The 57,671-nt window shown below is 45.7% G+C and carries 37 protein-coding genes (1 of these 37 only partly in view); 12 read left to right on the top strand and 25 right to left on the bottom strand.

Going from position 1 to position 57,671, the window contains the following annotated elements; genetic code table 11:
- The 11 genes from ACW9SV_RS18450 to ACW9SV_RS18400 all read right to left on the bottom strand — a co-directional run.
- Positions 1-272 carry the 5' end (the start) of an SDR family NAD(P)-dependent oxidoreductase gene (locus ACW9SV_RS18450; protein WP_479558241.1) on the bottom strand. 535 nt of this gene lie to the left of the window's left edge, so the window shows 272 of its 807 coding nt (coding positions 1-272); it begins with the start codon at positions 270-272; its stop codon lies off the left edge, out of view.
- 13 nt (positions 273-285) lie between these two features.
- On the bottom strand, positions 286-2,013 hold the full coding sequence (locus tag ACW9SV_RS18445; RefSeq protein WP_479558240.1) for a family 43 glycosylhydrolase: 1,728 nt from the start codon (positions 2,011-2,013) through the stop codon (positions 286-288).
- 51 nt (positions 2,014-2,064) lie between these two features.
- Positions 2,065-4,500 (bottom strand): glycoside hydrolase family 3 N-terminal domain-containing protein, encoded by a 2,436-nt coding sequence (locus ACW9SV_RS18440; protein WP_479558239.1) that lies wholly within the window; start codon positions 4,498-4,500, stop codon positions 2,065-2,067.
- A gap of 212 nt (positions 4,501-4,712) precedes the next feature.
- Positions 4,713-5,747, bottom strand: a complete 1,035-nt coding sequence (locus ACW9SV_RS18435) for an alpha/beta hydrolase (RefSeq protein WP_479558238.1) — start codon at positions 5,745-5,747, stop codon at positions 4,713-4,715.
- Positions 5,748-6,003: 256 nt separating this feature from the next.
- A complete protein-coding gene (locus ACW9SV_RS18430) occupies positions 6,004-7,131 on the bottom strand; it encodes a formylglycine-generating enzyme family protein (protein ID WP_479558237.1) in 1,128 nt (375 codons plus the stop codon).
- A 100-nt stretch (positions 7,132-7,231) separates the two neighbouring features.
- Positions 7,232-8,629, bottom strand: coding sequence for a sulfatase family protein (locus ACW9SV_RS18425; RefSeq protein ID WP_479558236.1), 1,398 nt, complete (start codon positions 8,627-8,629; stop codon positions 7,232-7,234).
- A 219-nt stretch (positions 8,630-8,848) separates the two neighbouring features.
- A complete protein-coding gene (locus ACW9SV_RS18420; RefSeq protein ID WP_479558235.1) occupies positions 8,849-10,897 on the bottom strand; it encodes a PKD domain-containing protein in 2,049 nt (682 codons plus the stop codon).
- 106 nt (positions 10,898-11,003) lie between these two features.
- Positions 11,004-13,541 carry a glycoside hydrolase family 2 TIM barrel-domain containing protein gene (locus tag ACW9SV_RS18415; protein WP_479558234.1) on the bottom strand — a complete coding sequence of 846 codons (2,538 nt, stop codon included), beginning with the start codon at positions 13,539-13,541 and terminating at the stop codon, positions 11,004-11,006.
- A gap of 36 nt (positions 13,542-13,577) precedes the next feature.
- Positions 13,578-16,487, bottom strand: coding sequence for a glycosyl hydrolase (locus ACW9SV_RS18410; protein ID WP_479558233.1), 2,910 nt, complete (start codon positions 16,485-16,487; stop codon positions 13,578-13,580).
- 46 nt (positions 16,488-16,533) lie between these two features.
- Positions 16,534-18,654: a beta-glucosidase BglX gene (bglX, locus tag ACW9SV_RS18405; RefSeq protein ID WP_479558232.1), complete on the bottom strand. Its 2,121-nt coding sequence runs from the start codon at positions 18,652-18,654 to the stop codon at positions 16,534-16,536.
- Between the two features lie 300 nt (positions 18,655-18,954).
- Entirely contained in the window at positions 18,955-19,329 is a 375-nt protein-coding gene (locus tag ACW9SV_RS18400; protein ID WP_479558231.1) for a hypothetical protein, read from the bottom strand.
- A gap of 393 nt (positions 19,330-19,722) precedes the next feature.
- Here ACW9SV_RS18400 and ACW9SV_RS18395 point away from each other — a divergent pair, with 393 nt between their 5' ends.
- Entirely contained in the window at positions 19,723-20,604 is an 882-nt protein-coding gene (locus tag ACW9SV_RS18395) for a helix-turn-helix domain-containing protein (RefSeq protein WP_479558230.1), read from the top strand.
- Between the two features lie 240 nt (positions 20,605-20,844).
- Here the strand turns inward: ACW9SV_RS18395 and ACW9SV_RS18390 are convergent, their stop codons facing one another.
- The 4 genes from ACW9SV_RS18390 to ACW9SV_RS18375 all read right to left on the bottom strand — a co-directional run bounded on the left by ACW9SV_RS18390 (position 20,845) and on the right by ACW9SV_RS18375 (position 25,996).
- The gene (locus ACW9SV_RS18390; RefSeq protein WP_479558229.1) at positions 20,845-21,159 is read right to left on the bottom strand and encodes a hypothetical protein; all 315 of its coding nucleotides are present in this window, start codon (positions 21,157-21,159) and stop codon (positions 20,845-20,847) included.
- A gap of 88 nt (positions 21,160-21,247) precedes the next feature.
- Positions 21,248-23,446, bottom strand: a complete 2,199-nt coding sequence (locus ACW9SV_RS18385; RefSeq protein ID WP_479558228.1) for a TonB-dependent receptor — start codon at positions 23,444-23,446, stop codon at positions 21,248-21,250.
- Between the two features lie 1,274 nt (positions 23,447-24,720).
- The gene (locus ACW9SV_RS18380) at positions 24,721-25,371 is read right to left on the bottom strand and encodes a GntR family transcriptional regulator (RefSeq protein ID WP_479558227.1); all 651 of its coding nucleotides are present in this window, start codon (positions 25,369-25,371) and stop codon (positions 24,721-24,723) included.
- Positions 25,372-25,600: 229 nt separating this feature from the next.
- A complete protein-coding gene (locus ACW9SV_RS18375; protein WP_479558226.1) occupies positions 25,601-25,996 on the bottom strand; it encodes a hypothetical protein in 396 nt (131 codons plus the stop codon).
- Positions 25,997-26,384: 388 nt separating this feature from the next.
- Between ACW9SV_RS18375 and ACW9SV_RS18370 the strand changes: the two genes are divergently transcribed.
- Positions 26,385-26,525 (top strand): hypothetical protein, encoded by a 141-nt coding sequence (locus ACW9SV_RS18370; protein WP_479558225.1) that lies wholly within the window; start codon positions 26,385-26,387, stop codon positions 26,523-26,525.
- Positions 26,526-26,737: 212 nt separating this feature from the next.
- On the opposite strand, the gene ACW9SV_RS18365 is transcribed toward ACW9SV_RS18370, so the two are convergent.
- Both ACW9SV_RS18365 and ACW9SV_RS18360 read right to left on the bottom strand, forming a co-directional pair.
- Positions 26,738-27,139: a thiol-disulfide oxidoreductase DCC family protein gene (locus ACW9SV_RS18365; protein WP_479558224.1), complete on the bottom strand. Its 402-nt coding sequence runs from the start codon at positions 27,137-27,139 to the stop codon at positions 26,738-26,740.
- Positions 27,140-27,764: 625 nt separating this feature from the next.
- A complete protein-coding gene (locus ACW9SV_RS18360; RefSeq protein ID WP_479558223.1) occupies positions 27,765-28,433 on the bottom strand; it encodes a recombinase family protein in 669 nt (222 codons plus the stop codon).
- 341 nt (positions 28,434-28,774) lie between these two features.
- Between ACW9SV_RS18360 and ACW9SV_RS18355 the strand changes: the two genes are divergently transcribed.
- From ACW9SV_RS18355 to ACW9SV_RS18345, 3 genes are all read left to right on the top strand, one after another.
- Positions 28,775-29,176 carry a hypothetical protein gene (locus ACW9SV_RS18355; RefSeq protein WP_479558222.1) on the top strand — a complete coding sequence of 134 codons (402 nt, stop codon included), beginning with the start codon at positions 28,775-28,777 and terminating at the stop codon, positions 29,174-29,176.
- A 4-nt stretch (positions 29,177-29,180) separates the two neighbouring features.
- Complete coding sequence (locus ACW9SV_RS18350) at positions 29,181-30,809, top strand: tetratricopeptide repeat protein (protein ID WP_479558221.1); 1,629 nt, start codon at positions 29,181-29,183, stop codon at positions 30,807-30,809.
- Between the two features lie 154 nt (positions 30,810-30,963).
- Complete coding sequence (locus ACW9SV_RS18345) at positions 30,964-31,359, top strand: hypothetical protein (RefSeq protein WP_479558220.1); 396 nt, start codon at positions 30,964-30,966, stop codon at positions 31,357-31,359.
- An 89-nt stretch (positions 31,360-31,448) separates the two neighbouring features.
- Here ACW9SV_RS18345 and ACW9SV_RS18340 read toward each other — a convergent pair whose 3' ends face one another.
- Positions 31,449-32,423, bottom strand: coding sequence for a hypothetical protein (locus ACW9SV_RS18340; RefSeq protein ID WP_479558219.1), 975 nt, complete (start codon positions 32,421-32,423; stop codon positions 31,449-31,451).
- Positions 32,424-32,485: 62 nt separating this feature from the next.
- Between ACW9SV_RS18340 and ACW9SV_RS18335 the strand changes: the two genes are divergently transcribed.
- The 4 genes from ACW9SV_RS18335 (at position 32,486) to ACW9SV_RS18320 (ending at position 36,749) form a co-directional block, all read left to right on the top strand.
- The gene (locus ACW9SV_RS18335) at positions 32,486-32,722 is read left to right on the top strand and encodes a helix-turn-helix domain-containing protein (protein ID WP_479558218.1); all 237 of its coding nucleotides are present in this window, start codon (positions 32,486-32,488) and stop codon (positions 32,720-32,722) included.
- Between the two features lie 1,185 nt (positions 32,723-33,907).
- A complete protein-coding gene (locus ACW9SV_RS18330; RefSeq protein ID WP_479558217.1) occupies positions 33,908-34,306 on the top strand; it encodes a helix-turn-helix domain-containing protein in 399 nt (132 codons plus the stop codon).
- Between the two features lie 237 nt (positions 34,307-34,543).
- Positions 34,544-36,127, top strand: coding sequence for a hypothetical protein (locus ACW9SV_RS18325; protein WP_479558216.1), 1,584 nt, complete (start codon positions 34,544-34,546; stop codon positions 36,125-36,127).
- A gap of 271 nt (positions 36,128-36,398) precedes the next feature.
- On the top strand, positions 36,399-36,749 hold the full coding sequence (locus ACW9SV_RS18320; RefSeq protein ID WP_479558215.1) for a hypothetical protein: 351 nt from the start codon (positions 36,399-36,401) through the stop codon (positions 36,747-36,749).
- A 352-nt stretch (positions 36,750-37,101) separates the two neighbouring features.
- Here the strand turns inward: ACW9SV_RS18320 and ACW9SV_RS18315 are convergent, their stop codons facing one another.
- On the bottom strand, positions 37,102-38,430 hold the full coding sequence (locus ACW9SV_RS18315; protein ID WP_479558214.1) for a tyrosine-type recombinase/integrase: 1,329 nt from the start codon (positions 38,428-38,430) through the stop codon (positions 37,102-37,104).
- Positions 38,431-38,836: 406 nt separating this feature from the next.
- Here ACW9SV_RS18315 and ACW9SV_RS18310 point away from each other — a divergent pair, with 406 nt between their 5' ends.
- Positions 38,837-39,358 (top strand): 2'-5' RNA ligase family protein, encoded by a 522-nt coding sequence (locus ACW9SV_RS18310; RefSeq protein WP_479558213.1) that lies wholly within the window; start codon positions 38,837-38,839, stop codon positions 39,356-39,358.
- Between the two features lie 1,066 nt (positions 39,359-40,424).
- Positions 40,425-47,057, top strand: a complete 6,633-nt coding sequence (locus ACW9SV_RS18305; protein ID WP_479558212.1) for an MBG domain-containing protein — start codon at positions 40,425-40,427, stop codon at positions 47,055-47,057.
- A gap of 156 nt (positions 47,058-47,213) precedes the next feature.
- Here ACW9SV_RS18305 and ACW9SV_RS18300 read toward each other — a convergent pair whose 3' ends face one another.
- The 5 genes from ACW9SV_RS18300 to ACW9SV_RS18280 form a co-directional block, all read right to left on the bottom strand.
- Positions 47,214-47,465 carry a hypothetical protein gene (locus tag ACW9SV_RS18300; protein WP_479558211.1) on the bottom strand — a complete coding sequence of 84 codons (252 nt, stop codon included), beginning with the start codon at positions 47,463-47,465 and terminating at the stop codon, positions 47,214-47,216.
- Positions 47,466-47,550: 85 nt separating this feature from the next.
- Positions 47,551-48,414, bottom strand: coding sequence for a pirin family protein (locus tag ACW9SV_RS18295; RefSeq protein ID WP_479558210.1), 864 nt, complete (start codon positions 48,412-48,414; stop codon positions 47,551-47,553).
- Positions 48,415-48,527: 113 nt separating this feature from the next.
- On the bottom strand, positions 48,528-49,940 hold the full coding sequence (gene aspA, locus ACW9SV_RS18290) for an aspartate ammonia-lyase (RefSeq protein ID WP_479558209.1): 1,413 nt from the start codon (positions 49,938-49,940) through the stop codon (positions 48,528-48,530).
- A gap of 171 nt (positions 49,941-50,111) precedes the next feature.
- On the bottom strand, positions 50,112-50,372 hold the full coding sequence (locus tag ACW9SV_RS18285) for a hypothetical protein (RefSeq protein ID WP_479558208.1): 261 nt from the start codon (positions 50,370-50,372) through the stop codon (positions 50,112-50,114).
- A gap of 79 nt (positions 50,373-50,451) precedes the next feature.
- Positions 50,452-51,339, bottom strand: a complete 888-nt coding sequence (locus ACW9SV_RS18280; protein ID WP_479558207.1) for a DMT family transporter — start codon at positions 51,337-51,339, stop codon at positions 50,452-50,454.
- 352 nt (positions 51,340-51,691) lie between these two features.
- Between ACW9SV_RS18280 and ACW9SV_RS18275 the strand changes: the two genes are divergently transcribed.
- The gene (locus ACW9SV_RS18275) at positions 51,692-53,584 is read left to right on the top strand and encodes an amidophosphoribosyltransferase (RefSeq protein WP_479558206.1); all 1,893 of its coding nucleotides are present in this window, start codon (positions 51,692-51,694) and stop codon (positions 53,582-53,584) included.
- Positions 53,585-53,689: 105 nt separating this feature from the next.
- On the opposite strand, the gene ACW9SV_RS18270 is transcribed toward ACW9SV_RS18275, so the two are convergent.
- Positions 53,690-57,241 carry a T9SS type A sorting domain-containing protein gene (locus tag ACW9SV_RS18270; protein WP_479558205.1) on the bottom strand — a complete coding sequence of 1,184 codons (3,552 nt, stop codon included), beginning with the start codon at positions 57,239-57,241 and terminating at the stop codon, positions 53,690-53,692.
- Positions 57,242-57,671 lie beyond the last annotated feature (430 nt).

The following is a 57,671-nucleotide window of genomic DNA, read 5'->3' as shown; positions in this document are numbered from 1 at the left end:
CCTGCATTGTTGATGATGCCATCTACATAACCAAAGCGGGCCACCGTATTCTTGAAGAGCAATTCTACAGACGTTTTATTACTGATGTCTACCACCTGAGTAGCTAATGCATTTTGACTGTCAGATGCAAGCGCAACCGTTTCCTGTAGACCAGCTTCGTTGATGTCTGCCGCCATCACTTTTGCTCCTTTGGCCAATAGGTGGAGTACTAACTCACGGCCCATGCCGCTGCCACCACCGGTTACAACAATCACTTTATTTAGAACCTTCATCTTTATGACCTCATTATTTGGTTACATCTGACGCTACTGTTGTTTTGCCTTTGGCAACCCCATTCTCATTGAAGGCATCAATGGAGAAATAGTATTTCTGGAGCCGGCCTAAACTGTGAATGGTTACCGTATCTGTGTTAAGAACCTGGTAATTATGATAGAGCTTATCAGGATGGGTACCAAAACGAATGTTGTAGCCAGTCGCATTAGGGGCTTTTTCCCAGGATAGCGTCACGTTTCTACCATCCTCGGGGTCACGCGTAGCTTTAAATGCAGCAGGAGAAGAAGGCAATTTACCAGTACCCTTGCCGAAGATTCGAAGTCCAGATACCGCAAACTTTCCGTCAGGTACATGGTAATTGGTGAGCCTTACATAACGTGCTTTCACTGGTTTTGAAAGCTCAATGAAATCATGAGGCACATCGGTTTTGTTTTGGGTTTTATCGGCCAATGTTTTCCAATTCTTCTTGTCAGTAGAGTATTCCAGCAGATACTGGTGGTAAATGGAATCTGAACGACCTAAAAGAGCAGTGGCTTCTTCGGCAAAATTGACCTGAACGGCGCTTAATTGAGAGGTATTCTGCAAATCAACCATTACCCACTCACCTTTGTTTCCGGTTTCAGCGCTCCAGTAATTGCGGATTTCTTCATTGGTAACATTGTCTTTAGGGTGGCCAGACAAAGTTGAAGAAACCTCTACCGGCTTGCCGTAGGAAAGCAACATGGAAGAAGGTTGATAGTCTTCAGGGCCTTTCAGCTTCTTTTGGGGCACTCTGTGCGGAAAATCACCAAATGCAGTATACGCATAGAAGGTACCGTCCTTATCAAAGAAAGCTGGAAAAAGCCCTATACGCCGCTCAAACTGATGCTTCACTGAGATGGTCATCGTTGATATCTGCCAATAGTTTCCATACTTATCCTGGAAGGTACTGCTGTGGCCGGCACCAGCAATGAAGCCTTCCGGCTTATAGGAAAAAGGATTGTGATCAGCAGGTTTAAAGGGACCTAAGGGTGAATCTGAGATCTGCATCCCATCAGCGTAGCTTTTGTATTGCGTACCGGGCACTGAGTACTGCAAATAATACTTGCCCTTGTGTTTTGTCATCCAGGGACCCTCCAGCCAAGGTCTCCCTTTTGCAGTATTATAGTCTCCATTTCTTTCCCATCCATTATCACTATTGTTTGTATTGAACAACTCAACTGGTGATCCAATGGGACTAAGTGTCTTTCTATCCAATTCAACCCCTGAAATTGGTTTGAAGTTAGAAAGCCCATAATACAGGTAAAGCTTGCCATTGTCATCTAAGAACAAATCTGGGTCACCTGTGAAAAACGGAAAGTTATCTTTGGCCACCTTCCATTGACCGGTTGATGGATCCGCTGATTTATAAATCCGCTTGTCCAAGGCCATGAAATAGACCGTGTCTCCTATTGCCGCAGCTGTGGGCGCATAGTCTTCTAAGGGAAGGTCACGTGAAGTGATGAAAGTCCAGTTTATCAAGTCTTTAGACGACCAGTACCCACCAGATTTTGAGGCAAATAAGAAATACGTATCCTTAAATAAAATAAGGACTGGATCAGCCGCTTCACGACGTGATGGTTTGTCTAACTGGAACCTGTAGTTTAAATTCAGGGGGTTACAGATGGTAGTTTGTTCTTTAGAGGCTTGCGCATAAGCACCCAAAGCGTTGCAGCCGACAAACAGGGATAAAGCAATCCTGTAAAGTGTTTTCTTATTCATGTTCCGAACTTGGAGTACCAGTGACTTTTTTCGTTTTAAAAGGCACCATGCTTACAATACAGTAAGTTTTACCTTTTCATATTTATCAGAGGAAGGGCCTACCATGATGGTGAAGTCACCAGGTTCCACCACTTCTTTCATGTTGAGGTCGTAAAACTTCAGGTGTTCAGGGGTGATGGTAAGGCTTACCTTCTTTGTTTCTCCAGGCTTCAGCGCCACCCTTTGGAAGCCTTTCAGTTCCATGACAGGCCGGGTCACTGAACTGACTTCATCACGGATGTATAACTGCACAATTTCTTCGCCCTCTCTTTGACCGGTATTTTTTACATCAACAGTAACGGTCACGCTTTCTTTTGAAGAGATGGTTGGCTTAGAAATCTGAAGATTGCTGTACTGGTAGCTGGTATAGCTTAACCCAAAGCCAAACGGGTACATAGGCGTAATGCTGTCAAATTGGTAGGGCCTGGTTCTGGCGGAAGGCTTTCTGAAGTAGTAGACTGGCAAATGTCCGGCAGAACGGGCAATAGAGATGGGTAGTTTACCAGAAGGATTGTTATCACCAAACAGGGTTTCTGCTACCGCATAACCAGTTTCCTGCCCAAGATACCAGCACTGCACTATGGCCGGAACCGAGTTATTAAGATGAGCAAAGGAAATAGGCGGGCCACTGAACACGAAGGCGGCAGTAGGCTTGTTCAGCGCTTTCAGGGAATCAATCAACTCATTCTGGTCCCCTAGTAACTCCAGGTTGGCAAGGTCACCGGCTGCTTCTGGCGTGGTGGCTTCCCGTGAAATGCGCTGGTTGCCGCCGAGTACCAGTACAATTGCATCCACATTTTTGGCCAGTTTCAACGCCTCACTGATGAGTTTCTTATTTTGCTCGTGAGGTGTCAATTTTGTGGGTCCATAAGGCGACCCCTCATCCGTCAGGCGGCTTCCTTCGGCATAAACCACCTCTACATCTTTGTACTTCTCTTTAATGGCAGCCAAAGGTGAGATAGCATATTTTGGTATTTGTGAATATCCTCCCAAAATACATTTGTCAGCATTGGGCCCGATGATTGCAATCCGCTTATATTTTTTTCGGTCCAAAGGCAGCAGATTACCTTCATTTTTCAACAGAACCATTGATTGGCGGGCGGCTTTAAGCGCAAGTGCCCGGTGTGCGTCTGAACCAATGACTGCGGTTTGCTTCTCATTGATGTAGGGACGCTCAAATAAACCTAATAGAAATTTTTGCTCCAGAACCCGCTGCACGGCGCTGTTTACGTCCGCTATGGAGGTATACCCTTTCTTGATTCCTTCAGGAAGGTAGCTGAACATGGCTTTATTGTCAGTAAGCTCAATGTCTACCCCGGCGTTCACCGCCTTGGCACCCGCCCCGGCACTGTCAGCAGCAACATAATGGAAGGTTTTAAGATGAGACACTGCCATCAAATCTGAAATGATGATTCCCTTGAAACCCCACTCATTGCGAAGTACATCTGTGAGAGCCCATTTGCTGGCATGGGTAGGTATACCACTGATCTCATTGTAGTTAGGCATAACCCCCAAGGCTTTCCCTTCTGTAATGGCCGCCCGGAAGGGTGGGAAATGCACTTCCCGCAACCAACGCTCAGAAGCAAAGACAGGCCCAATGTTGCTTCCGTTTTCTGACTGACCATGGGCCCCAAAGTGTTTTAGGTTGGCCACTACATGATTACTGTCAGGAACAGCAGCGTCTCCCTGTAAACCCTTTACTTTTGCTACTCCCAACCTTGAAGCCAGGTAAGGATCCTCCCCCGTAGTTTCCTCAGTACGTCCCCATCTTGGATCCAACCCTAAGTCAACTACTGGTGCCAGCACCCGGTGCGCACCAATTGCTCTGGCTTCTTTCGCTACAGATTCAAATACTTCCCGGGTTAAGGCTTCATTCCAGGATGAGGCCATTCCCAGGGCAGAAGGATACATAGTTCCATCTTTGACCATCAACCCGTGAAGTCCTTCTTCCAGGAATAGTACAGGGATACCCAGGCGTGTACCGGTAATAAAATAACGCTGCACCTTGTTTGCCAATCCAGCCACTTCTGCGGGATTGGGAGTTCTGGTAGGCGAAAGAACATTATTACCATGACTAAGTTGTAGAATCTCCCCTAATCCGTTGGGGAAGTTTGCCTGAGCTTTCTCCCAATCAAATTCATTGCGGGTAAAAAGCCTGGCTTTGCCAAACCACGGTGACTGGAGCTGTACCAGCTTTTCTTCCATAGTCATCTTGGAAAGAAGGTCCTTTGCTCTTTGGGCAATCGGCTTTCGGTAATCTTCATATACATCCAAGCGGCCGTTGCGGTTGAAATCCCTAAACCGAAGATTCTTAACGGTGATAAACTTTTCCTGGGCGTCTTTTGGAGTAGAGGTTGTATTAGCGGCCTGTTGACCAGAAGCTACCAGCGAACCTGCCCAAATGGATAGCGTGGTCAGCCAGATCTTTTTCTTTGCGGAAGGGTGCATTATCATAATTTTTAAATCTCGTTTTGTAAAAAGGCCAAGTAAATCTGCCATACCTTAATGGTAGTAGGTTACTGACCCTATATTTTAAGCTGCTTAGCTATCCCTCTTAGAAAGAGGTGGATTATTGAAGCATCGGTTGGGGCATGCTGTGTTTCCCTGATAACTCCTGCTTTAACTAAGTGCTAGGGTTTGCTTGCGTGTTCTATGTAAGCCTATTTCATCCATTTATTTTTGCGCATCCAGACAAATAAGGGCTGCATCCATTCTTCAGCTGGTTGAAAGAGAACAAAGCCATGGCCTCCTTTAGGGTAGAGGTGCATTTCTGCGGGCACTCTGTTTTTTAGTAAGGCTTCATAAAAACGGATACTATTCCCAACTACCACCATGGTATCATCTCCGGCGTGCGTAAGCCAGGTAGGCGGAGTTTGCGCCGTTACGTGCTGCTCATTGGAAAAGAGTTTTATTTTATCTGACGTTGGTTTTGTGCCCAACAGATTATCCCGAGAGCCCTCATGCACCAAGCCTTTTTCAAAGCTGATCACTGGGTAAATCAACACGGAAAAATCGGGACGTAAACTAATGGCTTCTTTGTTAGGAATATAGGCCGTTCCAAAATGCGTGGCGGCAGTTGACGCCAGGTGCCCACCCGCGGAAAAACCCATGATGCCGATTTTGTCCGCGTCTACATTCCATTCTTTTGCTCTTTGACGAACAAGCTTAATCGCTTGCTGGGCATCCTGCAGGGGACCTATGCTTTTGTCAAGCATGATAGAGTCAGAAGGCAGGCGGTATTTCAGCACAAATGCCGTGACTCCATACTTCGAGATAGTTTCTGCAATGCGTTTCCCTTCTACATTGTCATTCTCAAACCAATAACCTCCTCCAGGGCAGATGATAACAGCAGCCCCACTTGCTTTTTCTTTTGAAGGCAGATACACGGAGAGAGAAGGATTTAAAATCATTCGCTTTTTCAGGACCATGCTTTCCCATTTCTCTGGCACCTCCCCTATTTTGTAACCGGTAGAATTGGGGATTGCCCCTGAGTAAAGAGGAACCTCTTGTTGAGCTGATGCCGCAAACGACAATAACGTGCCTAAAATGGAGGCCGCCAATCTTGGAAACAATGAAAGAGAAACTCTTATTCTATTGTTAAGGAAACAAGCGAATAGAGCCAATGGCAAAGACAGTAAACATGCTATCATGCTAACTGTACCTTTCTTTACATCTTCTATTTGACTGTTTTCCATTTAACTTTTTTTTAATCTGTCACCTACAGCATCTATGGTTGAATTCTATTTAAAGCCGTTTTTGGTCTGTTTTCCTGAAAAGAGGTCAAAAACGAAAGTGATAACCTTCCCATATTCTGCTTTGAGAAGAAGTAATATTGCTTGAACTACTTGCCGGAATTCGCTTTACTAAACAGGTTCACTGTTTCAATGAATAACCTCAAAAGAGAGGTGTTCTGAATTAAAATGGATTGCATGCGCTTAGAATGCTTTCCTTTTATTTATCCGCTACACATCGAAAGCCGGTGTGCTGAAGGCCGGTATCAGGGGAAGTTTTCATTCTTGCTGAAACCCTGTAACTGCTGCAGTAAGAAGCGTGGCAAAGAAATGAACCGCCCCTTACGACGCGCTTTGGAACAGTGGGTTCTTCGGGGTCATATCCCATTGATGGGCCTTTCGGATTGACAGCTGTTTGGTCAGCGGTCTGTTTGTAGGTATCTCCCCGGTACCAGTCAGAACACCACTCCCATACATTGCCGGCCATATCATACAGCCCATACCCATTGGGGGCAAATGATTTTACCGGTGCCAATCCTACAAAACCATCTTTCCCAGTATTGACATCCGGAAAATGCCCCTGCCATATATTGGCTTTTACCTCACCACTTTCCACATCTTCTGTTCCCCAAGAGAAAGGTTTGTTAGACAGACCGCCTCTTGCCGCCCATTCCCATTCAGCTTCTGTAGGAAGGCGTTTGCCAGCCCATTTCGCATAGGCATTGGCGTCTTCCCAAGAGATATGCACAACAGGGTAATTTTCTTTGCCTTCAATAGTGCTTTGCGGTCCTTCCGGGTGACGCCAGTTTGCCCCCTTTGTCCAACTCCACCATTGTGAAGCATCATTGAGAGCAACCATCTGTGCAGGCGGGGTAAAAACCAGGGAAGATGCCACCAAAAGGCTAGGATCCGGCTTCGGTGTACCAGGAGGTAATTGCTTCTTGAGCTCTTCCCAATCTGGTGCTTTCTCTGCTGTGGTCACATAGCCGGTAGCATCCACAAATTTCTTGAATTGTGCATTCGTTACTTCCGTCGCATCCATCCAGAATCCATCTACTCTCACATTGTGCTGCGGGTATTCATCTGGCCTGCCTGTTCCGTCTGGGGAACCCATCAGATAGGCTCCGCTTTCAATCCAAACCATTCCTTCTCGCATGGAATCATTTTGCATTCCAGTGGGAGCTGTGGAAGAACTATTTGAAGTGGCGGCAAAGCGGTTAGGCAACTTCTTCACGCAACAGGAAAGCACTATATCCTTTTGCTTTTCTGCGCTTTGGCTATAGGCATCATTTGATGAAAACAGCCCTGAAACAAGAGCAACAATCAATACAATTTTACACCGTTTCATGAGCAAGGCTTTTTGAAATGTGTGATGTTTTAGTGGGATGAGTTCAACTGCCTTCAGACGTATGCAGTTGAACTCATCTGTAGCAATTCAAACCTTGAGTTTACTTAGAAGCGCCTGCCTCAGGGGCCTTTGCAGGTGCCTCTATATCCAGAAGTGGTGCTGCCATTACCATGTTCTTCTTGTGTTCTTCGAAAACCTTTTTCAGTTCTGCTACAATCTCCGGATGTTTTTCAGCCACATCGTATTTCTCAGATGGGTCAACTTCAAGGTTATACAGCAAAGGGGGGTTATGCTCCTCCAGAGGTTTTCTGGAGTAGTTTGCCATGGTGCTAAAATGCGCTTTCCAAGGCCCTTTACGAACCGCCTGCAAACGATCCTGGTGATAGTAATAAACGACATCTGTTACCGTCTCTTTTTTCCCTGTCAACAAATCAGTGATGTCATTTCCGTCTACAACTCTATCTGTAGGCACCTCGGCTTTAGCCAGGCGAAGAATGGTTGGATATAAATCCATTGTTGTTGCAACGGAGTAGGAGATTTGATTGGGTTTAATTGTCCCTGGCCACCAGGCAATTGCAGGCACCCGCATGCCTCCTTCATAAGTGGTGGATTTACCTTCATACAGTAATCCTGCGGAGCCTCCTGTTTCGTCTAAAGCCTTCCATAACCAAGGCCCGTTGTCGCTGGTAAAAATTACGAAGGTATTTTTATCGAGTTTTTGCTTTTTCAATTCATTCAGGATCTCTCCTACACTCCAATCCAGTTCTTCTACAACATCGCCATACAAGCCTCTTTTACTCTTGCCTTCGAAATCTTTAGATGCGAACAAGGGCGTATGCGGGAAGTTGTTGGCATAGTACATGAAAAACGGTTGTTTCTTGTTTTTCCTGATGAAATCCAACACCTCTTCTGTGTACCGTTTCGTTAGTAACCGCTGGTCGGGTTCTGTTTCAAGTACTTGCTCATTTTTGTACAATGGAAGCGGTGGGTTTACAGTACCGGTAGTTTTTCCTGCAGCACTAATTTTGCCCATGTCATTTGAGTAAGGAATCCCGAAATAATAATCAAAGCCATAGCGCAAGGGTAAGTATTCAGCCTTACTTCCGAGGTGCCATTTGCCTACAATTCCAGTTTGATAGTTCTGCTTTTTCAGGGCCTGTGCAATGGTTATTTCTGAATGCGGCAATCCAGTAGGTGAGTTTGCGGTAAATACACTATTCTTTTTCCCATAAACCCCATTCCTTACGGGCAACCTTCCTGTTAACAAAGCAGATCTGCTTGGCGTACACACATTGGCCCCAACATAAAACTGCGTGAACCGCATGCCTTCTGCTGCCATTTTATCCAGATTAGGTGTGTGAATGGTGGGATGCCCGTAACAACTCAGGTCACCATAGCCAAGATCATCGGTAAAAATGATGATGAAGTTTGGCTGCTTTCCAGTTTGCGCTTGTGCTGAAAAACAAGCAAACAAAACAAGTGCGAGTAGTAAACGCATTCTGTTTATATTGATAGTCATACTAGTTTGATTTCTTAGAAATTGATAACTATAGTTTTTGTCTGCCAGATTTTAGTCTCTTAGAAAATTGATCGTCTTTCGTTTTCAAGCTGTTTTATGAAAAACAGCCTAAAAACGAAAGCATCTTTTCATACAATTCCTTTAGGGCTGTTTGAGTCTATAATGACCTATAGAAAATGAGACTAATTGACAGAATAGCTATTTAACAACTACTCTTACCCGCCCAAGATTCTTGATCTTTGTATAGGGAGTGTTGGTATCTCCTTCCCGCTGAGATGCTGCCCGCAACGTCACAAAGTAGGTACCTGGTATAGAATATTTGTGCGTGGCTGTTAGTGTCACTTGCGAAGAACCGTTCTTTCCTGCACTCAGCTTTCCTGTCACAGGGAAAGTGCCTTTACCTTCAAAGTCCCATTCGGCAGAAACAACTGCTCCGGCATTTGAAGGAACATCAATCACCGCATTGAACGTAACAGGCTTGTTCCTCTTCACCTCTGCCTTATCTGCGCCATTTGCCTTTAATGTAACAATTGGCTGAATGCCTTTTCTTTCTGCGGCAGTGGCAGGTACCTCTACCTGACTGTCTACTATCTTATAGGCGGTACTCTCCGGTGGAGACACCCCTTTTTCTACCCAGTTGCTCAGGTCTCTTAATGCCTGCTGCAATACTCCCAGATAACTCACCAGGTGTGTTGGATCACCAGGATTTACGAAATCGGCATGGTTGGCATGGTCGGTGTACCAGAGTCTGAAGTTATTATCCAGGCTGTCTCCCAGATTCTCCTTCACTAAGGAACGATACCAGTCTGCCTGCCAAGGAAAGGCTTCACTATCCCACAAAGACTCCACTACTATCATCTTCCCCTTGAATTTTCCAGTGGGTAATTCTCCCGTGGTTGCCTTTGTAAAGAGAGGTCCTAACAGCATGCGGCGCTGTGGGTAAAGCGGTTTACCTTCTGCATCCCGGAACTGGTCCCAGGCACGGTATTCCTTCCCGGGTACCTGGTGTCTGTGGTACGTTTGGGCAGCCAGGAAATTTGAATTATCTACCTGTACTTCGTCACCAGGCTTAATGGCAGCTAATACTTTCAGGTCAGATGTTCCAAGAATAATCTTATCACCTGCTATAGCAGTTATTAATAAGGTTTTTCCTGCCGCAGCTCCACTTTTAATGATTAAGTCACCACCTAAAAATTGCACATCGGGCAGCATATCTTCCAGCTGAAAGGCCACTGGCATGGTTCCTTCTTTTTCACCCAGGTTCTTCCAGGCAGCGTCGGCGGTTCCGTGTGCTTCTCCAGGTAGAGGACCATGGGTTATTCCCATTTGAATAGCCTTTTCCTCAGTGATGGCCTCTTTTATTTTGCTGACCTTTTGGATACGCCCTTTTAAAAGTGAAGCAGGTGGATTAGCTCCCAGATATCCTTCCTCTTTCCAGAAATCAGTAAAATACTTTTTATCCACCATGAGTAAACCTGGGTAGATAGCCGAAAAGGCATGAATACCCATAGTCTTATAGGCATGCCAGGCTTGAGGAGGAAACCCTAATTTAGTTACTTCCTCAAGTGCCTCTCTCTCCTCCTGGTTCAGGCCAGCATACATATCACCGCTCCCGCCAGGCTCCAGTGCATCATTGATTTGCGGAAACTTATCCCACAAAATGCGCATGGCGTGCATGCGCACCGTGAAAATATTTGGAATAGCCATAGGAGAACCAATCACAAAAGGAACTACACCGTCCCATACGCCCTCTGTATTCTCCATGCTGCCAATGGTCCGGTACGCACCACCACTCCCGCCAAAAGCATACCCATAGGTGCGGTGCTCGCCATACATTTGCTTGGCCACTGCCTTAGAATATTGCGCACTGGCGGCATTGGCCCGATATGCCCCAATGGTAGCATCTGCGCCCAAGCCAGGCAATGCGGCTTTACCACCACCATTGGTTTCTATGAAATAAGCACCACTGGCAATTGAAAAACCAATTTTATCACCTTCGCCTTTTGCCCCCTGCGATAACTTTTCACTATCTGGTACTGGAGTAATGTATTGAAAGAAACGTCCCTGATATTGGTCTTTTTGCGGAAAGTAAAAGGAAAAGCGGGTATCCGTTCCTTTAAATCCACCATGGACATACCGGTGCCGAACAGGCGCATTCCGCCATTCATCTACATCTACATAGGGTTCTTTGAAAAGCGTGTCTGTAGTGGGCGTATACTTTTGACCGAATGACTTTGTAAAGCTCATTAAGCCCAAAAGAACACACGCAATTATGTACGGGTATTTGGCTTTCAATTTCATCTTCAAATTTGAACATGTACTAATTGTGATCTTTTTAAACTTGCTGCTACAATTATTTCCGAGAAGCTAAATCGTTTGGAGAGATGGTCAACTCTGCTGATTTCAAACCGGGAGCAGTAGCTTTTACTTTGATTTTGCCCTCTTTTTCCGTTGGTTGAACAATGAGCATGCCTCTTCCCTGATAAACCTTTTTATGGTTTTGTTGAAAGCTACTCATGTCATTAGGACTGCCGTTGCCTACTGCAGCGATTTTTGCTTTGCCCCCTACTTCAAAGGCTATCTCCGAGGTATTATCCTGCAGGATCACATTCCCTTTCTCGTCAACCACTTCCACATTTACATAAACTAGATCATCTGACGTAGTTGTAGCACTTTGGGCATCCGTTTTCAGGCGAAGTTCTTTTGCCTTGCCAGTGGTAGTCAGAACTGTGGAACTAACTTTCTTTCCATTGTCATAGCCCTCTGCCACAAGCGTTCCGGGCTGATAGTTGACCTGGAAGGTGGCTGTGATGGAGCCATCTTCAACCTTTTGCTCTCCTACCTGCTTCCCATTTAGCAGTAGCTTAACCAATTTGCTTCTTGTGTACACATGCACCTGCATTGGCTGAGATTCTAATCCTGTCCAGGTCCAGGACTTCAGTTCATTGGGAAAACCCCAGGTAGCAACGGCCTCTTTCATTCCTTCAGGAGACGGGCCTTTCACGAACATTTCTATCGGGCTGGTACCCCAAACCACATCTTGGTAGTAAGAAGCCACCTTCTTGTTTCCTATCAGGTCAAAATCGCCGCAATACGAGTTGTAAATCGGCCATTCGTCTTTAAAGAAAGTACCCATTCCAATCAATCCCTTCAAATCAGGTCTTGAAGCATCTTTCAATCTAGAGTAGCCAATTCCAGCTTCACCCATATAATCAAAGGCGGTCCATTTGAAACTGCCCAAAACATAGGGAGCTTCTATTGATTTATTCCAGTTTTCAAGGGCGTACAGAGGTAATGATTCGGTAGCCACATAGGTCTTTTTAGGATATTTTGCATGCTGCCGGTCAAAGAATTTAGTAGTAAGGCTATCCCGTTGGAAATGGGGTTGATTGTCTTCTAAGAAGTAATTATATCCTTCTACATCTAAGAGCGCGGCGTGAGGCTGGTAAGATTCTAAGGGCTGCTGGGTATAAGGTGGCGTATACACAAAAGCCTCTGTCACAGGACGGGTTTTATCTAAACTATGAACTTCGTCAATCAACTTCTTGGCCAACTCCTTCCCTAGTAAGTCAGGTGCTTCGTAAATTTCATTCCCAATACTCCACATGATAATGGAGGGATGATTGCGGTCACGCAGCAAGATGGATTGCAAATCTTTTTTCCACCACTGATTGAAATGCATGGCGTAATCATCCGGGTTTTTAGGACGTACCCACATATCAAATGCCTCATCTATCATCAGCATACCCAAACGGTCGCAAGCATCTAACATTGCTTTGGAAGGAGGATTATGGCTGCTCCGCACGGCATTGAAGCCATTCCGCTTCATAATCTCGATTTTGCGTTCCTCTGCCCTATTGTAAGCGGCCGCACCAAGCGGACCGTTATCATGATGGAGGCAGCCGCCTTTCAGAATAATCCGCTTGCCGTTCAGAAGAAAACCTTTTGCTCCATCAAACTCAAGCGTTCGTACACCAAACGTATTTTCTACCTGATCAACCGTTTTACCGTTTACCTGTATGGTGGTAATAGCTGTATACAAATAAGGGTTTTCAAGAGACCATAAAACAGGTTTAGGAAGCGCAATGGTTTGTTCATCTTCCTGAACAGCTTCTCCTTTCAGGGTCATTTCCTTTGCAGCACTTGCCACCTCTTTCCCTTGTCCGTTCACAATGGACGTGCTTACCCTGATGTTGGACTTTGATGCCGCAGTGTTGTTAAGGGTGGTTTTGAACTGAACTTTTGCCTGGCCTTGCGTCACTTCCGGAGTGGTGATATGCACCCCCCAGGTGGCCACGTGTATAGGATCAGCAATAGATAACAGCACGTGGCGGTAAATTCCGGAACCACTATACCAGCGGGAGTTCTTTCCTTCATTTCTAACCCGAACGGCAATGACATTTTTCTGACCGGTGGGTTTTAGATAGGGAGTTAGATTAAAATGAAAAGGCGTATATCCGTTGGGGTGATTTCCTATATGTTGACCGTTTATCCAAACATCCGCATCCATATACACGCCATCAAACAAAATGGAAACTTGTTTTTGCCCATCTTGCTTTTCAATGGTAAATGTCTTTCTATACCAGCCCGTACCACCAACTGTCCAGCCAGTAGATGCTCTGCCAATACTTTTTTTGGAAAAAGGACCCGCAACTTGATCAGGTGTCTGATTAGGCAAGTCCTCAATGCTCCAATCATGGGGCAGGTCTACTGACCGCCATTTAGTATCATCAAAGCTATATTGCTCAGCGTTTATAAGGCTGTCTTTCACAAACTTCCAGTCACTATTAAACGCAATGGTTTTGCGGACTGAGTTGGTTTGCGAGTGAGCTGTAAACCCCACGGTCATTAGAAAAACCCAAACAATAAAATTCTTTACATATTCCTGCATGATAAGCGCTTTACTTATTAATCACTTGTATTTAATCTATTTAGCGGCTGGTTCAGCAACAACGCCAATCACCACCGGGCCTTGCAATCCTGCTGACATTGGCTGATACTCCTTTGCCTTAAACTGTCTGAACCTGCTGTCTCCCTTCAATGCCTTGCCAATGAAGTCATTCAACTGACCTGGCGTTACCCGTACTTCTAACTTGTTAATCCCTGGCTGAAGAAAATCAGTGACATCAAGCATGTAGGGCGAGAAGATTCTGCCACCAACTTTCTTATTGTTTAAGTACACTTCCGCTGTAAAATTCACTTTACCTAGACTGAGCCAATAACGGTCTGAGCCTTTCTGCTTTTTCCAATCAAAAGAAGTCGTGTACACCCCTTCAGCAGAAGAGTATTTTAATTGTTCATTGTCTTTCCAGTCAAAAAGAGGTGAATTATTAATGGTAACAGAGTCAGCTTTAATGTCCCATTTATCAATAGACACAATCTGCTGGATTTTACCTGGCAGGAACCGCTCATCAACCAACTGTTTCTTAGGCACACTATTGGCTACGGTTGAGGCATACAGAATTATTGAACCGTATGGAGCTAACCGATAGGAAACAGTGGAGCCGTTATTTTTTGCCATGCTCCCATCTTCTGCATTAAACCAGTAGCTGTCTTTGTACTTTTTGTCAAGCGTCAGGGAAATAGTCTGCCACTCGTTACTCTTGTTCCAGATAAACTGAACACGACTACCATCACTCATTTCCCGTTGCGCCTGCCGCGTAAACTTATATTGGCCGTTAAATGCTACAGGCTGTTCCAGACTTTTTATCCAGTCGCTTACCTGCTCTTCATTCTGCAGGTATCTGCTGTTTTTTTCTTTGATTGCCTGCGCTATCAACGTTTGCGTTTTACTGTCATTCTCTTTCCAGTTCAGGAAGGATGGCTGCATGTAAGGCAATGTACCAGAGGCCACCAATTTCATTCCCTTTGAGGCTAACTGGCTGATGTGCGTAGCTGTATTTAACTGTATGATGGAATCGTTTGCCAGCACCAATGCTTGGTAAATATTACCACGAATATTGATTTTATTATCTTTTGTAAGCTGCGCTTCCTGAATAGAGGCATCATTTACCCAATCCCAGGTAATGCCGTTGGCCTCTAATTGGTTGATGATTGGGTAAACTTTACTTATCCAAGCCCCTGTTTCCTCCGTGGCCTTTCTAGTTGCGGCAGACACTCTTGAATTAGGAAGCGGGGGTTCCACACCTTCTATATACCCATGGGTCATGATTTCCTCCGGATTCACAGGCATTCCTTCAGATATCATCAGTGGAAAATAAATAAGCACATCTGCACGGGGCTTTCCGGCGCGCAAGGCATACTGAGTTCTTCCTATGTATTCATTCAGCTGCTTTTGACTTTTCCAGAAGATATTACCTTCACCGAAATCCGAAGAAAAGTTAATACCAGGTGCACTAAAGGGGTTCCATCCAATGGGCATCGTCTCATGGGTAATGTATCGATAGGAAATACCATGGTAGATAATCTGGTTTACACCGGCTGCAAACAATTTATCAACGGCCATTCTTGCCTTTTGGGGCGTGGTCATGTAAGCACGTTTGGCAAACACCACAGATTCAGCTGACAATAAGGGCCTATTATATAAATGTGCTCCTGAAGCCATCACTTTCATCAAAGCCTCAGTACCCATCATGGATTCTGTTTCCGGAATGGAGGCATGACCGGCAATAGCAATCATATCCAGACGCATACCATAGCCTTGGTTTCTAAACAGCAGGCCTCTTTCCTCCAGCCAATGCTTACTGGCTTCTACAAAATGGCGCTGAAACAATTCACTTACTGTAAGGTCATAATCATACCGGAGCCGCCAATCCTGATCACTGAAAGAGAAGTCAGGATCAGCGCTTGGGTTTTTCCAATAAGCATAATTGTAGGCAGTTTGCATGTTGGCAGGAAGCCAGGGAGCTGCATCATACCCTCTACGCTCCTTGAAATAAGGCAGCAAATCATGCGCGAAATGCCGGTCAACTCCAAATTCATAGCTATCTGTAAAGACAGCTCTCAACGGGTTACCGTAGAATGCCGGAAGCCCGGTTCTATCTCCTAGGATATAGTTATAGTTCTTGAATACTTTAAGGGAGTCAAAATGATTAAGTACCGGACCTTGCTTGGCGGCAGCCACCATGCTACCATCTTTTGATTTGGGTTTGCTCCAGAAAGCAATAATCTTCCATTTCCCTGCGGGAGCAAGCCAGTCAAGGCTGTTTTGCTTTACCTTATCTGTTAGTACAATGGTAGAGGTGCTTTCTAGAAAGGCTGTTTTAGTATCATCATCTGCTTTTTTTGGGAGTGCTTTTACCGCCAGAACCGCCTCCAGCCTTTCCGGCACGCCTGTTTCGTTTTCAATGGACGGAAGCGGCATTACTACTCTGCGCCCTCCTTCAATATCTTTTTCAGCAAACTGCAGGTTGAGAAAACCGTCTTCTACGTCCAGGAATGGCCCACCAGCCGGCCAGCCGCTTCCGTTTGTTAAATCAATTGTCAAATTCCGCTTCCGGGCCGCATTTAGCACAGTTTTCAAATGCTCGTAATAAGAAGGGGTATCCCAACTTAACACGCTGTCCATGGCTTGACTTGATAATTTAGGTAATCCTAGATTCAGGGTTTGGATTTCCATTCCACCAAAGGCATGGTCAGCAAACAAATTGATTTCCCTTGTTAATTCCTCATTGGTGACGGCGTTACCCGGCCACCACCAGCGCGCAAAAGGCAAGTACTGCTGTGCAGGGTTGCGGAAGGCCTCCGACTTAAAATCATACGGTTGCAACCACTTGCTTACCACAGGGGCCACTTGGGACTTCTTGCTATTGCCTGATTGTGCCAATAAGGTGGTAGGCAACAGCAACAGCATCAGAAATTTGATATGATTTGACATTCTAATCACGTTAGACTATTAAGGCCAGGAGTGGTATATGGTAGAATTATTTAAGCTCCAGCGCTTCTGTGAACTTAATGTCCATGGCAGAAGCACCCACCATGATATCAAACATACCGGGTTCGGCCACCCACTGCAACTGGTTGTTGCAGAAGGATAAAGCTTCTTTATTGATGGTAAAGGATACCATTTTGCTTTCGCCCGGCTTCAGTTTGATTTTCTGGAATCCTTTCAGTTCTTTCACTGGCCGAACTAAAGACGCTGCCTTATCCCGTATATATAACTGCACCACTTCTTCTCCAACCTTCTTACCGGTGTTGGTAAGTTTAAACTCTACTTTTACCGTCTGGTCCTGAGTCATGGTGTTGGCACTCAGTTTCAGGTTGTCATAACCAAAAGTGGTATAGCTAAGCCCGTACCCAAATGAATACTGAGGACTCTTCACCATATCAATGTAACCTGTGGTGTACATTGCAGGCTTATTTGAATTTTCAGGCGATGGTCTCCCGGTATTATTGTAGTTGTAGTGTAATGGTATCTGCCCTTCAGATCTGGGGAAGGTCATAGGGAGCTTTGCTGAGGGGTTGTAATCACCAAACAACACATCGGCCATGGCATTACCCGCTTCACTGCCCAACCACCACGTGTAAAGAATGGAGGGCACGTTTTCAGCAATCCAGTTGAAGACCAAGGGGCGTCCTGCTCCTATCATTACCACCATGGGTTTGCCGGTAGCATACAATGCTTTTACCAGCTCTTCCTGCACTCCGGGTAACGTAATATTAGCACGGCTCTTGGCCTCGCCACTCATGTCCCGTTTCTCCCCTACATACACCACTACCACATCTGCGGCTTTGGCAACCCGGACTGCCTCGGCAAAACCAGCTCGGCTTGTATCTGCTATCTCACATCCTTTGGCATACAGCAGCTTTGATTTATCGGTCATTCGCTTTTCCAGCGCTTCATGGAGGGTGACTACATCACTGTTGTCTGGCCATTCTACATTCCAAAATCCCAACATGTCTACTTCAGATTTGGCAAGAGGTCCTATAAGCGCTATTTTCTGGGAAGGTTTCAAGGGTAACACTTCCTTTTCATTTTTTAGTAGCACAATACTTTTCTGTGCTACTTCTCTGGCTGCCTGACGGTGTTTAGGATTGTTTAAGGCAGCCTTTTCACGATTGGCATCGCAAAACCGATAAGGATCATCAAATAACCCTAATTCAAATTTCTTCAGTAAGATTCTGCGAACCGCATCATCTATCAATGCCTGGGGCACCTTGCCTTCTTTGACCAAATCAGGCAGATTATTCAGGTAAAGCTTACTCACCATATCCATGTCACTGCCGGCTGTGATAGCTTTGTAAGCCGCATCACTGTTGCTATCTGCATAGCCATGGTTGATCATTTCTTTAATAGAAGCCCAATCGCTTACCACAAAACCCTTGTAGTTCCATTTACCTTTGAGAATATCACGTTGCAGGTATTTATTACCGGTGGCTGGAACTCCATTTAAGTCATTGAAACTATTCATGAATGTGGCCACTCCTGCATCTGCAGCAGCTTTAAACGGAGGCAGATACGTTTCCCAAAGGGTGCGGTCACTCATGTCAACTGAGTTATAGTCACGCCCTCCAATAGCTGCTCCATACGCCGCAAAATGCTTTGCACATGCCATTACTGCATCAATGTTCCCAAGACCTTTACCCTGAAAACCATTTACTCTTGCACGGGCAATCAGGCTACCCAGGTAAGAATCTTCTCCGGCTCCTTCCATTACTCTGCCCCAGCGTGGATCACGACTTACGTCTACCATGGGGGCAAATGTCCAATGAAGGCCCGCAGCAGCAGCTTCTACTGCAGCAATACGGGCAGCAAGCTCAATAGCGCCTAAATCCCAGCTGGCCGCATCAGCCAAAGGAATAGGGAAAGTAGTTTTATAACCATGGATTACATCCAACCCAAACAACAAAGGAATTTTCAACCTGCTTTCCATGGCTGCTTCCTGCAAGGCTCTTGTGTGCTCTACACTTTTGGCATTCAATACAGAGCCTACCGTTCCCTCCCTTATACTTTTAAAAAGATTGGTTTCTCTATTAGTAACCGGGCCGGTGGCAAAAGAACCTGCTACCTGATTAAGCTGCCCTATTTTTTCCTCAAGGGTCATCTGCTTCATTAAGGCATCAATCTTATGATCAAATGCAGGGACTTGGGCCTGAGCTGAATAGTATGCACTGAATGCTAGCAGCAGACATATAACATAAATAGATTTGGCTGCTGACTTAATATTGAATGGTAGAGGTATTATCATCGCCTGTATTGCATACATGGTAAAGGAGAAACTGTATTGTTCTCAGAACAGATCCAAACTATATTGTTCCCAACAATACAGTAATTGAAAGAAGGAAATTGCTTTAAAGTAAAGGGTGGCAAATGCCACCCTTTTTTGTTCTTAAGCCGCTTTCTGCTATTTGCCGGTAATCCGCTTGGCCTTCGCGTCGAACATGTCCATCATGGAGCCTTCAGCCGTGTTGTCTCCTGTTTTCTTGAGGTAGAGATACACGTCATAGCCGCTATCGGTGGTAAAGTACGCGGTGATCTCGTTGTTTTTCTCCTCCACGCGGGTGAACTTCATAGGGGCCGCCTCTCCCGACTTTAATGAGCCCTGCAGCTTTCCGTCCTTCCGCTCTAATACCACCACACTCGTGCCGTCGCCGTTAGGCGTACCCGTCACCTCCACACTCCACTTACCCGCAAAAAACTCATTTGTCTGGGCACTTAACTTGGTTAGACCTGTCAGTACCATAACCAATGCAACAAGAACAACTAATCTACTTTTCATATGTCAATAATTAAGGTTTAAAAAATTAGGTTAAAATTTGAAGTTTGTGGTGAATCAATGAATGTTAAAAAATCTTACTTCTTATTGTACTTCTAAGGTCCAATCTAAAACCCCAATATCCCCTCAGGTAAGATGTCTCATTGGTTTAAAAAGGAAACTCAAATAAATTGTTTCGCATAAGCATCTTGCCTCATTTATTAAGATGTTCTTAAGTAACTGTTCTACTTGCGTCCCCTTTTTATTTATTTTTTAATCAGGTTAGATTTTATTTACATTTTTATATCACGAAGATATCACTACCCCCTAGGGTAAAAAAGGCCAAAAAGTAACCACTTTTGTTCCATTTGTCTCTTTTTTGAATATTTATCAATAACTACTCGTATTTTCGGTCAAATGGGAAAGAATTCTACTTTACAAGCTTCGCAATTTTCGAATCAGTTAATGTATGATTCAATTGACAATGATTTTTTCCTTCTGGAGAATCCAGTCATTGATCGGAAATTTTTTGACCCTTTCAAATTGGAGCACAGTGTAGGAGTAATATGCGCTGAGGGCTCTATGAAGATTAAAATCAATGTAAGAGAGTATGAGGTGAAGGCTCCATGCCTTCTCTCTATTATTTCAGGACAATTTGTACAGTATCAAGAAGTAAGCCCAGATCTGAAAGCTTATTATGTTGTTATGTCAGATCAGTTCACAGATAAGCTTTTCTCTGATATAAGAGAACGGTACCCTTTGAAGCATGCTGTGTTAGACAGCCCCCTTACTGTACTCAGCGAGGCAGACCTACAATCACAGCTAGATTATTTCCAGGTAATGAGAGACACTTTGAGGATGGAGAATAATCCATTCCGCAAAGAAATTATTCAACATCTGACACTCGCTTATTTCTATAGAACAACAGCCCACCAACACACAGAGCCTAAAGATTCTAAAAAGCCAAAATTTGATATTCTGTTTGATAGCTTTTTAAACCTGGTGCAACAAAACTTTAGGAAAAGCAGAGAAGTGGAATTCTATGCCAATGAATTATGCATAACACCTAAATACTTCTCAAAAGTGTTGAAGGAAAAAACTGGTAAAACAGCCAGTGATTGGATTAGCGAGTATGTCATCATGGAAGCTAGTTCGTTAATTAAGTCAACCAACCTTTCCATTCAGCAAATCAGTGACCAATTAAACTTTCCCTCTCAATCCTTTTTTGGGAAGTATTTTAAACAGCACACCGGCGTTTCTCCAAAGGAGTTTAGATCAAAAGGCAAAAGCGGGAATTAATGTTTGGCTTCTGTTTTAAGCCTGTTTTAGCTTTAATAAGCTTAAAACAGGATCAATGTGCTTTCCCCACACCATTCTACAATCTGAGCAGTAAGGTTGCTTAAGCAATGGCAAATCAGATTGCAATGTTGTTGCAAAACATAGGCAAAGCTTATCCTCATATGCCATATGGATGCAAGGGAATAGAGAACAAAAAAGGGTGGCAAATGCCACCCTTTTTTGATTACAACCTGTTTTTTGCTAATTGCCGGTGATCCGCTTGGCCTTCGCGTCGAACATGTCCATCATGGAGCCTTCGGCGGTGTTGTCCCCAGTCTTCTTGAGGTAGAGATACACATCATAGCCGCTATCGGTGGTGAAGTACGCAGTAATCTCGTTGTTCTTCTCCTCCACGCGGGTGAACTTCATCGGGGCCGCCTCGCCTGACTTCAACGAGCCCTGCAGCTTTCCGTCCTTCCGCTCCAAAACCACCACACTCGTGCCGTCGCCGTTGGGCGTACCCGTCACCTCCACACTCCACTTGCCCACGAAGAATTCGTTTGTCTGAGCACTCACTCTCTGCAGGCCTGTCAGTACCAAAACCAGCGCAACGAGAACAACTAATCTATTTTTCATATGTCAATAATTAAGGTTAAAAACTAAGTTAAAATTTGAAGTTTGTGGTGAATTCAACTGTTCTTGGACGAATACCCCCTGCAACAACTTTCCTGCCAATATAAGAAGTGGCATCTACAATTTGATCGGCTCCCTGAAGGACTCCTTTCACACCCTCCTGATTCAAGAAGTTGGCCACCTGCAGCTTGAAGCTTACATTACGACTCATTCTGTAGTCAACACCCCCAAAGTTCTCCCACCAGCCATTGTAGTGGAAAGCATTTGTAGGATTTGCGTATTGCTTACCGAAATAACGAAGGCTTAACCATACACGAAATGCACCTTGTTTAAATGTATAACTAGGATCTATCTCAAGAAGAGTTTGTGATAAGCCTGGGATTACCTTATTACTGTAGTCATAAGTTACATTAAATGCACTGTACTTGTAATTGTGGTATTCTGGTTTTTGCAGGGTAAACAAGAAGTGCAGATTGAAGTTCTTAACTGGACTTGTTACTATATCAGTGGTCCAACCCACAGTGGTAAGATCATAGAAAATTGGGCTGAAAGTCATTCTTTCAGAAGTGTTTGCCGGATTGGTAATAGAGTGAGTGGTGAAGTTCCCATTTTTACTGATCCTGGTCACTTTGGAAACCAAACTAAATTTAGTGCCCAAATTTAAATATACACCACCTCCAAAATTCAGCACGTCTGTTTCATAGGTACCCGGTAGTGTTTGTTGTGGCTTGGCTCCAGGTGTAGCAGGGTCTGCTATAGGGTTTCCATTCTCATCTTTGTATGGGAAACTCCAAAAACCTGTGTTCCATGAGTTGTATGTCACATCGCCTAACACGCCAAAGTTCTTGGTCAGCTTCACTACCGTTTCAGCAAAGAACACCTTATTCCACATGTTTTTGAATTCATAATTTATGAATGGTCTTTCACCTGCGAAATCATTGATGTAAGGGTTTCTATTTTCTTTGATATTCTGACGCTCTATTCTGGCACCTACATTTAAGTCTATTCTATTAGACAACTTCATATTATCTGAAGCATATAGAGCGTATTTATTCGTCTTAGAATCAAGGGTATTACCGTATCCACCTGCAGCCGCTGGCATCAAGCCATATTCATTAGCAACCTTAATGTTTCCTACACCTGGAATAGCCACGTAATAGTCTAACAATTGAGGATTAGCTTCAACGGTTTGCATATACAAACCTGCATTTGTCTGGGATTGAACCGCATAAGACTGGTGCTGGAAACCAAATCTAAGACCATGATTGTTTACCTTTTTGGTCACTTCTGCTCTATTGACAAAATACTCATTGTCTGACTGTGGCATCATCTGAGCAGTTACCCATTGTATGGCTCCATTCCAATTCTGGTTTGTTCCATGAAGTTTGTATACCTCTCTGGCTTGCTGTTGCTGATCAGGGTCCTTCACCAAAAGACTGATGGGGAACATAATGGAAAATGGCGATTTCATTTTCTGGTACATAGAGGTATAGTCCAGTTTCCAGTTATTCGCAAACTTGTGCTGCCCTACCAGGTATACATTATGTGAAATGTTTTGTGACCATTTATCATCCGTAAGATTTGCAATACCAGGCTGACCTGTGATGGCATCATAATAAGGAACCATACCATCCCTTAAGGTATAGCTATCCTGGCCAAGCTTGAATCCGTCTACGGGACTGGTCTCACCATTGCCTTCATATACAAGTGGGTTGTATCTGTTTAACTGTACATCAGATTCAGCCACTTTATACAATAATCTGACAAATCCATTATTGTATTTTTTCGAGATCCCCAATTTACCTATCTGAGTTCTATCAGACCAAGGGGTGTACTTCCAGTCTGTGCCAGTACCTCTATCAAAACACTCATAAATGCTAGCCGTGTATCCCCAACCTTTTTTGCCAATTGGGCCTGTAACAGTTGCATCATAAATGGTAGAACCAAAACTATTCAGATAAATAGAAGCAAAACCTTTAAAGGTAGAGCTGGCATTTCTATCTGAACTCATTACAGCATACCCAACACGCCCTTGGGTTAAAGCTCCCTCTGAAAAACTTAGCAAGCCCATTTCTGACAAGCTGTTGTCATATCGCCAGACGGTAGTGGGTATGGTTGGCCAAAAGGTGTAAACCACCGGAACATCGTTTTCCAGAATGATCACATCTCCTGTAAAAGGTAACCCGATGTTAACATTTCTAGGTCCCGTATTGCTTTCTGCATTCAGCATAACGTTCCGGTTCTTAGTCTGGTCACTACTGATTTTTGTTGAATCAGTAGACGGTGAAGTAACTCTGGTAGAATCCGGCTGACTCTGTCCAAAGATGTTAGATGCTGCCCCTGTGACTAATAAAAAAGTTAGGGGTAGCATAATAAATGTAGATTTTTTCCGCATACGAAAAACTTTATTGGTTTTGAATGTTTGTTAATAGGGATAAGAAAAAAAGAGCCTGATTAATCAATTGATAAAAAAACTCCCCTCTTAATGTCTTTTTAGTAAATCGAAGTTAGAGGTAATAAACAGGGTTGGAAAGGCCGAAAAGGGGACAGTTTTGTTCTAAATTTCGCTTTTAAACATAAAAGAACATGAAATTTGAATATTTATCAAAAAAATAAAGGCCAAGCAGCTTATTTAGGCTTAAATTTTAATTTTGCACCTAACCTATGTAAGATTCAATTTTTAATATTTTATCTCTATGTTACTATAGAGCCTTATAATTAAGCCGACAGCTTGATGACAAGAAATTTCTTTCATCCTGCCATTTAGTTCTTTAATCAAGCCTATTTAAATCTTCAGTTAGGTTTACTATTTAAGAGAGCTTACTTTTATAGCGAATTTAATTTTGAATCAACCGGGAAATGCTAGCCAACACCGAAAGGAAAGAAATGCTCTATCACTACTGCACCAATTACTTATAGGATGGTATGTCTTTAACAGCGTAGATGATTAAAGGATCAACTTGTTTTACTATTCACAAAACAAGCTGATCCTTTAAAGAAAAATGGTTTGGTATTGCAAGTAATAACTAACTAATGCCTAACTACCTTTGTTTAGCACGAAAAAATGGCTATAAGGAAACAAAGGTAAATCTGCCATCAATAAAGTATAAAACATTATTAACATCAGGAAAATGGGTAATGACCGCATGATTTTCCCATGATATTGCTATTCTATTTAAATAAATCTAACAATAAATTGATCATTCCTGCAAGCTATTGCGACTTTCTAGAAAGCAGATACCATGTAAATTGTAACAGAAATGGATCTTTTTTCAAACTTCACAAAGAGGCCCTTTTTATCATTGAGAAAGGAACCTCTACTTCTCTTAAAGAATTGTCTTGAATCAATTGGGCAGCAATAACACCCCTTGTCTTGAAATCTATAGAAATAGTTGCTATTTCATTAAGAATATATTTTTTTGATAGGAGTTTCATTATAGGAGATTACTCCTACTTGTAGTCCTACAATCATTTTTTAACAGTTATCAATTCTAATAAAGTAGCTCAATCATCTTCCAAGAGGTTGATATACAAATCTCCCTCTTCAATCACACCTACATCTAACCTGTTGAATACTTTCCCATTAAACCCGTGAACCCGGCAAAACCTGTTAAATCCATTGACAATCTCTTTTGGATAATAACTTTTCTCTGGGAAAATAATCTTAAAAACTTGATACTTTCTGATTTTATGTAACGCCTGTTCCAAAGCTTGAAAAACATCATTTTCAAAATTCTCGTAGGCAGCAGCATATTCCCCTGTTATCCCTGGAAGTATTTTATCAATTAGTATTAACTTATCCTTTGGCAGAAGATTGATGATCTCCTGAGCTTGGACACCTCCCTCCACGAAATGAGGAATGATCATATAATAAGAGTAGTCGTCCTTACGTTCACTTATAATTTTATTGAATAAGATATGATCGTTGTTATAGGTACATAAGTTAACCCTATAATATTGACCTAATTTTTTAATAAAAGCATCGTAAATAACCTTCTTGTGGGTGCTTAGTTCATTAAATAAAAGTAAAACTTTCACTTCTCTGGGTACTTCCTTTTTTTCAATGTAATACCCTTTACCTGGAACTGAATTAAGTATACCTAACCTTTTCAGGTTTCTATAAGCCTTTTCAGCAGTATCCTTAGAAATATCCAAATGATAAGTAAGTTCGTTAAGGGAAAGCAGAAGATCACCTTTCTTGATTATATCTTTTTCTATGGCTGTTAAATAGCGTTTATTAACTGCAAATACTTTAGGTTAGCAGAATAATTATCAAGAGATATTGAAGCCAGGGTCTTTTTGGCTAACATACAATTATCTAAAAAATATTTAGAAAGGTTAACCAGCTAACGTTCTCACCTTACAATTTACTTCTCCTTCAGAATCATAAACTCCATCTGATTTTTTCCTCGTTCAGAGCTATAGCCCTTTCCTCAACAGAGTTAATTAACCTTCTACTAATGTTGAAACAGTCATTGAGCAATTCTTCCTCCATTGGATTAAGATGCTCCCCTTGTTTTTTCTTTTCAACTTGTAAGTACTGACACAAGTCAAGAATCAACTTTCCCACTATATGGTCAGGTTCCAGCTTCCAAAACTGCCGCAGTCTATTTGCCTTAGAACCTGTTTCTTTCCGGTAATTCTCAATTGTGATGTCTTTACCTACGCTTTTAAAAACAAAGGAATAGAAAGAGGCATCTGAAAAATTAAGAAGGAAGCCTTGCTTCATTTTAAAAAGGATTTCCAGCTTCTGTTTTTCTAAAGAGGTTAGGTTTGACATAAAGTAAATTTTGGAGTATTTATCCCAATCACCAGGTAAGAGTAATGCAATCCTTACAACGTTGACATTACAGCTTATTGGAACTTTTCTTAATTGGACACATCTATTTTCTACAGAGACTTTAATAGGCATTTCAAAGATGCATCTGAAATAATGTGTTGTAAAGGTCTATAACAAGGCAAAAATGTTCTAAAAGTCGCTTTATTCCCTTTCATTATTTGGGTGATTTCAATTGCTGATAATTTATTATCTACGGTGAGAAACAAGCTTTTTTTGCAGAAATTTTACACTCAATTTCTCCCAATACAAATGATAGCCAGAGTAATACCCTTCGCTGTGTACCACAAACTAGTTTTCTTAAAAAGAACGAATCAGCCACCTGAGTGAGATGGGCGAGCAACGGTATCTTGGCTTCATAGAGACGTATCCTTCCCTTTCCCTGCGCCTGCCGCTCTGGATGATTGCCTCTTACCTGGGCCTGACCCCCGAATCGTTGAGCCGCATCCGCAAAGAGTTGGTCGTCAAATAATGCCTAGATGCTTAATTGGGGGAATGGTATTCAGGCAGTTCAGCCACAATGATTTTTAATCCTTGGCCTATAACAAAGGAATAGACATAAGAATGCATGAATTTTTATAAGACATACACATCCTACGAAAGCTCTGATTTTAACTGGAGGTATAGGTAATGTACTTTGGTTTACCAGTATAATGAGCTGCAAACAGAAAGAGTGATACAGGCTTAGTGGAACCGTACTTTTAGCTCGGGGGTGGGCAACATACAACTTTCCTGCTGCCCAAACCAATGGTAGCGATTCCGTGAAACCCAATCATAAAGAGGATTGCGCAGAAAGGTGGGTATTACAATGAAAGCATATAGAAGAGACCATCCCCCACCCAGGCGACGCAAGATACGGAGGGCAGCCGTTGATCGGCTGTACAACCTCCCGTTCTCCAGCAGCAGAACAGTTCTGAGCTCCCCTTTTGGCAAACCGTGGGCTTCTAACACGTGCTGCCCTACCTCGGATTGCAGTGAGGCAAAATGGAAATAAGCCGCGGGGTCATGATTGATGACAAATTGAACAAACCCATTGCATAGATTACAGACTCCATCAAACAGAATGGTAGGGGTTGCAGGTATCATAAGTACTTCTAGTTAAATTCAGTACACCAATTATGAGCAATTAAGCTGTTTCCACTGGTTCTGCCTAATATAGAAGACTCATTTTGCAAATACTTGCTCTCAGCCTAAGACAAGGCTAAATCTTACCCATGGGAGCTGTCCATTATGGCACGGTGAGTTACCGGTTAAAATTTTAGATGCTCCTTATTTCATCTCCGGATAATAAATGACCTGCTGAAATCCGGCTTGCTAGGCTTAACTCAATGGCTTTTCATTGGCGGTATACAGGCCTCTAATTCTTTGTTACGCCTGCCAGCCTCAATGACAATAGTTACCTATGTCACCAGAGGCTGACCCATAGAGGCTGTAACAAGCAAAAGCCAATAACGCCAGCTATGTTAATTGAAGGGTCAAATAGTCCGAATATCTAAATCAAGGAGGTAGGTATCAGTGGCTTGTATTTGATGGGCGGGGGTTTGTTCTTTCGATGGAAACGCCTTTGGTCTGACCGGGTAGGGCTGTTTTGGCAGTCCTGCATTCTTTTGACACAAATGTGTGAGCCACTGATACAGTAGGATTCTTTGGGAAACGGAAACCCTGCTTCCCTCAGGTTTCACCGGACTTTGCCAGTGGCAGTGAGGACCCGTCAGGCAGAAATCCCTTGCTGCACCCTTGCACTTGTTGCACTTTCTGCACTAATCGCCTGCTTGGCCTTCACCACCGTGTTTGGCGAGACGCCGCACAGCGTGGCGATCTCCCGGATGGAACATCTCCCTTCCCTCAGGTACTCCACCACTCGCTTGTTTTCCTCCAGGAATCTCTCCGTGCTCTTCACCGATCCCTTGGGCCGGGCGATGTGCTTGCCCCGCCGCTTGGCCTCCTGCTGGCCCGAGACGATCCGCTCCACGGTGGTCTCCCGCTCCATCTCTGCCAGGTCCGCCAATATGCCCAGCACCATCATGGTGACGTGGTCCTTCCTCCTGCGCTTGTCCAGGGAGCGCAGGTTCCGGTTCACCACATGCGTGCAGACCCCATGTTCCGCCAGCTCCAGGATGAGGCTCCTCACGTCCATGGCGTCCCTCCCGAGCCTTGACAGCTCCAGGCAGATCACCTCCGTGATTTGGCCCCTTCTGGCCATCTCCAGCACCTTCTCCATGCCGGGGCGCTGGTAGCGGTGCCTGGCGCCGGAAACTGTCTCACAGGCCGTGTAGACCACTTCAAAGCCATTCTTCAAGGCGTAGTCATTAAGTTCTGTCAGCTGGCGTTCTGTGTTCTGCTTGGCGGTGGAGACGCGGAGGTAGAGGGCTGCTTTCATGAGGCTTTGGGGTTATGGTCGGAGAACCTCAATATACGGGGGCGTGTCAATAAAAGCTAAAGCTTACAGTGATACAAACAAGAGGTAGAATTGCATGGCTGTATTGTGCCTATTGAGGCTTCTTTGTTGCAATACTTTTTTTGACACAGAAACTAATTAGATATATCATGGATTATACCTCTTAATTACTATATTCATTGCTCTCAGGGATTGGGTTATGTCTTGGAAGCTCTCTTTTGGCTTGGAGCAGAACCGGGATCATTTGCAGCCGGGTTTAGCAGACTCAGCTGTATGCTTTGTCTGAGAAAGTAAATCAAAATACCTATAACAAATTCTATCTAATGGAACCCATCACTACTGGAGCAGCCCTCATGATCGTCAACTATCTGGCAGGAAAAGCCTTCGACAAAGCCTTTGACACAGCCACCGAGGAGTTTGCCAAGGAAGGCGTCTCCTGGTTGAAATCCATTTTCTTTAAAAGTGACGGTAGCCCAAAGCAGGAATTAGAAGACCTTCAAGACAACCCGGATGATGAACTCAACAAAGAGTCTGCGGTACTGGCGATCAGGAAGGGGCTTAGGGCGGAACCCCACGCCGAGGAGTGGGTGCAGCATATTGCCGAGGTGATCAAGAGAAAAGAGGCCTATCCATCTCAGGCCATAGTGGTCAACAAATCCAAGAACATCAGCACCGCACCGATAAAGGCAGGTGGCAATGTCACCTTGGGTGACAATAACGGTTGAGGGGATGGAAACCAATAATAGTAAGAACGTCGCCAATGCCCCCATTTATGCCGGTGTGTCTGCCATCATCGGGGACGGCAACACGGTCATCAACCTGAAGGAAGCAGCCATATATAAGGAGCTTGAGGCAGAATTGACCCAATTGGATAAACAATGCCAGATAACAAGGGCTAGAATAGAAAGCTACCCTGCCGATAGGAGTTTTAGGGAGGAATTGAATGGGCTAGAGGAGAGGCGTACCGGAGTTGAAGAAGAACTAGCCGCACTCAAGAGAGAGGTAATTAAGCTAGCCGAAAGCTTCAGTATGGCACACTCCACAGAACGTCTGATGTTGGCCATGTCATACGTTGAGGCCGGAGACTTCCGAAAGGCAAGCGAGGTCTTGGAGGAGAGGGAAATGGCCAGTGAACTGGATTCTTTGTTGGAAGAACAGGAAAGGCTGAGGCAAAGGAAGGAAGGCAATGCAAAGATGCTGCAGGACAAGGCTAGCGAGTTCCTCATCAAAGCCCAGCTCACGAACTTGGACTTCAAGCTTCCTGATCGATTCCAAAAGGCAAAGGAACTGTACAGAAAATCCCTGTCCGCGGAAAGGAACAGCAAGAACCTTTTCGACTTCGCCCTCTTCCTGCAGGAGCACAATGAACCTGAAGAGGCGAGATCCTTATACCAAGAGGCTCTAGGACAGTTAAGGGAACTAGCGAAATCCGACCCTGGTACTTACCGCCCCAAAATCGGTGATGCCCTCAACAACCTAGGGAACCTGCTGGTGAAAAACAACCAACCCGGTGGCGCCGAGTTAGCCTATAGGGAGGCGCTAGAGGTTCGGGAGGATCTCGCAAGGGAAAACCAAGAACTTTTGCCAGAACTGGCGGCGTCGCTCAGTAACTACGGGAATTTCCTGGAGGAGAGCGGTAAGCTGTCAGAGGCGGAACGTGCCTATGGCAAATCGCTAGAAATAAGGAGGGGGCTAGCCGCTAATGACTCGGACACCTACCTGCCAAGGGTGGCCGAGACCCTCAATGGGCTAGGCTTACTGTTTGTTTCGAAAGGGGAGCCAGGAAAAGCAGAAGAGGCTTACAGGGAGGCCATAAGCCTATACGTTAGATTCGTGGATGCAAAGCCTAATCTACTGTCAAATATGGCGGGGACGCTGGTCAACCTGGGCAACTTATTGATAGAACATGGAAAGATTGAGCCGGCAAGGCTAGTTTTTGATTCGGCAATAGAAGCATGCCAGGAACTGGTAAGCCGCAACTGGCAGGCACACCTGCCACTCTTGGTTACCGCTCTTTTGGGCCAGGTGCGCCTATTCATCGGGGATTCTAACCTAGTTGAAGCCGAAAAAGCAGGTTTGTCTGCCATTGATTACTGCAGAGAGCTGGCCAAGCAGGCTCCGCAGGCCTTCCTGCCCCAACTTGCGGTGATTGCCAAAAATATGAGTTGGTTTTACCTTAACTATTTGGAAGATAGGGAAAAGTCATTGGCTTACGCCCAAGAGGCCGCGCAATCTGCTCTTCCCTTTGAAAATAAGGTGGCAAACTGCAGGAAAATAATTGGGGATGTGGCAACGATCGTTGGTTTCTGGGGGGTAGATGTCGGTGCCTTCTTGGATAATTGTCGCGTTGGCGAGTAATTGGACAGATAAGGTTTGACCTGACACTATCTTCCTGAAGTCTCCGTTAAATTTCGTATCTTCAGGTATTAGCCTATGGCCAAAATCAGGTTGGTGATATATGTTTTCGTACCAGCCCCTCTCTGATCCCATCCTTTTACACCCCCTATAACGCATGAACATTCCCTCCTCGGACATCTCCGGCATCCTAGCCGTGCAGCACCGCGTGCTGAAAGACCTCAAGAAGAAGACGGGTTTAAGGCAGCGGGACTGGGAGGTGTTGTGCGCCTGCCATCGGCTCTCCTTGGCCAAGTTCCCCTTTACTGCCTCCAAACTAGACACCTATCTCTCAGAGGCTTACTTTCTACCTTCCGTGTATGACTCCATCAACGTCTTGCTGGAGAAAGGCTACATCAAGGTTGTTGTGCAAGGGAAGCCATTCAGGCCGGAGTCTTACCAGATTACTTATCTTGGAAGCGCATTGGTGAGGAAATGCTCGGATGAGATCCGGCTCCTCTGGGAGAAACAGGACCGGGAATTAACCGGTAAGGAGCCCACCCGAATTTGGTAATAGGATTAGGTTAGCCAAGGAAGGAAAATCAAAAGCAATGAAGGTAAGATTCTGCTGGTCACCTAACGTGATTTCGGCTTCCGGCCCATTTAGAACATGTGATTGCCGTAGATGCGTTTATCCTTCCTCAGGATCGACTTGATTACCTCAAGTTGCCCAGTACTCAAACCCTTTATATCCTGAAATCTATGCAGTGCTACTCCCTTGGAGCCATAGTTCAAAACCGCCCTCAATGACCAGTAGAGCTTAGAGCCTATCCAACAGCTGAACTTCCTTGCCCAGTCTTTCTCCGGGTAGACTTGTCTGATTTCCGCCTCAGAGGGAATTTTCGTGTTTGGGGCAATGAGGAGGAACACCCCGTTCCCCAGGTCTACGGTTTCTTCGATCAGGTTGACAGGCAAGCACGGGTGGAGCCATACCTGCGTAAGCCTTTGGGCAAAGATGCTGGTAACCCCGTCGCATACGAGGACGAATCCCCTCATGTAATGGTTCAATAGGTACACTCCCTCGGTATTCCAGATCTGGTTGTCAGTGGGGTTCCTGATCCACAGCAGGATGTCCTGCAGCCTTGTGTGGAGTTCCTTGAGCCAGACCTTCTCCTTGGGCACCCTTTTACCGGGTGAGGCGCCGCCGCTGGCCAAGGCAGGAAGGGGAATCCCTTTCGTGATCGCAAGGGTGTGGTCTCCCGCAATGTTCGCCTGCCGGGTGATCTCCTCCAATACCGGATGCAGGCAGACGCTTGACCTCAGTTCCTTTGAGCCGGAAGGGGAGAAGGAGGAAATCCCGGTTCTGTACTTCATCTGGTAGTACCTGCTGATCGGGAACCTCCAGGTGCCATCCAGAAGATGCCTCTCCAGTTTGCTCAAGAAGGCCTTGTTGTCACTGGTGACCATATAGGAATTGGTGAGATCCAGTGGGAAATCCCTCCTGAGGCTTTTGATCCTGGCCCAGCCTGTGCAAAAGCCGATCTTGATGATGGGCTCACCGTCGAAGACCAGGACGTACAGGTACCGGCCCAAGGGCTCAGGGCATTTTTCCTTTTGTGGCAACTCATCGACCTTCATAAAGCAAAGGTAGGGGATTTTACCTTTGGTGTCGCTTACGATACCATGCAAAAATGGCCATCATGCCACCTTTGGGGGTGCGCCACCTTGAGAAGATACAGAAATTCGGGCTCCACCTCAAGAAACTGAGGGAGGCGAAAGGGCTTTCCCAGCAGGCTCTGGCCGACATCGCCAACATTGGCAAGACCACCGTGCTGCGCATCGAGAACGGGAGGCAGTCCCCGACGCTGGAGATGCTCTTCTCTATCCGCGAGGCATTGGAGGTTCCCTTTATTGAGTTGATGGACTATGAGCAATAGGCTGCTTCTATTGAGGAAACTTTGGTTTTTAAAAGAGTATAGCCCTCCTTTAAGATAAAGATGGGCTTCCATCGATTTATAAATTCTATTAGCGGGAAGGCTGTATCGCAAACCGCCAATACATCACACACACATCTGGCCTAGACTGCTTTATTCAGAAGGCTCTGGCCCTGCCAAGGTTCTTCATTTAATAGTCTTGTCCCAAGAAGTGCTAAACCGCCACTATTTCAAAATAGGCTTTGTAGGAGCACCTTGCGGTCAAAAAGATGGCGGGCGAAATGCCACTCAATACCCCCAAAATTTTTGAGGGGAGCCTTAACCCTAATCACTATGTCATCAGCAGTGATTTGCCAACTAATGTTTAGATAGGGTCGTCCTCAGTGTTAAGCATTTACATTTATCGGACTGTAATCGGATAACCTATATTATCTTTTCACCTTCCAAGTGCCCGATACCCCTTTAGGCTACTGCTCTATAAAAAGAATCAAACCCGCCAAGATTAGCCTAATCGGTTCTACTAAGAACCGTGTCATGCCCAAACCGAACTTACCACTTGATATTACAGGGTTTAAAATACATTGTACACAAAAAATCCCCAAACAGGTACTGGCCTAACTAAGTAGAGACACCCACCTTAGATAGCCAAGACCCAAGAAGCCCACTTCCCAAACGGACCAGCTGTATCAGACCAATCATACCGCTCAACTTATTGTAATTTTTAAAGATTCTTAAAGGACAAAAGCAGCTTAACTTAGATATATAATACCTCGATCAAGAACTACATACAGGAACCAATAAAATTACCCAATTATTTATTTATTAAACCAGCTAATATTAATTAATAATCTAAATCGAATGACTTCAACATTTTTCACCAAAGACAATCAGTCACAAAAATTTAAATCTACTGACAGTTTTAAAATATATTAATTACTACATATCAACTCTAAATAATAAGAAAATCAACCCTATACACCAATCAAAATAGACAAGTAACTTGAGGCTATAAAAATAAAACCTCTCAAACAAATTAAAAACCCATCTAAAAATAAGCAACTCTAACAAATTTAAATCTTCTTATTTACAGTTTTGAATAGTTAAATTTTTCAAAAACCACCTATACATTTGCAGCATTACTTATCCTTTAAACAAACATAAAGATGAAAACTATCTATTTAAACAAACGTGAATAAAAGGGGAATAAGAACCACAAAACAGGGTTGCACAAAGGTGTTTAGAGCCTTAATGCAAATCCCAAAATCGGAAGCAAAGCCATCCTTTGATCCTGATTCATTTGAGAATGAAATCAGGAGATCAATTGGCTTTTTGATGGATTTGTTCAAGCCTTGCCTCGAGGAGGCGATCAGGGAAGCTATGTCCGGAAACCTCCCGCCCCAACAGAACCCGAGCGGTCCGGAGGAGCCCCTGCTCTCAGTGAAGGAGGCGGCGGCGCTGCTGAGGGTTTCGGAGGTGACGGTCCATTCCTGGAAACGGGACGGGGCCATCCCGTTCCACCGGAAAGGCCGCAGGGTCTACTTCAAAAGAAGCGAACTGCTCGCCTCGCTCAAACCATCCAATCCGTAGAGGAGGTCCGCATTGCGGCCCCCAGCCCCAGATAGCAGGCCCGCAAGGCGGGCCCTGCTATCCCTTTGCCTAAACTGAACCCAAAAGACGATGCCGAAAAGAATCCATAAAGCGCGACCCCAAGCACCAACTGAACTATCTATCTTTTATTTCATCCTTCCAAGCAACCTGGACCTGGGCTCCGTATTGCCAGAGCACCGAAGAAAGAAACGCCACCTACACGGCTTTTTATGCCACATGATCAACGACCGGAGGAGCATGGGCAGGAAGGGCGACGAGACAGATTCCTACGTCCCGCTGGATAGCAGGGTACTGGAGAAGATGCTGACCACAAAGGAGTGCAGGATGGTCATCCAAGACCTGAAAAGGGCCGAAGTGATAGAAGTTGATATGAAGTACAAAATAGGGACCAAACAGAAAGCGGGTAAATGCCGGCGCTATAGGTTCACTAAGGCCTACGCCAGCCAAGGCTTCAGGCGGGAGCCGTGCCGCAACAAACCGCTCCTCAAGAAGATCAAGGAGATGGAGCAGGTATCAGACTTTGGCGACGAGACGCTGGAGTTCCTGTACGCCCAGCTTTCGAGGATCGGCATCGACCTAAGGGGCGCCACCAATTGGGTGATCAAAAGGGCTCTCTGGAGAAAACTTGGCAGCAGGACGCGTCGCCCCATGTTTAGCGGCTCCGCTGCCCGGGTGTTTATCACCCGCATAAGTCTTCATCCTTGGCAGCTAGCAAACTGGCCCATAATGGGTAAAGAGGCGGCAAAGCCTTCAGATCGGTCGGTCATACCTCAAGAGACTCCCCCCCTCCTTCAGGTCAAGGCCACACAGCAGGGTATCGGCACCTGCCAAGGCACAGATGGAAGAGGTTGCAAACCCGCCGCATACCCCGGGTTTAAATCCGTGGATACAAGGTTCAACCAAGACACGGACGGCAAGAATAAGCTGCAAATCTACCATATGGCGGAAATTTTTATTAATTCATTTCCCCCTATAACTTCCATAATTACCATCAACATATCTCCTCTTCCTTACCATAACATTCTCCACTACGTTTCTCCCTCCCCCCTTATACCCATAGTCCTCACTTTTCTTGATTTCACCGCGTCCGCCCAGCTGTACCGCCTCGGGAAGATACACCGAGCCAGCACCGGTGAGACCCCCTGGGAGTTCAGGCCCAATGCAAAGACCGGGCGCCTGTTCACTAACCTCACCAACCTGAACCGGGACCTCAGGCGCTTCCTGAGGCTGGACAGCGGGCAGAGGATCGTGGGCATCGACATCGGCGAGTGCCAGCCCTTCCTGATCGGGGTCATGCTCCTAGAGAGGGCCAGCGCCCTGTGGCCGGGAGGGCTGCCCGAGGACGTGCTCCACTACCTTGACCTGACGCAGGGAAGGGGTTTCTACCGGTTCATCATGGACAGGTGCGGGGTAGCCGAGGAACAAAGGGACGCCTTCAAGAAGACCATCTTCGGGGGAATCTTCTATTGCTCGGACTGGAAGGCGGAGCACCCGGACAACCTGCCGGGCAGGACCTTCATCGGGCACTTCCCGAACGTGTACGCCGCGATCAAAGGGCTGAAAGGAAGGGACCGGAGCACTCTCCCGATCCTGCTTATGCGCAAGGAGAGCGAGATAGTCATCCACGGGGTGTGCCGGCAGGTGGCCGAGCTGGGGGACGAGGGTTTCTTCCTCGCCACGATTCACGACTGTATCCTCACCACGGAGGACAAAGTAGATGTAGTCAAGGAGCTGCTTGCAGGGATATTCCGGGAAAAATACGGCAGGGTGCCTATCCTCAAACCGGAGGAGATCAACTAGCGCCCCAATCCTTACGACAGTATTCCGATGCGAAAAGAAGAGAGCCGCTGGTCACACCAAATCGGCAACCTTTGCCATGGCCGGGGCCCACCCTGATTCGAGACAAAGGAAGCTTAGGCCTGTATGGCTCAAGCAATCCTACGGCCTGCCTTACAAAGACCTCAAGGCAGGTTATCCCGCTACCATTGTGGGCTGATGAGGCAGGTTCAGTATGGAATTACGCCAATAATGGGCTCCCTTTTAATCATTATTAATTATTAAATTCATAGAAATGGAAACCAACAATTTGGAGACCAAAAAAGAACTTGAAAAGGCAATGGCCTTAACAGAAGCATTTGCCACAATCGGTGAAGTGATCAGGAAGCATGGTTACATACTTTCTATCCCTGACGGTCAGAGTGAGGAGAACACCGAGCCAGAGACTTTTGAACTTCACCTGAAGGAATGGCTTGACAGGGCTGAGCTCGAGTTCGTTGCTACGGGCGACTGGCTGGGCACCCACAATTACCATGGCAAAGAGAAAGACGACAGTTACCACAACATGGTGCAAAGACGTGAGGCGTTTAGCCACCTTGTTAAGGCGATAATGAAGGCACAGGAGGTTTTGCGTCTCCCTGCTTGATGGCCGGTTAACTTCCCCAAGGCCAATTTTCGGAATGCGGCGCTCACGGATGTAGGTTTTAACGAGAGTAATCTTTAAAAGGCACAAGGAGCATTCTGTAGCCGTGCCGTTGCTTACGCTGTACTTCATTTTCTTTTGAAGGCTTGCGTTGACAAGTTCCGAAAGACCAAAAATTCAGGAACAATCCGGTCAGTAGATAATCTGATACCCTTATCGAGCTGTAGGCAATCGTTTACAGCTCGATTTTTGCTACCTATTCACATTAGAGATCAAGTTCTACCAAATTACACACTAAGGCTGGGTGTTGGAAACACTTGGCTTTAGTTCACCCGGAGGGGGCCCCAAAAAGGTATTATCCCATCTCTCCCACTTTGCTCCAGGCGTGGTCCATTTGCTGCTGCTTATAGGAATCGGTAAGCTTCACGTATTTGGAGAACTCCTTTTCAGTCTTGTGCCCCGAGATCTCCCGCACCACCCGTTCCGGCATCCCTAACTGTAGCGAGGTGGTGATGAAAGTCTTGCGGGCCACATGGAAGGTTAACACCTGCCATTTGGGGACATATTCCTCCAGGGTGCCGCTCCCCACATGCCTCAGGATCTTCACTGGGCCATCAAGCCCGATAGCCTTGCTGATCTCCTTGAGGTAATCGTTAGTCTTCTGCGCACTGATAACCGGCAGCGGCCTTTTTTGCCCTTGATACCGGCCAAGGATTTGCTGGGCGATGCCGGTTATGGGTATCACCAATGCCTTGGAGCCCGTGTGGCGGGTCTTGACAGGAAGCACGTGAATATGGCCATCCCTTATAGCCTCCCATCGAAGGTTCTCCGCATCTGAGAACCTCAGCCCCGTTAAGCAGGCGAAGCAGAACACGTCCCTGACCTGTGCCAGTCGCCCGCTCCCGAAATCATGGCGAAACATGCGCATCAACTCCTCCACGGTTAAGGTGTGAATCTCCTGCCCCTTCTCCTTGGGTGTTTTCCACTTCCGGAACTCCTGTCCCTGGTTGTAAGATCGCTCATCGGTGGCGAAGTGCAGGAAAGTCTTCAGGGACCGAAGGTGCTTGGCGATGGTATTGAATGCCTGACCTGCGTCTTTACCCAAGTACTCGGAGAAGGAATTTGGGAAACCTGTGGTGAAGAGGGTGAAATCCAGGGGCTTCCTCCTCGCCTTGGCATAGCGCGCAAGGTGGTTCCACATGGTCACGTAGTTCTTCCTAGTGTTCGGGGAGCGGTGGTGCTCCGCCATCCGGAGGAACTCCCCGAATGCATCCTCTAGGGACACCTTCTTAGGCCCCGTTTCCCTGAGGTTCAACCGGTAGACGATCTCCCGAACCTGCTCGCTGGTCGTCACCTTTCCTGCCAACAGGTTCTCTTCGTGCACCTTTTGGGTCTCGTTCAGCAGGTTCCCCAGATAGCGGTTCAGCTCGGGAGCTCCTCCCTTATAAACATTGGGGTTCACGCGCTGCTTCCCTGAGTCCCACTGCCTCTGGGTAACCTTCCGATCCACGAAAACTTTGACCGTGTGTTTGGGGAAGCGCAGATAGAGGAATATCTGTAGAGGTTTGGATTCCATGGTTTTCTCCATGGCTTTCCGTTCCTCCGCATTGCCGGAGGTGTTAACCCGCTCCTGTTCCTTCTCAGAAATGGCGCGGTCTAAATAGAGGTTGAGTGAGTAGCCCATGTGTACGCAACGGTTTAGGTTACGTACAAATATACGTACAACTTTTCTTTACTTCACCTTATTTTACTTATATCAAAAAACAACCCAAAAGTGCCACATAGGCTATAAAACGCAACCTTAAATAAAATCAAATTAAGGCAGTCTGATATAAACAAAGCCATTGTAGTCCTTACGGACTACAGAGTAACTATTGAAAAGCCAGAAGTAGAAATACTTTCTGGCTTTTTGCTTTTCTGCCCGTACGCATCAACGTACCCTTTTTATTAGTGCCTGATTTTCCTTCTAATCTGAAAGTCAGTGCTTTGCTTTATAAGGTTCTTTTAAAAACCTAAATGAAAGTTCTGAGTTCTTATAAAGACTCGATTATCTTAACTCCTTTCATTAAGGCTTCACCTCCTATAACATCATGGAAACCCCTCCTCTCATTTTAACCTTAACTTTGGAAAAAGAGGCCCTAAGCTACTTTGATGCCTTACGCAAAGAACACTTTCCGCCGGAGAGAAACTTTTTACAAGCCCATCTGACCCTATTCCATAAACTTCCTTCGGATGAACCGGCATTAGAAAGCGTGCTTTCTGAGATTTCGCAGCACCAACAAGTACTACCATTGAAAGTTACCGAACTAATTAGCTTAGGAAATGGGGTTGCTTTTAAATTGGAAAGTGAAGGTTTGAAGCAACTACATTCTTATCTACAGGGACTTTGGCAGCCCTTCCTTTCGGCGCAGGACAAACAAAAGCTGCGACCCCACATTACCATTCAAAACAAGGTAAACCCAGAAGTAGCAAAAGCACTGCAGGCACGTTTACAAGAAACCTTTACACCTTTTCACGTTAAAGGAATCGGCTTTACTTTATGGAAGTACCTTGGAGGTCCTTGGGAACAACATACTTACTTCCCTTTCCAGAAAGGCGGTCACCATAATTAGGAAAGAAATACCTTGAGGCAATATTACTGAGCTGGACTAGGGATTGTCTTTGTTCTTTGGCCTACATAGGGAGCATACCTAAACAATCACTTGAGCGAAGCTGAAAAGGAACCATTTCCAACTAGGCATCAAGTCTCTCAGTGATGGAGCACTAAACTGTGTATTAGATGAACCAATCACCTGCACTCCCGCAGATGCTGTGAAACTCTGCAACAACAAACAACAATTTGAAATGCCTCAATTTTCCTAAAATTTTGTATATCCTAATTCTAGACGCTGAGATTAAATCTGATTCTACAGCAGACTACCAGGTGAGTGTTGGTTTAAGGGTCAGCAGAAAGCCTCCTCCATTGACTCAGAAGTGCCTATGTTTACTCTGGCAGACTTTCAATTTGCGTAATTCTTGCCGCTTTGGTAGCAGCTTTGGTAGGTTTATCGCTTTCTCCTCTGCAGTTCTTCAAGACACCACCAGTAAATACCTAAAAATAGATAAACAAGTAAAAATTATAAAGGTTTGTAAATAATCAACTTAGAGAACCAGTCTGGTGCTCCTCTGCCTTAAGCAAAGCAAAATGCAAGGTTTTCGCTCTTCCATTTAATCTTTTTGTTAGCATGTTTTTTCTGCTCTAAAAATATATTATCTTTTATATATTTTATTTATAATAAAAATATTTATAATTATTACTTTGATGGAACTATTATCCATTCTAAAAGTGTAGTCGCATCAATTGTAGTTAAAAAATATAAAATTATTTGTTTTTAATGTAACATTTATATTAGTTTATATCGATTTAAGAAAAGGAAACCATGTGTTTCCTAAATATAATCAAAGTACTCCCCCTCTTTTACACCTCCCCCAGTTAAGTAGCTTACTCTTAACCAATTTTTGCTGTAAGCATCCATTGCAAAGGGTATACTATATCCTTAAAACACTATCAACTATACCTTTACATAAGTCCATCCCTGAAAAACTCAGCTAATTAAGATCAAACTTCAACTAGCTACTTTTATAATTCAACCTTTAAAACCTTTCACTTACCGAATAAAAGCCCAAATCTTTATTAGTATGTTTAAATTTGATCCAAACCAAATACCAAATCAGATCAACCCTTCTCATCTAAACAAAAATCATATGAATGTAAACTTACTTGCACTTGCAAAGGCAAACGCTAGGCGCTACGGGATACTGCTTTGCTTTTTAATTTTAGGCACCGTTGGTGCCTTTGCTTTAGGCGATGCATATGTAGAGGCTGGCTTACCTGCTCCTACTGTAACTTCAGATAAGGATGATTATGTACCTGGTGAAATTGCTCACATTACTGGAACAGGTTGGACTTTGGACCAACAAGTACATGTTGAACTCAAGGAAGACCCAGACTATCCAGATTTTCACGTTTACGATATAAAAGTTAATAGTGATGGTACCTGGCAAATTGATTACCCAATAGAGCAAAGGCATTTAGGGGTAAGATTTACAGTTCTGGTTTCGGGTATTGCCACAGGCCACCAAGAACAAACAGTTTTTACCGATGCCTTGGGAATAAACAGTGTGACTCCAACTTCCTTCTGTCTTGGCAGTACAGTTACAGTTAACTATACTGCCAATAGTAGTGGTGGAACAACCGCACCTTATATTGTACAACTAAGCAGTTCTTCTGGAAGCTTTACATCTCCAACTATTCTTGGTTCTACTAATGCAAATAATGCAAACGGAAGTAAGATAGACTTTACCGTTTCGATACCCAATAATATACCTTCTGGTACAGGTTATAAAATCAGAATGGTTTCAAGTGAATCAACTCCTACTATAGCTTCATTCCCAACCTCCTTAACAATAAATACACTTCCCTCAACTCCTTCTATTTCAACTTCCACCCCAACATTTTTTTGTGAAGGTTCCAGTGTATTGCTAACTTCTACAATTGCCACTACTTACCAATGGAATAAGGATGGTGTTGCTATTTCTGGAGCTAATTCAAAAACTTATTCTGCCTCAGAGAGTGGAAGTTATACAGTTACTATAACAAATGCAGGAGGTTGCGCTGCTACATCAGCAGCTACGGTTGTAACGAAAAATGCAGCACCTACTGTAAGCATTTCAGGTACTTCGTCCATATGTGTTGGAAGTACTACAACGCTGACGGCAAATGCAACTGCTGGAATTGGCACTATTACCAATTATCAATGGTATAAAGATGGAAATGCTATTAACGGAGCCACCGCTACAAAGGCTACCTATGATGTTAGTTCTGCCGGAAGCTATACAGTTAAAGTAACAAATAGCAATGGTTGTATTACAACATCTCCTGCTACTATCATCACAGTAAATCCTTTACCTGCTACACCTACTGCTTCTAGCAATACTCCTGTCCAAGCTGGTGGTACTTTAATTTTAACAGCTTCTACAATCTCTGGTGCTACTTATAACTGGACAGGACCAAATGGTTTTACATCAACGTTACAAAATCCTTCCATTTTTAATGTTACCGGGGCTGCAAGTGGCACCTATTCTGTAACTGCCAAGGTTGGTCAATGTTCTAGTTCAGCGGGAACAGTTAACGTAACTATAAATACTATTAGTGCAACTAATCTTACTGTAGCATCTGCAACAGGAACATATGGTGGAGCAACGAACCTTTCAGCCACACTTAAAACAGGTACAACTAATTTAAGTGGTAAAATAGTGAATTTTACAATTAATGGTAAACCAGCTGGATCAGCGGTTACAGATGCTAATGGAGTAGCAACTAAAACAGATGTTTCAATAGCGGGGATTGATGCTTCAACAGCTGTATTAACAGGAGCTATTGGAGCTTCTTTTACTGCTGATGAAAGTTATGCAGCTAGTTCTGGAAGCGGAAGCCTGACTGTTAACAAAGCTAACCAGACTATCAGCTGGACTGCTCCGGCTGAGATCACCTATGGCACAGCCTTGTCGGCTACTCAACTGAATGCCACGGTGGCGGGTGTCGCGGGCGGCTCGGCTGCTGGTACGTTGACTTATTCTCCTGCTGACGCGATTATACTGGATGCTGGTACGCATACCTTAGCGGTAACTGCCGCTGCTACTACTAACTACAATGAGGCTACTGAAACTGTAAGCCTGACCGTGAACAAGGCCGAGCAGGTGATTACCTGGTCTAATCCGGCTAACATCGTTTACGGCACACCTTTGTCCGAAAGGCAACTCAATGCCACTGCTTTGGGTGGTGCTACCTTGACTTACTCGCCTGAGGCAGGCACGGTATTAGGAGCTGGCACTCGTACCTTAACCGTGAATGCTGCCGAAGCTGCAAACTACAAAGCGGGCAGCAAGTCAGTAGAAATTATTGTTGATAAAGCGACTGTGTCGCCCGTTTGGACAGCAGGAACTTTAGAGCAAACCTATGACAACAAGGTAAAAACAGTAGTAGCTACTACTACACCTTCAGGCTTAACGCTGAATTATGACTTTGGCTCAGCAACACCTAAGGCTGCTGGCAACTACCCTGTTATAGCAACCATTATTGATGACAATTACTCAGGAAGCTTAACAGGCACTCTAGAGATTGCTAAAGCAAATCAAACCATCACTTTTGCTGAAATTGGAGATAAGACCTATGGTGATGCTGCTTTTGCCATCAGCCCAAGTGCCTCTTCTAACCTACCAGTAAGCATCTCCACCACCGGGAACATCAACTACAATGAAAGTACTGGTAAAATTACTATTATCGGTGCTGGTCCTGCAAGTGTAACCGCTACACAGTTAGGAGACGACAACTACAATGCTGCTACCACTGTAACCCATAGCTTTACGGTAAATAAAGCCAATCAAACTATTACGGTAGTTACTTCTGCTCCGGACAAAGCTGTTTACAACAGCAGATTTACTGTAGCAGCTACTGCATCTTCTGGTCTGACAGTAAGCTACGGTAGTGCTGATAAACTTAGCAACGTTGGTGCGCAATTCACAATGAACTCAGGCACAGGAACAGGTACTGTAAGCTACAGTCAGGCTGGTGATGCTAACTACTACGCCGCTACTGTAATAACAGAAACTGTTGCAGCGGAGAAAGCGAACCAAACCATCACCGTAACAACTGCTTCTCCAATCAGTGCTATTTACAACACCACTTTCAAGGTAGCCGCTACTGCTTCTTCAGAACTGCCTGTTACTTATAGCAGCTCTGCTCCATTGAGCAACATCGGTGATACCTACACCATGAACTCAGGAACCGGAACAGGTATTGTGAAATACAACCAGGCTGGCGACGACAACTACCATGCAGCTCCTGAAGTTACGGTAAATGTAACCGCCCAGAAAGCTGCTGCCATCATCACTCTAAAAGAAGATGATCTGTCGCAGACCTACAATGGTTCCGCTAAGACGGTTGGTTACAGCATTAGCCCTGCCGATGTAACTGGCGTAAGCGTAACTTATAGCCAAAAGGGAGCAGCGGTTTCTTCCCCAACCCATGCAGGCTCTTACGAGGTTCTGGCTTCGTTAACGAATGACAACTACAGCGGCTCCGCAGAAGGAACCTTAGTCATTGCCAAAGCCTCCACCAAAACGGAAGTTATCGCCGGCAATGCTATCTATAACGGTTCTGCTCATGAAGGTTCTGCCACTGTGAAGGGCGACGGCGGTTTAAATCAAGCTGTCACCGTTTATTATGTCGGTGTAGCACCAACTGTTTATCCTTCTTCTACCAACGCCCCAGTTAACGCCGGTACGTATTCCGCAACAGCTTCCTATGCTGAATCGGCTAATTATCTTGGCTCATCTGCTGAAAAAGAATTCACCATAGGTAAAGCTTCCTCCATAACTGAGGTTACCGTCCCAGCTGGTCCTTTCACCTATACTGGAAAGGCACAAACGCCAGCAACGGTAAAAGTAACCGGAGCAGGTAACTTGGAACTGACACCAACTGCCACTTACGTTGAAAACATCAAAGCCGGTACTGCCACAGCAAGCTATACCTTTGCTGGTGACGATAACCACACAGGGTCTGAGGACAGCAAGACTTTCATAATAGAAAAGGCCCCCTCTGAAACCATTGTTACCATCATTGGCGGCCCGTTCACCTATACCGGCTCGTTCATCACCCCGGCCACAGTTGAGGTGACCGGAGCAGGTGGCCTGAGTTTAACACCTACGGCAGAGTATAGTAACAACATCAACGCTGGCACCGCCACCGCCTCCTTCTCTTTCTCTGGCGATGAAAACCACATTGGCTCAGAGGGCAGCAAGACCTTCATTATTGGTAAGAAAGCAGCTTCGGTAGTAGTAGCTCCAAAAACAAAGGTGTATGGTGCTGAAGATCCTGATTTCACTGGTACCCTGGCTGGTTTCATTGAGGCGGATAAGGTGGTAGCTACCTACAGCCGGGTAGCTGGTGAAACAGTTGCTGCTGGTCCATACCCTATCTCTGCAACATTATCTCCTGTTTCTGCATTGGACAACTACGATATCACCAACACTCCAGCTACGCTGACCATCAGTGCTCGCCCTATCACTGTGAAAGCAAATGATAAGCAGAAAACCTACGGAGACGCGGATCCTGAGTTGACATATGCCATTATCGCCGGCTCTTTGGTGAACAAGGATGCCTTTGAAGGTGTACTTTCCAGAGCCGAGGGCGAGAAGGTGGGCTCCTATGCTATTGACAATGGAACTCTTGCTTTGGGCGACAACTACGACCTGACCTTCCAAGGCGCCCAACTGGTTATTGGAAAGAAAGCCGCATCTGTGGTTGTGGCTGCCAAGTCGAAGGTGTACGGTGACAAAGACCCTGAACTGACCGGCACGCTCACAGGCTTCCTGTCCGCTGACAAAGTGGTCGCCACCTACAGCCGCGCTACTGGCGAGAATGTGGGCACTTACGACATCACAGCAGCGTTAACACCGCAGACTGTGCTAGATAACTACGAGATCACTAACACTTCTGCAACCTTAAACATTACGAAGAAGGCCGCTTCAGTTACTCCAATTGCTAACAGCAAGACCTACGGTAGCTCTGAACCAACCTTAACCGGAAATTTAGCAGGCTTCTTGACTAGTGACAACGTAACAGCTACTTATAGCCGTGCCACGGGCGAAACAGTAGTGGGAGGTCCATACCAAATCTCTGCTACTCTTGCTCCAGTTAGTGTCCTTGGCAACTACGACATCACCTACAACACGGCCAGCTTCACCATCGGCAAGAAGGCTGCTTCTGTAGTTGTAGCTGCTAAAACGAAGGAGTACGGCGCTGCAGACCCTGAGTTTTCAGGCACACTAACCGGATTCCTGGCCTCTGACAACGTGCAAGCTGCCTACAGTCGCGTTGCTGGTGAAACTGTTGCCGATGGTCCATATGCCATTTCTGCTACGTTGTCTCCCGCCACTGTGTTGAGCAATTACGAGATCTCCAATACTCCAGCTACCCTTACTATCACCAAGAAGGCACTTGTAGTAACTGCACAAAACACAAGCAAGTATTGCGGACAGGTTAACCCACTCTTTACCGCTACTTATGACGGATTTGTGAATAATGAAGGTTTAAGTGTATTGGGAGGAACATTATCCTACTCTACCACAGCAAATGTTAGCAGTGGACAAGCTACTTATGATGTAACTCCTAGTGGATTAACTTCTAGCAACTATGCTATTACCTTCAAAAAAGGCGTACTAACAGTAAATGGAGTAACAATAGATGCATCTGCAAGCGGCCACCCTGTCCCAGTAGGTACGGCAGCAAAACTCTCTGCAACTGTTTTCCCTAAAGTTTCTGACGTTCAAATCACATTCAAGCTGGATGGTGTTGTTAAAGGTTCTGCTTTAACGGATGCCAATGGGGTGGCAACACTTCAAGTCACAGGCCTGACCGTTAATGTTTACCAGGTAGAAGCATCTACAGGAAGCGGATGCGGTTTATCTACAGCCTACCTTCCTGTCTATGACCCAACTGGTGGGTTCGTAACTGGTGGTGGTTGGATTAACTCTCCGGCAGGAGCCTATGTAAAAGATCCAGCAGCAGTAGGTAAAGCTAACTTTGGCTTTGTATCTAGATACAAAAAAGGTTCCACTACTTTAGATGGCGAAACAGAGTTCCAGTTTCAGGCAGGTAACTTGAAATTCAATAGTACCTCCTATGAAGCAGCCACCCTCGTGATCAGCGGCGCGAAAGCAAGTTATAGAGGTGTTGGAACCATTAATGGTTCAGGTACTTATAAGTTCACGTTAAATGCTATAGATGGCCAGGCATCTAACGGCGGCGGCTCCGATAAAATACGTATGAAAATTACCGATGCAGCCGGATTGACAGTTTATGATAACATGATAGGCACAGCAGACAATGCGGATATGACTACTGTTACAACTACCATCTTAGGAGGAGGATCCATCGTCATCCATGAAGCTGCTAAAACTTCTACCAAAACCTCTAGTGCTGTGGCTGTAGCTGAGTTGCCAGTTAGCCAAGAAGTGAAATTCACCTCTTACCCTAACCCATTCACAGACGAGGCTTCGGTTGAGTTCAGTGTAGACCAGGATGAAGCGTACAGTTTGGATGTTTATGATATGAAAGGTGCGTTGGTAAAACAACTGCAGAAAGGCAAAGCAAAAACTGCTGAAACTATTACTGCCAAGTGGGATGCCAAATCCGCAAATGTCGGGGTATACATCATCCGGTTGACCAAGGGCAATGAGGTGAAAACCTTGCGGGTAGTTCGCCAATAAAACTTCCCTTGCCTTAACAAGAAAGCCCCTTGCTTTAATTAGCAAGGGGCTTTCTTGTTATTTGATTTGTAGTCTTTTTCCGGAGAAAAGCTAAAAAGAAAAGCCGCTAAGAAGCTTTTCAATCAGTTGTTGTTTCGTTTTTAAGGAGAATGTATGTTAAGCTCCTTCTGGGAAAGGCAATCCGGAGATGTAGGGTTCTATGACGTCCATGTAGGAAACAGTGTGGTGAAAGGTTCCTACTACCTCTACGCCGTGTTTCGCCCATACTTCTAAAAAGGTGTTCTCATACGGATGCAGGGTAATGGACCAGCCTTTGTGATGCCGCAGTGCCAGGGCCTCCCCCTTCTGCGCCAACAATTCAGCCTGAACCCAAGGGGGAAGCTTTCGGAAAAGCGAATGTTCTAACATGTCAGGTAATCTATCTGAGGTTCTTCCCTAAAAGGAAAATAGGATGCATTAAGTTTCATTCACCGGTGGCGTTTCCGGCACCAAATCAATCCTCAAAGGTACCCATTTTGCCGCTTTCAAAGTCTTCTATGGCCTGCACCAATTCTTGATTAGTGTTCATCACGAAAGGACCATAGGTGGCCAGGGGTTCTTCTATGGGTTCGCCAGCAAGTATTAGAAAAGTGGTATCCTCCTCAAAGATGAGTTCCATGCCTTCCGCGTCCCAGCCAAATACCACCAGTTGTTTTGTTTGGGCAGGCTTGTCATTGTGCAAACGAAGGCTTCCTTTTACCACGTACATTCCAACGTTATACCTCTCGGGTAAGGCAAGCCGCAATGTTGCCCCTTTCGGCTGAAAGACATCTAAAATGGTAATGGGTGAAAAAGTCTGGGCAGGTCCGGCTACCCCGTTGTACTCCCCAGAAATAACTCGAATGGTTCCCTTTCCTTCTCCAGGGGTAATCACGGGGATGGCATCCTTTCTAAGTTCCTGGTACCGGGCCGGAAACATCTTGTCCTTTTTGGGCACGTTTACCCATAACTGAATCAATTCCAGAATGCCTCCTTGCCTGGCAAACTCCCTTTCGTGGCGTTCTTCGTGCAGGAGCCCGGCCCCGGCTGTCATCCACTGTACATCACCCGGTCCTATTTTCCCGCTGTAACCCGCCGTATCCCGGTGCGCCAAGTATCCCTGGTACACGATGGTTACGGTTTCGAAACCCCGGTGCGGGTGCGGATCTGCCCCCAAAGGTTGTTCGGTGGGCTGCACCTGCATAGGACCGGTGTGGTCTATGAGCAAAAAAGGACTCAGTTGCCGGATACGGGAGCCAGGCATGGGGCTGGTTACCTCAAATCCCTCCCCCACTTTTTTCTGCACTCCGTCAATTACCTGGAATATTCTTCGGTTCATTCTTTCTATTGCTTTCAAAGGACACGAAAATAGATAGCCATTTTCCTCCTTCATCTTGACTTCTGCTTTACGCTTACTTTTACCAAAACACCTTCTAAACTCTGGCTTTGCATTTACCCATTGATATACACCGGATGGATCATGTTCTCAAAGGAATAAATCTCGTCCCATTTCTGCTGGGTGATCAGTTTGCGTTCCAGCACCACAATCTGTTGGATGGATTTACCAGTGGCTTGGGCTTCTTTGGCAATGGAGGCAGCGGTTTCGTAGCCCAACAACGGGTTGAGGGCCGTCACAATACCAATGCTGCGCATCACCCCCTCGCGACAGACATCCACGTTAGCCACAATACCATCCACGCATTTGGTACGCAGAGTGTTGATGGCGTTAATCATGTAGTTCATAGAAGTAAACAAACTGAAGGCAATCACCGGCTCCATCACATTCAACTGCAGTTGCCCCGCCTCAGCGGCCATGGAAATGGTGACATCGGCGCCCATCACATAGAACGCAGTTTGATTGACCACTTCCGGAATCACGGGGTTTACCTTACCGGGCATGATGGAAGAACCTGGCTGCATGGGTGGCAGTTTAATCTCGTTTAATCCGGCTCTAGGTCCGGAGGATAGCAACCGTAGATCGTTGCAGATTTTGGAGATCTTGAGGGCACTTCGTTTCAGCATGGCGGATACCAGCACGTAGGTGCCCATGTCAGAGGAAGCTTCAATCAAATCTGGAGCCAGGTGGATGGGCAGTTTGGTGATCTCCGCTAGGTACTTGGTACAGAGCTCTGGGTAGCCTTGCGGCGCGTTGATGCTGGTACCAATGGCGGTTCCGCCCATGTTGCACTCCGTGAGTTTGCGCTGGGCTTCGCGCAGATGCTTGATATCGTCGTTGATGGTAGTGGCGAAACTGTGGAATTCCTGACCAAGCGTCATAGGAACGGCATCCTGTAACTGGGTGCGGCCCATTTTCAGAACATCCTTGAACTCCTCGGCTTTGCGCAGAAAGGATTTCTTCAGATCGGCCAAGGCCTTCAGGTACACATCCACCTTCAGGTGCACCGCCATCATAATGGCCGTGGGGTAAGTATCGTTCGTGGATTGGGAACAGTTAACGTGGTTATTGGGGTGCAGAAATTCATACTGTCCTTTTTGGTGCCCCAGGTACTCCAGACCAATATTAGCGATTACTTCGTTGGTGTTCATGTTCACCGAGGTACCCGCCCCGCCCTGGATCAGATCCGTCACAAACTGGTCGCGGTACTTGCCAGCGATTAACTCATCACAGGCAAAGATGATGGCTTCGGCCAGTTTCTTGTCCAGGACCCCTAGGTCACGGTTAGCCATAGCGGCGGCCTTTTTCACATAGGCAAACGCTACAATGAACAAGGGTTCAGAGGCATTGGTGATGCCCGTGATATTGAAGTTTTCTAAAGCCCTGAGCGTTTGAACGCCATAGTAGGCGGTGTTGGGGATCTCTTTCTCGCCCAGGAAATCGTGCTCTATTCTGAAGGTCTGGTTCATGCAACGTGGCTTAGGTGACAGATGATGGGAATCATTTGTTTCCTTACCGTATTTGCCGAAACTTTGTTCTATATACGCCCAGATGGCAGCCACGCTATTCTCTTCGCAAGGCACTAAAGTGCGTTTACAGAAAGTTTTTTCAAAAAAAGGCGAAAACCAGCGTCATGAGGATTACACCTTTACAAACTTCACCTTGATGATGGTGGTGAGATAGTCATAAATCTCTGTTACCTCTTTGTCATAGAGAAACATGTTATAGAAATCTGCTTCCACTTTGCTCACCCTGCAACCGTTTTCTACCATCTGGAACACAACTTCCCTGATGCGGAGCGGATGGCCCGCCAGGTTAAGCATACAAGTGGCATCCTGGGCCTCTACCATCAGGAAGAGGTGGTGCAGAGCGTCGTCATCGTATTGGTTTTGGTCCGTCATTTTTGCAATTTTTGTATTTCCTTCAACGCCCGAGGCGCAAGCAAGGTGCCCTTTATACGGTACTTTTTGAGCTAACTGCTTAGTTCGTTTCTTTTTTTGGTTTGCTTACCAGGTATACTCCGCCGAAAATCATGGCGGCATATAGCGCTTTCTGCCACGTAAACAGGTCTTTCCCTAAGCTCACAGCAATGAGAATGGCAAAGACGGGCTGCAGGTAAATGTACACCCCCACCAGGGCCGGACTAGCATATTTCATAGCCCACACATTCAGAAGGTACGCCAGAATGGTCATGCAGATGATGACAAACGCGATGGCTCCCCAAATGGGAAGAGGGAAGGTTGTATACTTTGGTTGGATGACCTGGCTTATCCCGAAAGGAATCACCCCCACAGAGCCCGCTAGAAATACCCGGCTCACCACCGTAATAGGATTGTAGCGCTGCATCAGGGGTTTTACCAGCACCAGGAAAGCCCCGAAACAGGCTGCGTTCACTAGCATCAGGATATCGCCTAAGATGTTACCTTGCGCATTCCCGGCCTTTCCCGAGATCAGCATCATGGCCCCCAAACCAGCAAGCAAAATCCCCACCATCCGGAACACCTGGATCCGTTCCTTGAGCAGGTACGCAGACAGGAGCACGACCACAATAGGAGAAACCGTCTGGATGAGGGAGGCATTGATGGGCGACGTCAGGTTTAAGCCACTGAAAAAGGAAAGCTGGTTCAAGGTAATGCCAAACAACCCGCAGAGAATGATTCTGACCCAATCGTTTTTGCCCTGGATTTTCTCTTTCACCACAAAAACGGAAATAGCCCCAAACACCAACACCGCACTCACCACCCGTATTACAATCAACCCAAACGGCTGCACGTAGTCTGGCATGATCTCCTTGGCAATGCTATAATTAGCCCCATAGATTAGGGCCACCAGAAACAAGGCGCCATGCACCTGTACTTGTCTGTTCATGGCCGCAAAGGTAGGCAACGTGGGTTAGCCCCACCTAATTAGTTCTCCTGTTTAGGAGTTACTTTCTGGAAATCAAGGCATAAACCTTTTTGCATAAAAGCTTAAACCTCAGCACCTTTTGCATTATTAACAGGCCCTGTATCACAAAACTCAGGGTTTCTTCCAGGGTAGGTGCCTCTCCGTGTTTACTCCATCAAAAAAGGGATGTAGGCACACAGAAAATAGTTTTGAAGGTAGCAGGTTACGTATTTTTACTCTTACCTTTGCATGCCTTTTCGGCCGAGCTTTCTTGCTTGCCAACTGGGCAACCGGTAGCCATTGAACACGTGCTCCCGCCTTAAAACCTATTACCATGAGTGATGCGATAAAACATGAGTGCGGAATTGCCTTGGTCCGCCTCCGCAAACCCCTAGAATATTACGCAGAAAAATACGGCACTCCCATGTACGGCGTTCAGAAGATGTACCTGCTCATGGAGAAGCAACATAACCGCGGGCAAGACGGCGCCGGTTTTGCCAGCATCAAGATCAACGCTACCCCGGGCACCGAGTACATTGCCCGTTACAGGTCTGTGAAGACCAAAGCCATTGACGCTATTTTTGGGAAAATAAGCGAGAAATACGGCAAGCTGAAACGAAAGTACCCCGAGGATTCGAAGAACATTGAGTGGCTCAGACAGAATCTCCCCTTCATGGGCGATGTGTATCTGGGCCATTTGCGTTATGGAACCCACGGCGAGAACAGCGTGGACAACTGCCACCCCATGGTGCGCGAAAACAACTGGCGCAACAGAAGCCTGGCCGTGGCCGGTAACTTCAACATGACCAACGTAGACGAGCTCTTCAACGTGCTCACCGACCTCGGTCAGCACCCACGCCAGAAAATAGATACCGTAACGGTTCTGGAGAAAATCGGGCACTTCCTGGATGAGGAAAACCAACGCCTGTTTGACTACTTCAAACCAGACAACAACAACGAGCAGATCACGGCTCTGATTGAAGAGCACCTGGACCTGCAGCGCGTGCTGCGCCGGGCCTGTAAAGACTTTGACGGCGGTTACGCCATGGCGGGCCTTACCGGTTACGGAGCTTCTTTCGTCGTGCGGGATCCTTCGGGCATCCGGCCAGCTTATTATTACATGGATGACGAGGTAGTAGTAGTGGCTTCTGAAAAACCCGCCATCAAAACTGCCTTCGGGATTGAGTACAGCCAGATAAAGGAAGTCTCCCCAGGGCACGCCCTCATCGTAACCAAGAATGGCGAGGCTTCTGAGAAAGAGATTTTACCTGCATTGGAGAAGAAATCCTGCAGCTTTGAACGCATCTACTTCTCTCGCGGTAACGACCCGGAAATTTATCAAGAGCGCAAAATGCTGGGCAAGCTTTTGAGCCCACAGGTACTCAAAGCGGTTAACTATGATCTGGAGAACACCGTTTTCTCTTACATCCCCAACACTGCTGAATCTTCTTTCCTGGGCATGATGGAAGGTGTGGAAGATTACCTCCGCTCCTACCGCCGTACTGCCATTGCTGAAGCTGATGGGGACCTGGACAAATTGGAAAACATTCTGTCTTTCCGTCCGCGGGTGGAGAAATTGGTCATCAAAGACGCCAAACTCCGCACGTTCATTACCGACAATGACTCCCGCGATGATCTGGTGGCTCACGTGTATGACACCACCTACGAAGTAGTGAAGAAAGGCATTGACACCGTGGTCGTAATTGACGACTCCATTGTGCGCGGGACTACCCTAGAGAAAAGCATCATCAAAATGCTGGACCGCCTGGGACCTAAAAAGATCATCATCGTGTCTTGTGCCCCGCAGATTCGCTATCCCGATTGCTACGGCATTGACATGTCTAAGATGAAGGAGTTTGTGGCCTTCAGGGCGATGATGGGCTTGTTGAAAGACACCAAACAAGAGGCTCTTGCTACCGAGGTATACCAGAAGTGCCAACAAGCCTTGGTTTCTGGAGCAGCCAAAGAAAAGAACTTTGTTCAGGAGCTGTACGACCAGTTTACCCCCGAGGAAATCAGCGGCAAAGTAGCACAGATAGTGAAAGCCTCCAACGTGAAGGCCGAAGTGGACGTGATCTTCCAAACCGTGGAAAGCCTGCACGAAGCCTGCCCTAACCACCTTGGCGACTGGTATTTCACCGGCAACTTCCCTACGCCAGGCGGTATGAAAGTTGTGAACCGGGCTTTCGTGAACTTCATGGAAAACAAAGAAGGACGCGCGTATTAAATTCCCAGTTCTTAAAGGTGCCAAATGATAAAAGAAGAGGGCCGGTTCTGTTTGAACCGGCCCTCTTCTTTTTGGCTGTTTTCTAGAAAATAAACATAAAATGGTTTACAATTTCACAAACCGCTGCTGGACCAGTTGGTTTGCCGTCTGTACTCGCAGGATGTAATTGCCCGCTGGTAATTGCTGAACCGGTACTATGGAAGTAGCTCCGTTTACGACTGGCTTAATTTGCTCAACCCGTCTCCCTTGAGCATCAATAATCTCCACCAAAGAGGAAGCATCTAATGTAACGTTGCTTAAGTGCAGGTAATCACGGCTAGGGTTAGGATACAGGGTAACGTGGGCCAATGCCGCACTCCCAGCCTGAACACTTACTACCTTGCTGTACTCAAATCCTCCGTCCAGATCAATCTGTTTGATGCGGTAGTAGGTGGTGGCTGAAGGCGAAGTGGTGTGTACAAATTGGTAGCGCTGCTCTATGGCACTGTTACCTGATCCCTTCACTTTGCCTGCATACATGAAGTTCTTTCCATCCAACGAGTATTCAATTTCAAACCGGTCATTGTTGACCTCTGACGCAGTGGCCCACTGCAGTTGCACCCCTTGGTTTTTCCGTTCTGCCTTTACATCCAGCCAGGTAACCGGCAGAACAGTTTCCATATTCGCGATGGCCATTTGCCCGAATGCAGCCATAAAATTTCGTTTGGCATACCCACCAGCCACGATGCGGCCCTCCTTATTGGGGGCATCCAAGGTGCCTCCTCCGGTGGTCCAATCTTTACCACTGACAGAGCCTAACGGCCGTACCAGCAAGGAAAACTTATTATCAGACAGGTTATTGAAGCCCAGCAAAGAAGCTTTGGCAGTGAATTTACCGGAGGCAGGTGTTACATTTGGCTCAACATACCATACGCCCTCCGTTTCTACGTGAGTGTAGTTGTAGCTATCTTCCACCAGGTACAAGTCACTATCCAGGTGATGGGTCAAAGGCTTAAAACTTACCACAATGCTCTGGAAGCCATTACCCGCCAACCCCAAAGAAACCAGCTCAAACTTCCGCTTACCAGAGGCATTCCCAACAGGGAAAGCATAGGTACCACTACTTCCTACCGCTCTTCTCAGGTTACCTTGGATGTAAAACGTGGAATCTGTTAGTTGCAAAGCGGAAGCTTCTTGGTTTAACAGGGACAACTCATGTACATCCGTTTTGAAGGTCCCGCTTTTATGCGTGAAGACATTCTGAACATTGACTGATTTAGACAAAGTTACCCCACCACCTATTTTAGCAACCGTCAGGTTGGCGACGGTACCTGGCAGAGCATCGCCGGTGACCATTTCAGAGTTTCCAATAAAACCATAATTAGCTTGAGGCGAGAAGGCTCTGGTTCCGCTAACCCGCACGTTTCCATCCATGGTACCTGTTCCGCTTTGCTTGATGCCTTGGGGTGAACCATATAGCAAGGTAGCTCCGGGTTCCAGGACAAAATTCCCGGTTCCGCCCACGGCCCTGTTACTTGCAATTTGCAGTACGGCTGGTGCTTTCACGGTAAGCGTACCCGCCACATCAAAATTTGCGCTGAACAAGTGGTTACCAACGTCATTCAGGGTATTGGCTTCTGTGGCAGTTAAAAGAAGGTGATGGTAGGTGATCTTTTGTGAACTTCCGTAAACACCTCTTATGGATTGATTTTGACCGTTAGTAGAACCATAGAATTCAATAGTGCCGCCCGTTAGATTGTAGGGTGAATTTCTACCGTTTAACTCTGGCAGTGTTCCACTGGTTTTACTTGTCCTAAACAAACCACCCGTCATGGTTAGCCCTCCATCTCCTTTCAAGGTTTTGTTACCAATGTCAAAAATAGCATTGGGTAGAATGGTTACGTTCTGGGTAACAGTAGTGGTTGTGGAAATGGATTTAGAAGAAACACCTACCTCATCTTTCCCACTAACCAGCACATTATAATATAGGTAGTTGTTGCCTCCTCTTAAGACCTGGTTTCCTGTTCCTGCCAACTCAATGGCACCTCCGGTTAGTTCGTACGCACCGGTAAGTTGGGGCACAATAGTGCCTAAGACACTCGTTTGGAAAATGCCCCCACTCATCACCAGTTTCCCAGATCCGGTCACATCACCGTTAGAAGAAGTAATCAAAGTGCCTTGCTTGATTTCCAATCTTCCCCCTTGGGCAGTTAGGCCTGTATGGCTGGAGATGCCAAAGGTGCTGGAAACCGTCACAGAGGTAGGATTGTCAATGATGATGACTTTTCCGCTGGCAGTGGCTAAAAAGGCATTACCAGTTTGTTGCGGGACTTTTCCGCTGTAAATGAAAGTAGCTAGTTGGTTGAAGGCCCGCCGGCTATCGGGGACCAGAACGTTTCCAGTGGCTCCCGTGCTATTGATTCCTTGGGCACTGGTAATGTACAGCGTTCCGCCCTGACTTAAGTTGAAGTAGCCCTGGCCTTGCACCTGAAAACCATTGTTGGAGGTATCTGTCCCAAAATCCAGGGTAGCACCATTCTCAACAGTTAAGGTACCTGCATACACTGAGTTGATGGGGTTGAGCCGCAGGTGTTGCCCCAACCGCACCATAGCCCCGGTTCTCACAACCAAAGAGACGTGGTTCACCGGTCCCCCTGCCTGAAGGGTTTGCCATGTAGTTCCTGAAAATCTGATTCCACTGGTGGAGGTACTGACCGTACTGCTATTGTTGATAGTGGAAGCAGCATCGGTGACCAAGTTGCCTTTTAAGTCAATGGTGGAGATGGCTGCTGAACTAGACGTTTGGTTTAAGGTGAGGGTAGCCCCTTGAAAGGTTAGGTGTCCTGTAATTTGAATAGAACCCGTGCCACTGCTTTGGTTTTGCAGAAAATATGTTCCTCCAGTCAAGTTTACATCTTGCCCAAAATGTAGAGACAAGTTAGAGCCTGCTAAAAGCAGAAGCGAGGAAGTTGCCGGAAGAGTAGCATTAAAGGTCTGGGCCGCCAAAGGAGCCGAAGAATCGGTGAGTTGCCAGTTGCTACCAGCAAGGGCCGGAGCAAGGGTTAGTCGGCCAAACCAGTAGCCATGAGCCTGGGCGGAAAGACGGGTACCGCTAAATAAAAGGGAATTAGCCGCCGCGGCTTCAATCCTAACCTCAGAGGTAACATCCAGGACCTCGGTCCCCGCCCAGATGAGGGAAGTGGCTTTATACGTTGGAGCCTTAATAATGAGTTTTGAATTTGCCTGTAGTTGCAACAAGCCTCGGTTGTCAATTTCACCTTCTTGCACCAGTTCCGCTGATGCGCCTACAGACAAGGTATTGGTAGTTAACAAGCTGTTACCTGCCAAAACAGTAAGGGATTTCTGGGCAGTGATTTGCACATGAGCAAGTTGGAGCGCTCCTGAAACCTGAAGAGCATGCTCCACGAAAAGTTTACCGGTAATGGGCAATGGGTAAGTGGCCGGCACCCAAGTGCCTTGGTTTGTGAACTGTTCCACTAAACTAGTTCCACCAGTTTGGCTTAAGGTTCCCGCGGAGGTGGTTCTATAGTCTCCGGGGGCGTAAGTGGTAGAACTTTGAGCAAATGCGGGAAGAATCCTGAAAAATGTGAAGGCCCACATCACCATCCATCCTCTGAAAACAAGAAAGCCTCTTCTGGTTTTGCCTGCTGCAACCATAGTGTAATATAATTAAATGTTTAAATTCATTATTTGATTATTACTATTATTGATAGAGCAAACCAGAATACATCTTCAGAAGTTCAACCAGCAATCTAGCTTTTAGTAGGTATAAGAAGTACTAACTGGTATTCACATTTGAAAAATCTAAATGAAGTGAAGCACAGAGACGATTTAACTGGTTTAAACCCTGTTTTCAGAAAAATAGGTCTTAAAATGTACAAAGAAAAAATATTTTAAAAATGATAACATTCTAAGAAGCACATTGCACATAAAGCTTCAAAGTGACTACAACTCTACAGCAACAACAGTTAATTATCATATTTAATAAATGAATGATGCTAAGTAAATGTAGGTTCTTATTTATCATTCGGTGCTTAATTCCTGAAAGCAGTCATAAACCTTCTTTCAATTGTAAGCCTCCATTTAG

This window comes from Rufibacter sp. JT20002 (assembly GCF_056491185.1).
This window is presented reverse-complemented; position numbering and strand designations above follow the sequence as displayed.

What these genes read in the sequence shown, in the direction of transcription:
- ACW9SV_RS18445 (WP_479558240.1), bottom strand. Translation starts at nt 2,013, where the DNA reads ATGAATAAGAAAACACTTTACAGGATTGCTTTATCCCTGTTTGTCGGC.
- ACW9SV_RS18440 (WP_479558239.1), bottom strand. Translation starts at nt 4,500, where the DNA reads ATGCACCCTTCCGCAAAGAAAAAGATCTGGCTGACCACGCTATCCATT.
- ACW9SV_RS18435 (WP_479558238.1), bottom strand. Translation starts at nt 5,747, where the DNA reads ATGGAAAACAGTCAAATAGAAGATGTAAAGAAAGGTACAGTTAGCATG.
- ACW9SV_RS18430 (WP_479558237.1), bottom strand. Translation starts at nt 7,131, where the DNA reads ATGAAACGGTGTAAAATTGTATTGATTGTTGCTCTTGTTTCAGGGCTG.
- ACW9SV_RS18425 (WP_479558236.1), bottom strand. Translation starts at nt 8,629, where the DNA reads ATGCGTTTACTACTCGCACTTGTTTTGTTTGCTTGTTTTTCAGCACAA.
- ACW9SV_RS18420 (WP_479558235.1), bottom strand. Translation starts at nt 10,897, where the DNA reads ATGAGCTTTACAAAGTCATTCGGTCAAAAGTATACGCCCACTACAGAC.
- ACW9SV_RS18415 (WP_479558234.1), bottom strand. Translation starts at nt 13,541, where the DNA reads ATGCAGGAATATGTAAAGAATTTTATTGTTTGGGTTTTTCTAATGACC.
- ACW9SV_RS18410 (WP_479558233.1), bottom strand. Translation starts at nt 16,487, where the DNA reads ATGTCAAATCATATCAAATTTCTGATGCTGTTGCTGTTGCCTACCACC.
- bglX (WP_479558232.1), bottom strand. Translation starts at nt 18,654, where the DNA reads ATGACCCTTGAGGAAAAAATAGGGCAGCTTAATCAGGTAGCAGGTTCT.
- ACW9SV_RS18400 (WP_479558231.1), bottom strand. Translation starts at nt 19,329, where the DNA reads ATGAAAAGTAGATTAGTTGTTCTTGTTGCATTGGTTATGGTACTGACA.
- ACW9SV_RS18395 (WP_479558230.1), top strand. Translation starts at nt 19,723, where the DNA reads ATGGGAAAGAATTCTACTTTACAAGCTTCGCAATTTTCGAATCAGTTA.
- ACW9SV_RS18385 (WP_479558228.1), bottom strand. Translation starts at nt 23,446, where the DNA reads ATGCTGAATGCAGAAAGCAATACGGGACCTAGAAATGTTAACATCGGG.
- ACW9SV_RS18375 (WP_479558226.1), bottom strand. Translation starts at nt 25,996, where the DNA reads ATGTCAAACCTAACCTCTTTAGAAAAACAGAAGCTGGAAATCCTTTTT.
- ACW9SV_RS18370 (WP_479558225.1), top strand. Translation starts at nt 26,385, where the DNA reads ATGGGCGAGCAACGGTATCTTGGCTTCATAGAGACGTATCCTTCCCTT.
- ACW9SV_RS18365 (WP_479558224.1), bottom strand. Translation starts at nt 27,139, where the DNA reads ATGATACCTGCAACCCCTACCATTCTGTTTGATGGAGTCTGTAATCTA.
- ACW9SV_RS18360 (WP_479558223.1), bottom strand. Translation starts at nt 28,433, where the DNA reads ATGAAAGCAGCCCTCTACCTCCGCGTCTCCACCGCCAAGCAGAACACA.
- ACW9SV_RS18355 (WP_479558222.1), top strand. Translation starts at nt 28,775, where the DNA reads ATGGAACCCATCACTACTGGAGCAGCCCTCATGATCGTCAACTATCTG.
- ACW9SV_RS18350 (WP_479558221.1), top strand. Translation starts at nt 29,181, where the DNA reads ATGGAAACCAATAATAGTAAGAACGTCGCCAATGCCCCCATTTATGCC.
- ACW9SV_RS18345 (WP_479558220.1), top strand. Translation starts at nt 30,964, where the DNA reads ATGAACATTCCCTCCTCGGACATCTCCGGCATCCTAGCCGTGCAGCAC.
- ACW9SV_RS18340 (WP_479558219.1), bottom strand. Translation starts at nt 32,423, where the DNA reads ATGAAGGTCGATGAGTTGCCACAAAAGGAAAAATGCCCTGAGCCCTTG.
- ACW9SV_RS18335 (WP_479558218.1), top strand. Translation starts at nt 32,486, where the DNA reads ATGCCACCTTTGGGGGTGCGCCACCTTGAGAAGATACAGAAATTCGGG.
- ACW9SV_RS18325 (WP_479558216.1), top strand. Translation starts at nt 34,544, where the DNA reads ATGATCAACGACCGGAGGAGCATGGGCAGGAAGGGCGACGAGACAGAT.
- ACW9SV_RS18320 (WP_479558215.1), top strand. Translation starts at nt 36,399, where the DNA reads ATGGAAACCAACAATTTGGAGACCAAAAAAGAACTTGAAAAGGCAATG.
- ACW9SV_RS18315 (WP_479558214.1), bottom strand. Translation starts at nt 38,430, where the DNA reads ATGGGCTACTCACTCAACCTCTATTTAGACCGCGCCATTTCTGAGAAG.
- ACW9SV_RS18310 (WP_479558213.1), top strand. Translation starts at nt 38,837, where the DNA reads ATGGAAACCCCTCCTCTCATTTTAACCTTAACTTTGGAAAAAGAGGCC.
- ACW9SV_RS18305 (WP_479558212.1), top strand. Translation starts at nt 40,425, where the DNA reads ATGTTTAAATTTGATCCAAACCAAATACCAAATCAGATCAACCCTTCT.
- ACW9SV_RS18300 (WP_479558211.1), bottom strand. Translation starts at nt 47,465, where the DNA reads ATGTTAGAACATTCGCTTTTCCGAAAGCTTCCCCCTTGGGTTCAGGCT.
- ACW9SV_RS18295 (WP_479558210.1), bottom strand. Translation starts at nt 48,414, where the DNA reads ATGAACCGAAGAATATTCCAGGTAATTGACGGAGTGCAGAAAAAAGTG.
- aspA (WP_479558209.1), bottom strand. Translation starts at nt 49,940, where the DNA reads ATGAACCAGACCTTCAGAATAGAGCACGATTTCCTGGGCGAGAAAGAG.
- ACW9SV_RS18285 (WP_479558208.1), bottom strand. Translation starts at nt 50,372, where the DNA reads ATGACGGACCAAAACCAATACGATGACGACGCTCTGCACCACCTCTTC.
- ACW9SV_RS18280 (WP_479558207.1), bottom strand. Translation starts at nt 51,339, where the DNA reads ATGAACAGACAAGTACAGGTGCATGGCGCCTTGTTTCTGGTGGCCCTA.
- ACW9SV_RS18275 (WP_479558206.1), top strand. Translation starts at nt 51,692, where the DNA reads ATGAGTGATGCGATAAAACATGAGTGCGGAATTGCCTTGGTCCGCCTC.
- ACW9SV_RS18270 (WP_479558205.1), bottom strand. Translation starts at nt 57,241, where the DNA reads ATGGTTGCAGCAGGCAAAACCAGAAGAGGCTTTCTTGTTTTCAGAGGA.